The sequence below is a fragment of the Novosphingobium sp. genome (assembly GCF_040398825.1).
GTDB lineage: Bacteria > Pseudomonadota > Alphaproteobacteria > Sphingomonadales > Sphingomonadaceae > Novosphingobium.
Map to the genome: position 1 here is coordinate 1 of NZ_JBBATI010000032.1, position 50,621 is coordinate 50,621.

At 65.5% G+C, this 50,621-nt stretch carries 37 protein-coding genes and 1 tRNA gene; 16 read left to right on the top strand and 22 right to left on the bottom strand.

Annotation, left to right across the window (positions count from 1 at the left end; all coding sequences use genetic code 11):
* Positions 1-77: 77 nt before the first annotated feature.
* Entirely contained in the window at positions 78-1,193 is a 1,116-nt protein-coding gene (gene ald, locus ABWP89_RS14470; protein WP_353230156.1) for an alanine dehydrogenase, read from the bottom strand.
* A 136-nt stretch (positions 1,194-1,329) separates the two neighbouring features.
* Between ald and ABWP89_RS14475 the strand changes: the two genes are divergently transcribed.
* Positions 1,330-1,794, top strand: a complete 465-nt coding sequence (locus tag ABWP89_RS14475; protein ID WP_353230157.1) for an Lrp/AsnC family transcriptional regulator — start codon at positions 1,330-1,332, stop codon at positions 1,792-1,794.
* A gap of 32 nt (positions 1,795-1,826) precedes the next feature.
* Here ABWP89_RS14475 and ABWP89_RS14480 read toward each other — a convergent pair whose 3' ends face one another.
* The 3 genes from ABWP89_RS14480 to ABWP89_RS14490 all read right to left on the bottom strand — a co-directional run bounded on the left by ABWP89_RS14480 (position 1,827) and on the right by ABWP89_RS14490 (position 5,786).
* Positions 1,827-3,377 carry a TLP1 C-terminal extension domain-containing protein gene (locus tag ABWP89_RS14480; protein ID WP_353230158.1) on the bottom strand — a complete coding sequence of 517 codons (1,551 nt, stop codon included), beginning with the start codon at positions 3,375-3,377 and terminating at the stop codon, positions 1,827-1,829.
* Positions 3,378-3,454: 77 nt separating this feature from the next.
* A complete protein-coding gene (locus ABWP89_RS14485; RefSeq protein WP_353230159.1) occupies positions 3,455-3,880 on the bottom strand; it encodes a MarR family winged helix-turn-helix transcriptional regulator in 426 nt (141 codons plus the stop codon).
* 148 nt (positions 3,881-4,028) lie between these two features.
* A complete protein-coding gene (locus ABWP89_RS14490) occupies positions 4,029-5,786 on the bottom strand; it encodes a cation:proton antiporter domain-containing protein (protein ID WP_353230160.1) in 1,758 nt (585 codons plus the stop codon).
* Positions 5,787-6,011: 225 nt separating this feature from the next.
* Here ABWP89_RS14490 and ABWP89_RS14495 point away from each other — a divergent pair, with 225 nt between their 5' ends.
* Complete coding sequence (locus ABWP89_RS14495; RefSeq protein ID WP_353230161.1) at positions 6,012-6,311, top strand: hypothetical protein; 300 nt, start codon at positions 6,012-6,014, stop codon at positions 6,309-6,311.
* Positions 6,312-6,338: 27 nt separating this feature from the next.
* Here ABWP89_RS14495 and ABWP89_RS14500 read toward each other — a convergent pair whose 3' ends face one another.
* Positions 6,339-6,827: a PaaI family thioesterase gene (locus ABWP89_RS14500; protein WP_353230162.1), complete on the bottom strand. Its 489-nt coding sequence runs from the start codon at positions 6,825-6,827 to the stop codon at positions 6,339-6,341.
* Between the two features lie 296 nt (positions 6,828-7,123).
* On the opposite strand from ABWP89_RS14500, the gene ABWP89_RS14505 reads away from it, so the two are divergent.
* From ABWP89_RS14505 to ABWP89_RS14520, 4 genes are read left to right on the top strand one after another with little or no spacing between them, the layout of a single operon-like run.
* Positions 7,124-8,443: an efflux RND transporter periplasmic adaptor subunit gene (locus tag ABWP89_RS14505; RefSeq protein WP_353230163.1), complete on the top strand. Its 1,320-nt coding sequence runs from the start codon at positions 7,124-7,126 to the stop codon at positions 8,441-8,443.
* Positions 8,440-11,619 (top strand): efflux RND transporter permease subunit, encoded by a 3,180-nt coding sequence (locus ABWP89_RS14510; RefSeq protein ID WP_353230165.1) that lies wholly within the window; start codon positions 8,440-8,442, stop codon positions 11,617-11,619. The genes ABWP89_RS14505 and ABWP89_RS14510 overlap by 4 nt, the downstream gene beginning before the upstream one ends.
* Positions 11,616-14,870, top strand: a complete 3,255-nt coding sequence (locus ABWP89_RS14515) for an efflux RND transporter permease subunit (RefSeq protein WP_353230166.1) — start codon at positions 11,616-11,618, stop codon at positions 14,868-14,870. The genes ABWP89_RS14510 and ABWP89_RS14515 overlap by 4 nt, the downstream gene beginning before the upstream one ends.
* Entirely contained in the window at positions 14,870-16,294 is a 1,425-nt protein-coding gene (locus ABWP89_RS14520) for an efflux transporter outer membrane subunit (RefSeq protein ID WP_353230167.1), read from the top strand. The genes ABWP89_RS14515 and ABWP89_RS14520 overlap by 1 nt, the downstream gene beginning before the upstream one ends.
* Positions 16,295-16,303: 9 nt before the next feature.
* On the opposite strand, the gene ABWP89_RS14525 is transcribed toward ABWP89_RS14520, so the two are convergent.
* The 3 genes from ABWP89_RS14525 to ABWP89_RS14535 are packed head-to-tail and all read right to left on the bottom strand — an operon-like array spanning position 16,304 to position 18,545.
* Positions 16,304-16,759: a DUF3237 domain-containing protein gene (locus ABWP89_RS14525; protein ID WP_353230168.1), complete on the bottom strand. Its 456-nt coding sequence runs from the start codon at positions 16,757-16,759 to the stop codon at positions 16,304-16,306.
* Positions 16,760-16,788: 29 nt separating this feature from the next.
* Complete coding sequence (locus tag ABWP89_RS14530; RefSeq protein ID WP_353230169.1) at positions 16,789-17,772, bottom strand: NADPH:quinone reductase; 984 nt, start codon at positions 17,770-17,772, stop codon at positions 16,789-16,791.
* On the bottom strand, positions 17,769-18,545 hold the full coding sequence (locus tag ABWP89_RS14535; protein WP_353230170.1) for an SDR family oxidoreductase: 777 nt from the start codon (positions 18,543-18,545) through the stop codon (positions 17,769-17,771). The genes ABWP89_RS14530 and ABWP89_RS14535 overlap by 4 nt, the downstream gene beginning before the upstream one ends.
* A gap of 173 nt (positions 18,546-18,718) precedes the next feature.
* Here ABWP89_RS14535 and ABWP89_RS14540 point away from each other — a divergent pair, with 173 nt between their 5' ends.
* Positions 18,719-20,074, top strand: coding sequence for an alpha/beta hydrolase family protein (locus ABWP89_RS14540; protein ID WP_353230171.1), 1,356 nt, complete (start codon positions 18,719-18,721; stop codon positions 20,072-20,074).
* A 2-nt stretch (positions 20,075-20,076) separates the two neighbouring features.
* Here the strand turns inward: ABWP89_RS14540 and ABWP89_RS14545 are convergent, their stop codons facing one another.
* Positions 20,077-20,970 (bottom strand): LysR family transcriptional regulator, encoded by an 894-nt coding sequence (locus ABWP89_RS14545; RefSeq protein WP_353230173.1) that lies wholly within the window; start codon positions 20,968-20,970, stop codon positions 20,077-20,079.
* A 110-nt stretch (positions 20,971-21,080) separates the two neighbouring features.
* Between ABWP89_RS14545 and ABWP89_RS14550 the strand changes: the two genes are divergently transcribed.
* The 5 genes from ABWP89_RS14550 to ABWP89_RS14570 are packed head-to-tail and all read left to right on the top strand — an operon-like array spanning position 21,081 to position 26,979.
* Positions 21,081-22,685 carry a GMC family oxidoreductase gene (locus ABWP89_RS14550; protein ID WP_353230174.1) on the top strand — a complete coding sequence of 535 codons (1,605 nt, stop codon included), beginning with the start codon at positions 21,081-21,083 and terminating at the stop codon, positions 22,683-22,685.
* A gap of 16 nt (positions 22,686-22,701) precedes the next feature.
* Positions 22,702-23,811, top strand: coding sequence for a mandelate racemase/muconate lactonizing enzyme family protein (locus ABWP89_RS14555; protein WP_353230175.1), 1,110 nt, complete (start codon positions 22,702-22,704; stop codon positions 23,809-23,811).
* The gene (locus ABWP89_RS14560) at positions 23,808-25,307 is read left to right on the top strand and encodes an aldehyde dehydrogenase family protein (protein WP_353230177.1); all 1,500 of its coding nucleotides are present in this window, start codon (positions 23,808-23,810) and stop codon (positions 25,305-25,307) included. Before ABWP89_RS14555 ends, ABWP89_RS14560 begins: the two co-directional genes overlap by 4 nt.
* Positions 25,308-25,366: 59 nt before the next feature.
* Entirely contained in the window at positions 25,367-26,371 is a 1,005-nt protein-coding gene (locus ABWP89_RS14565; RefSeq protein ID WP_353230178.1) for an MlaD family protein, read from the top strand.
* A 23-nt stretch (positions 26,372-26,394) separates the two neighbouring features.
* On the top strand, positions 26,395-26,979 hold the full coding sequence (locus tag ABWP89_RS14570; RefSeq protein WP_353230179.1) for an ABC-type transport auxiliary lipoprotein family protein: 585 nt from the start codon (positions 26,395-26,397) through the stop codon (positions 26,977-26,979).
* A 50-nt stretch (positions 26,980-27,029) separates the two neighbouring features.
* Here ABWP89_RS14570 and ABWP89_RS14575 read toward each other — a convergent pair whose 3' ends face one another.
* From ABWP89_RS14575 to ABWP89_RS14610, 8 genes are all read right to left on the bottom strand, one after another.
* Positions 27,030-27,791, bottom strand: a complete 762-nt coding sequence (locus tag ABWP89_RS14575) for an SPFH domain-containing protein (protein ID WP_353230180.1) — start codon at positions 27,789-27,791, stop codon at positions 27,030-27,032.
* A gap of 53 nt (positions 27,792-27,844) precedes the next feature.
* Entirely contained in the window at positions 27,845-28,519 is a 675-nt protein-coding gene (locus ABWP89_RS14580; RefSeq protein WP_353230181.1) for an ATP-binding cassette domain-containing protein, read from the bottom strand.
* Positions 28,516-29,286, bottom strand: a complete 771-nt coding sequence (locus tag ABWP89_RS14585) for an MlaE family ABC transporter permease (RefSeq protein WP_353230182.1) — start codon at positions 29,284-29,286, stop codon at positions 28,516-28,518. The genes ABWP89_RS14580 and ABWP89_RS14585 overlap by 4 nt, the downstream gene beginning before the upstream one ends.
* Positions 29,271-31,367 carry a RyR domain-containing protein gene (locus ABWP89_RS14590; RefSeq protein WP_353230183.1) on the bottom strand — a complete coding sequence of 699 codons (2,097 nt, stop codon included), beginning with the start codon at positions 31,365-31,367 and terminating at the stop codon, positions 29,271-29,273. Before ABWP89_RS14590 ends, ABWP89_RS14585 begins: the two co-directional genes overlap by 16 nt.
* Before the next feature lie 11 nt (positions 31,368-31,378).
* Complete coding sequence (locus tag ABWP89_RS14595) at positions 31,379-32,974, bottom strand: C1 family peptidase (protein ID WP_353230185.1); 1,596 nt, start codon at positions 32,972-32,974, stop codon at positions 31,379-31,381.
* Positions 32,975-33,105: 131 nt separating this feature from the next.
* The gene (locus ABWP89_RS14600) at positions 33,106-34,098 is read right to left on the bottom strand and encodes a hypothetical protein (RefSeq protein WP_353230186.1); all 993 of its coding nucleotides are present in this window, start codon (positions 34,096-34,098) and stop codon (positions 33,106-33,108) included.
* A gap of 26 nt (positions 34,099-34,124) precedes the next feature.
* Positions 34,125-35,759, bottom strand: coding sequence for an SUMF1/EgtB/PvdO family nonheme iron enzyme (locus ABWP89_RS14605; protein ID WP_353230187.1), 1,635 nt, complete (start codon positions 35,757-35,759; stop codon positions 34,125-34,127).
* Positions 35,756-36,376: a hypothetical protein gene (locus ABWP89_RS14610; RefSeq protein ID WP_353230188.1), complete on the bottom strand. Its 621-nt coding sequence runs from the start codon at positions 36,374-36,376 to the stop codon at positions 35,756-35,758. Before ABWP89_RS14610 ends, ABWP89_RS14605 begins: the two co-directional genes overlap by 4 nt.
* Positions 36,377-36,548: 172 nt before the next feature.
* On the opposite strand from ABWP89_RS14610, the gene ABWP89_RS14615 reads away from it, so the two are divergent.
* On the top strand, positions 36,549-38,315 hold the full coding sequence (locus tag ABWP89_RS14615; RefSeq protein WP_353230190.1) for a caspase family protein: 1,767 nt from the start codon (positions 36,549-36,551) through the stop codon (positions 38,313-38,315).
* 19 nt (positions 38,316-38,334) lie between these two features.
* Here the strand turns inward: ABWP89_RS14615 and ABWP89_RS14620 are convergent, their stop codons facing one another.
* Positions 38,335-38,919, bottom strand: coding sequence for a hypothetical protein (locus ABWP89_RS14620; RefSeq protein WP_353230192.1), 585 nt, complete (start codon positions 38,917-38,919; stop codon positions 38,335-38,337).
* A gap of 143 nt (positions 38,920-39,062) precedes the next feature.
* On the opposite strand from ABWP89_RS14620, the gene ABWP89_RS14625 reads away from it, so the two are divergent.
* Positions 39,063-40,022 carry a toll/interleukin-1 receptor domain-containing protein gene (locus tag ABWP89_RS14625; protein ID WP_353230193.1) on the top strand — a complete coding sequence of 320 codons (960 nt, stop codon included), beginning with the start codon at positions 39,063-39,065 and terminating at the stop codon, positions 40,020-40,022.
* A gap of 129 nt (positions 40,023-40,151) precedes the next feature.
* Entirely contained in the window at positions 40,152-41,744 is a 1,593-nt protein-coding gene (locus tag ABWP89_RS14630; protein WP_353230195.1) for an MFS transporter, read from the top strand.
* Positions 41,745-41,802: 58 nt separating this feature from the next.
* On the opposite strand, the gene ABWP89_RS14635 is transcribed toward ABWP89_RS14630, so the two are convergent.
* Positions 41,803-41,879 (bottom strand) — tRNA-Arg (locus tag ABWP89_RS14635).
* 299 nt (positions 41,880-42,178) lie between these two features.
* On the opposite strand from ABWP89_RS14635, the gene ggt reads away from it, so the two are divergent.
* Positions 42,179-43,918 carry a gamma-glutamyltransferase gene (gene ggt / locus ABWP89_RS14640; RefSeq protein ID WP_353230196.1) on the top strand — a complete coding sequence of 580 codons (1,740 nt, stop codon included), beginning with the start codon at positions 42,179-42,181 and terminating at the stop codon, positions 43,916-43,918.
* A gap of 220 nt (positions 43,919-44,138) precedes the next feature.
* On the opposite strand, the gene ABWP89_RS14645 is transcribed toward ggt, so the two are convergent.
* Genes ABWP89_RS14645 through ABWP89_RS14655 form a run of 3 tightly spaced genes read right to left on the bottom strand, consistent with a single transcriptional unit; the run spans position 44,139 to position 50,233 of the window.
* Positions 44,139-45,371 (bottom strand): aromatic ring-hydroxylating oxygenase subunit alpha, encoded by a 1,233-nt coding sequence (locus ABWP89_RS14645; protein WP_353230197.1) that lies wholly within the window; start codon positions 45,369-45,371, stop codon positions 44,139-44,141.
* Positions 45,371-47,815: a GcvT family protein gene (locus tag ABWP89_RS14650; protein ID WP_353230198.1), complete on the bottom strand. Its 2,445-nt coding sequence runs from the start codon at positions 47,813-47,815 to the stop codon at positions 45,371-45,373. The genes ABWP89_RS14645 and ABWP89_RS14650 overlap by 1 nt, the downstream gene beginning before the upstream one ends.
* 3 nt (positions 47,816-47,818) lie before the next feature.
* On the bottom strand, positions 47,819-50,233 hold the full coding sequence (locus ABWP89_RS14655) for an FAD-dependent oxidoreductase (protein ID WP_353230199.1): 2,415 nt from the start codon (positions 50,231-50,233) through the stop codon (positions 47,819-47,821).
* Positions 50,234-50,621 lie beyond the last annotated feature (388 nt).

The following is a 50,621-nucleotide window of genomic DNA, read 5'->3' on the forward strand; positions in this document are numbered from 1 at the left end:
ACGAATCAGACATCTGCAACCTTCGCAACCACGATGTGTGAATGCCGTAGCCCCTAAGGGGAGGGGCTTATGTTGGTTCAGCCCAGCACTTCGGCCACGGGCACGTAGGGATAGCCGAGTTCAACCGCGACGGCTTCGTACGTTACGTGGCCTTCGTGTACGTTCAGGCCGGCGGCCAGGTGGGCGTCGGCGCGCAGGGCGGCTTTCCAGCCCAGGTTGGCCATGCGCAGGGCGTGGGGCAGGGTGACGTTGTTGAGCGCATAAGTGCTGGTACGCGCGACCGCGCCGGGCATGTTGGCGACGCAATAGTGCACGATGCCATCGACCATATAAGTCGGTTCGGCATGGGTGGTGGCGTGGCTGGTTTCAAAACAGCCGCCCTGGTCGATGGCGACATCGACCAGCACCGCGCCCGGCCGCATGGTGGACAGCATGGCGCGCGTGACCAGTTTTGGTGCGGCGGCGCCGGGGATCAGCACGGCGCCGATCACCAGATCGGCCTCTGCCACCAGCGCGGCCAGCGTGGCGGTGCCGGCATAGATCGTGCTGGCGCGGCCCTGGAAATGGTTGTCCAGCCGTTCCAGCACCTCTGGGTCGCGATCAAGGATGGTGACATCGGCGCCCAGGCCGACCGCCATTTGCGCGGAATTGAATCCGACTACGCCGCCGCCGATGACGACGACTTTGCCCGGGGCCACGCCGGGCACGCCGCCCAGCAGCACGCCGCGCCCGCCATGCGCCTTTTCCAGCGCGGTGGCGCCGGCCTGGATGGCCATGCGGCCGGCAACCTGGCTCATCGGTTTCAGCAGCGGCAGGCTGCGGCCCGGGCCGGTGACGGTTTCATAGGCGATCGCGGTCACGCCCGATTTGATCAGCGCGGCGGTCTGTTCCGGGTCGGGCGCAAGGTGCAGATAGGTGTACAGCACCTGGCCTTTGCGCAGTTGCGCGCATTCGATCGCCTGCGGTTCTTTCACCTTCACGATCATGTCGGCGCCGGCGAAGATGGTCGCGGCATCGGGCTTGATGGTGGCGCCGGCGGCCTCATAGGCGGCGTCGGCGGCGCCAATGCCCAGGCCTGCGCCCGCCTGCACCCACACGTCATGGCCATGCGCGACCAGTTCGCGCGCCGATTCCGGGGTCAGCCCGACGCGGTATTCGTGGTTCTTGATTTCGGTGACGGTGCCGATGCGCATGGGTCGCTCCTGTGTCGAAAAACTGTGCGCGCAGAATAATCCCGGGCGTGCGCAATGTATCACCCGATTTCACCCTTGTTGCGGGGGTCGCTGCAATGGTATTGCGCATCATGGGCAATTATCGGAAAATTTTTGCATGGATCGTACCGACCGCAACCTGCTTGAAGCGCTGCAAAACGATTCGTCGCGATCGGTGGCCGATCTGGCAGAGCTGGTCGCGCTGTCGCCATCGGCGTGCCACCGGCGGATCAAGGCGCTGGAAGAGGCGGGGCTGATCGCCGGCTATGCCGCGCGGGTCGATCCGCGCCGGCTGGGGCTGGCGGTGGAGGTGTTTGTCGAAATCACGCTGACCAGCCAGAGCCGCGAGGCGATGGACCGGTTTGAGCGTTCCGTGGCGGATTTTGACGACATTCTGGAATGCCACCTGATGAGCGGCACCGCCGATTACCTGTTGCGCGTGGCGGCGGCGGATCTGTCGGACTATGACGCCATCCACCGCGAATGCCTGGCGCGGCTGCCGGGGGTATCGGCGATGCGGTCATCGTTTTCGCTGCGGCGGATCAAACGCATGGGTGCCTATCCGGTCAGCCGTCTGCGGTGACGTCAAGCCCCGCCCCTCAGGGGGAGGGCTATTTATCGTGCGCTGAACCGGTTGCGTTTGCCATCGAAGCTGAGCGTGACGTGTGCGCCGATCAGGTCGGTTTGCGCGGCCAGCGCCAGCGTCGCGTCGTCGGCGGCGTTGGCGATAAAGCGCGCGCCGTCGGCCATGGTGCCGATGACGATGGCATTGGCGGGTTCGCCCCTGGTGCGCCACACGGTATAGGTTTCAATGGTGCCGGTGCCATTCGCCTCGGCCACGGGCACCACATCGGCCACGGCATCCAGCCCGGCCTGAATGGCATCGTGCGCCAGCGCGCGCCACGGTGCCGCGGCCGATGACAGCACCATCGCCGCGTATTTGGATTGGAACCCGCCATTGGCACCGATCAGCCCATAGCGCGCCTCGCCATGGCCGCGCAGCCGTTCCGCCATGCTGGCCACCGCGTGCAGCGAATAGTTGTTTCCCGCGCCGCCAAAATAGGGAAGCCCGCCGGTTACGGTCAGTCCGCGTGGATCATCCGCCGCCAGCCCCAGTGCGCCCATCGCATTGAACACCGGGATGGGAAAACAGCTGTACAGATCGAACGCGGCAAAATCGGCGGGCACGCGCCCGGCCAGCGCCAGTGCGGCCGCAAGCGTGGCACGGGCGGCAGGATAGGCATCAATCTGCGGTCGGGCGAGGATGTCCTTTTCCTGCGCCGTGGCGGCAGCGTGGATAAAGGTCCAGTGCGTTTCGGGAATGCCGGCGGCGCGGGCGGCGGCCACGCTCATCAGCAGCACGGCGGCGCCCTGGTTGACCTGATCGCGCGACACCAGTTTGATCGTGTAGGGATCGCTGACCAGCCGGTTGCGCGCCGTCGGCGTGGCGATTTCGTCGGTCGTCAGTGGTGATGACGCGGCGCAGGCATAGGGGTTGGCGGCGGCAATGTGCGTAAACGGGGCAAACAGGTCGCCCATCATGCGCGCATAGCTGACGCGATCGGCGTGCAACCTGCCGCGCCGGGCGTTTTCCATCAGCGCATAGGCGATCGGGGGCGATACTATGCCATGCGCGATGGCCAGCGGCGACAGCAGGCCTTTGACGCCCAGCCCGCGATCGTCCATCGCGGCATCGTCGGTTTCGGCCCAGTCGCGGATCTGCCCCTGTGCGGACAGGTGGCGGGTGGACGAAATCGCCTCTGCGCCGAACACCAGCGCGGCCTGCGCTTCACCGGCCAAGATCCGCGCGCCCATCTCCATCAGCAGGGTGACCGGCGATTGCCCGCCGACTTTGTCCAGCACGGCCAGCGCGGGCGTGATGCCCAGCCGCCGCGCCACGGCCAGCGGGAATTTGTCAGGCTTGCCGAATGGAAACGGCGCGGCGTTGGAATCCTCAAACGTGCGCACCGCACCCACGGCGGTGATCGCGGCGCGGGCGCGGTCGGCCGCCCCGCTGTCGGCCAGCGCTGCTTCGGCTGCGCGCGCGGCCAGGTCAGCGGCGGAAAGGCCGACATAGCCTGCGTCTTCAATGCGTTCGACCGCCTGGCCGACGCCGACGATCACCGGTGTGCGTGGATCAAGCGCGGCATGGGCAGTGGTGGGCATGAGCATTCCTGTGGTGATTTAACCACACGATTAAGAGCGCGGATTGGCTGCCCGGGCAAGCGGAAACTGCATGGGCTTCAGCCGATCCTGTCCAGCATCCCGGCCAGCGCGATCCGCGCATCGCTGTCCAGCCGTGGTTCGATCGACTGGCTGATGGCAGCGGCATAGGCCGGCCACATCGCCGCCCGCCGCGCCGTGCCCTCGGCCGTCAGTGCCACCAGTTGCCCGCGCGCATCGCCAGGGGCGGGGGTTACCGTCACCAGCCCGGCCTGCGCCATCCGCGACAGCAGCCGCGACAGATTGTACTGTTCGATGCCCAGCGCGGATTGCAGATCGCGCGGGCGGGTGGGCCCGCGCCGTTCCAGCGCGGCCAGGATGTCATACCATTCGATCGGCGGCAGCCCGCCGCGTTTCAGTTCGCGGCGGGCATGGCCCAGTGCGCGCGCGCTGGCCGACAGCAGGCGATCCCAGGCGAGCAGCGTGATGGCGGCGGGTGTGGTCATGGCCATTGTGATGGACCGCGCCGGGGCGGGGCACAATTCCGGTTCGATGCCGATGCATCGATTAACCGGTCGGCAGGGATTGCCCGTTTGATGCCGTTGCATCGAAATGTCCATGCAGCGGCATCATGTTTCCATGCCGCTGCATGCATCAGCCACCTTCGACAACGGGCTCCATCGCCACTTCGGTCACGATGGTGTGGTCGGCGGCGTGCATGTCGCCGGTTTCGATCTGCAGCGTCAGCCGTTCCTGATCGCGCGCGCGGAATTTGGTTTCGGCGCGGCCGATCGCCTCGTTGGACAGGCCCACGTCGTCAAGCGCCAGCCGCGCCATGGCAATCGCCGATTCCATCGTTTCGCGGATGACATATCTGGCCGGGGTGGGATCGAGCAGGATCTTTGACCGGCGGTCGAACACGCGGACATGGATCGACGCCTGGGGAAAGGCGTGGTGCACGGCCTGTACCAGCGCGGCATCGATCTGATCGCCATCGATGCAGAACAGGATCATCGCCGCATCGGCCGCGCCGGCCTGGCGCAGCACATCCAGCCGGGTGCCTTCGCCAAAATAGACTTTCATCCCGAACGCGGCGGACCGGTCGATCGCGGTCACGTTGCGATCGATGCAGGTGACCGCAATGCCGCACGTCATCAACATCTGGCCCACCGCCTGGCCAAACCGGCCATAGCCGACGATCAGCGCGCTGGCGCCATCGCTGGCGGGTTGTTCGCCCGGTGCCTCACGCGTCGCCTCCTGATCGGCGGGTGGGGTGCGGAACCGGCGCGTGGCGGTCATCAGGAACGGGGTGGTGGCCATCGACAGCGTGACCACCGCGCCAAACAGGCTGGCCGCCTGGGGCGCGATCAGCATGGCGCGGGTGGCCTGGGCAAACAGCACAAAGCCGAATTCGCCGCCCTGGCTCAGCAACAGCCCCAGCGCCAGCGCGGCGCGCCAGCCCATGCCGAGCATTGCGCCAATGCCGATGATCACCGCGGCCTTGATCACGATCACCAGCAGCGCCATCGCCACCACAAACAGCGGATCATGGATGATCGCGCTCAGGTCCAGCATCATCCCGACCGACAGGAAAAACAGCCCCAACAGGATCGACCGGAACGGTTCGACATCGGCCTCCAGCTCATGCCGATAGGGTGATCCCGCCAGCATGACCCCGGCGATGAACGCGCCCAGCGCGCTCGACAGCCCCAGAAATTCCATCAGCGCGGCGGCCGCCAGCACGGTGAACAACGCCGCCACTACAAACATCTCGCGCTCGCCCAGATCGCCGATCAGGCGGAACAGCGGCCGCAGGGCATAGCGCCCGGCCAGCACCAGCGCCACAATAGCTCCCGCGGTTTCCAGCACCATCTGCCAGCCGGGCGGGCCACCGGCATCGGCCGGATTGCGGCTGAGCGCGGCGACAATCGTGATCAGCGGGATGATCGACAGATCCTGAAACAGCAGGATGGCAAACGCGCGTTCGCCAAACCGCGTTTTCAGCCGGCCCGATGATTGCAGCATCGGCAGCACCTGCGCAGTGGACGACAACGCCAGCGGCAGCCCCAGCGCCAGCGCCGCGGCCTGGCTGAACCCGGTCAGAAAATGCAGCGCGGCGGCCAGCACCAGCCCGCACCCGGCCACCTGCATCAGCCCGGTCAGGACGATATCGCGCCGCATCCGCCACAGCCGCGCCGGTTCCAGTTCCAGCCCGACCAGAAACAGCAGCAGGGTGATGCCCAGTTCGGCAATGCCCATTTTCTGTTCGGCCTGGCCCACCAGCCCCAGGCATTGCGGCCCGACCACCACGCCCGCCAGCAGATAGCCCAGCGTGGCCCCCAGACCGAGCCGGCGGAACAGCAGCACAAACGCGAGCGCAAAGCCCAGCAGCAGAAAACCGTCGTGCAGCAAGGGTGAAGGCGTGTTGGTGTGCAGCGGTCTGCTCCCGGTTTGCTGGGTTTGCGTGAAATCAGCGCACCTGCGCACGCGTCGTCTGTTGTCGCGTTCCCGGTCATGACGTCAAGCATTTTGGCCGGTGTTGGCGCCGCGCTGCAATGCTGTTGACATCATTGTAGGCAACAGCGAAATTCCAGACGTTGCGTGATCAAGCCAACGCCATATCAACGGGAGAATACGATGTCAGTTAGCGGTGTTTATGAAGTCGTGACGAAAACGCCGATGGGCGAACAGAAATCCACCCTGACGGTCAACGCCGACGGCGGCGCGTTCACGGGCAGCAACAACGGCCCGATGGGTGCGATCGAAATTCCCGACGGCGTGGTCGACGGCGACACGCTGATCTGGTCCAGCAAGATCACCTCGCCGATGCCAATGAAGATCGATTGCAAGGCGACGATCACGGGCGACAGCGTGGCTGGATCGGTCACCGCCGGCATGTTCGGCACTTTTCCGATGACCGGCACGCGCGTCGGTTGATGGCCTGCGAAGGGGCGCCTGATACCGTCAGGCGCCCTTTACGCGCTTTACGACCCCCGAAAATGACAGCACTGGCGCACCATCGGCGCTGATTACCCCGCGCACAAACAGCAAACTGCGCCCCCCGGCAATGCGTTCGCCGCGCCCGATCAGCAGTTGCCCGGCATAGGCCGGCGCCAGAAATTCCGAATTCATGCTGACGGTCACGCCGTGAATTTCCTCCCCCTGTGACGCGCCGAGCATGAACAGTGCAAAATCGGCAAAGGTCATCAGGCACCCGCCGTGGATGCTGCCATGGCCATTGCGGTTGTGTGCCGCCGGGCGAAACCCGCAGACAATGCCGTGTTCATCGTGCGCGACGTAAAACGGTCCGGTCGAATCCTCGAACGGGTCATTGCCTGCCCATTGGTGCCATCCGGCCCATTCACCCTGGTCGATCAGCCGCAGATTGCCCCGGAATGGCGCCCCCGGCAGTGGACGGATGGCAGGCGCGGGCGGGGCGGCATGGTCGGTCACGCGAAGGAACTCCTGTGGCACAAGGCGCCGGGAAGGCTGATGGCGGCGTTGGCGTAGCGCCTTTGATGCGTCAACCCCGCAGATGTGTGGCCGCGGCAGCGCCCGAGCCCGCCTGCGCCCGCCCGCGGCAGCGCCCGAGCCCGAGCCTGATACGTCTTGATGCAATTGTTGCCCGCTATCGGCGCCACCACGACAATTAAGTGTTTCCGTTCGGACAACCAAACGCGTTAGGAAGCCCGCGCGGTCGCACGTTGCGATCCGTTGCAAGGTGGCAGATCGCACCAGCACCCCTGTCATTGGGCGCTGGCGCGGGCCCACGGAGGATTGCCCTGTCCAGTTTCCCATCGCCGGGTTTTACCCCGCAAGGCCCCGAAACGACCGATGACGCCCTGCGCCGATCGCGTCCGCGCTGGCTGGCGTGGTTGCTGGTGGTGCTGGCGATCGTGGCGGTGGCGCTGGCTGCACGGTGGTTTGCCGCTGCCGGGGTCACCAAAAATGCCAAATCGGGCCGGCCTCCATCGGCGGTGGCGGTGGCCCCGGTGGTGCTGGCCGATATGCCCGAAACGGTCAGTGCGATCGGCACGGTCACCCCGCTCGATACCGCGACCGTGCACACCCAGCTGTCGGGCAATGTCACCGCGATCCTGTTTCGCGAAGGGCAGATGGTCTCTGCCGGCCAGCCGATCGTGCAGATTGATCCGCGCCCCTATGCGCTGACCCTGCAACAGGCCGAAGGGACGCTGGCGCGCGACAGCGCCACGCTGGCGATGGCACGGCTTGACCTGCAGCGGTATGAAACGCTCAGCATGCAGGATTCGGTCGCGCGGCAGACGCTGGAAAATGCACGCACCACCGTGGCCCAGCTGGAGGGCACCGTCGCCACCGATCGCGCCGCAGTGGGCTCGGCGCGGCTCAACCTGCAATACACCACGATCAAGGCGCCGTTTGCGGGCCGGATCGGGCTGAAACAGGTCAGCGTCGGCAGCTTTACCACGCCATCGGATGCCGCCGGGGTGGCGGTGGTGACCCGCATCGATCCCATCGATGTGCAATTTTCGATTCCGCAGGCGCTCTTGGGCGATGTTCAGCGCAAGGTCGGCAGCGGCGCCGGGCTGCCGGTCACGGTGCTGGACCAGGATAACAAGACCGTGTTGGCGCAAGGGGCGTTTTCGACCTTTGACAACCAGATCAACACCGCCACCGGCACAGTCATGGCCAAGGCACGTGTGGCCAACCCGCCGGTTGCAGCGTCGGGCGCGGCATCGGGTGCAGCAGCGCGGGCGCTGTTTCCCAACCAGTTCGTCAACGTGACGATGCTGGTCGATACCCTGCGCCAGGTGCCGACAGTGCCGGTATCGGCGCTGCGCCACGGTACGCAGGGTGATTTCGTGTTTCTGGTGCAACCTGACAAGACCGTGAAAATCGCCGTGGTGCGCACCGGGCCCAGCGATGGCACGCGCACCGCGATCCTGTCCGGGCTGACCCGCGGGCAGGTGGTGGTGTCCGAAGGCGCCGACGGGCTGGACAACGGGTCCGCCGTGCGTCTGCCCGGAGATAAAGGTGTTACAGCGGGCGGCCAGCGGCGCAAGGGCGCGGGCGGGGCCGGCAACCCGTGACCGACAGCGATATCGCGGCAAACCCGCCGACCGGCGACACCCTGCCGGGCGGCCCGTCGCGACCATTTATCCTGCGCCCGGTGGCGACGATCCTGTTGATGGTCGCGTTGCTGCTGGCCGGGCTGATCGCCTGGGGGCAATTGCCGCTGTCGGCGCTGCCGCAGGTGGATTACCCGACTATTCAGGTCAGTACGCTGTACCCGGGGGCCAGCCCCGATGTGATGGCGCTGACGGTGACCAGCCCGCTGGAACGCCAGTTCGGGCAGATGCCCGGGCTGACCCGGATGACATCCTATTCGTCGTCGGGCGCATCGGTGGTCACGCTGCAATTCGCGCTCGGGCTGTCGCTTGATGTCGCCGAACAGGAAGTGCAGGCGTCGATCAACGCGGCCAATTCGCTGCTGCCGTCCGATCTGCCGGCACCGCCGGTCTATGCCAAGGTCAATCCCGCCGATGCGCCGATCCTGACCCTGGCGGTCACATCGGCAACGCGGTCGCTGGGTGAAGTTGACGGCATTGTCGAACGCCAGTTTTCCAACAAGATCGCGCAAGTATCGGGCGTTGGCCTGGTCAGCCTGTCGGCGGGCCAGCGCCCGGCGGTGCGGATCTTTGCCAATGTGCAGGCGCTTGCCGCGCGCGGGCTAAGCCTGGAAACCATCCGCAACGCCATTGCCAACGCCAATTCGAACATTGCCAAGGGCAGTTTTGACGGCGCGGCGAAAAGCTGGACGATCGATTCCAACGATCAGCTCGGCAGCGCAAAGGCCTATGCCGACCTGATCGTGGCGGTGGCCAAAAATCAGCCGGTGCGGCTGAAAGACGTCGCCAGTGTCGAAGACGGCGTGGAAAACGTGCGCACCGGCAGCTGGATGAACCGGCAACCGGCGGTGATCATCGATGTGCAGCGCCAGCCCGGCGCCAATGTCATCGCCACCGTCGATGCGATCAAATCATCGCTGCCCGATCTGCAGGCGCAATTGCCCGCCGATGTCAAAGTGACGGTCCTGACCGACCGGACCGAGGGCATTCGCGCGTCGGTGTCGGATGTGCAGTTTGAACTGGTGGTGGCGGTGCTGCTGGTGGTGCTGGTGATATTCCTGTTCCTGGGCTCACCACGCGCGACGCTGATTGCCGCGATATCGGTCCCGCTCAGCCTGATCGGCGCATTTGCGGCGATGTGGGCGCTGGGTTTTTCGATCAACAACCTGACGCTGATGGCACTGACGATCGCATCGGGGTTTGTGGTCGATGACGCGATCGTGGTGATCGAAAACATCGCGCGGCATATCGAGGACGGGATGAAACCGTTCGATGCCGCGCTGAAAGGTGCGAGCGAAATCGGCTTTACGATCATATCGCTGACGCTCAGCCTGATTGCGGTGCTGATCCCGCTGCTGTTCATGGGTGATGTGGTCGGGCGGCTGTTTCGCGAATTCGCGATCAGCCTGGCGGTGACCATCGTGCTGTCGGCGGTGGTCGCGCTGACGGTGGTGCCGATGCTGGCGGCGCGGCTGTTGCGCCCGGCGCATGCCGAACGGCGGCTGGCCGTGGTGGACAAGGCGATGGCGCAATTCGACCGGCTGGCGCGCAGCTATGCGGGGGCACTGGATTGGGTGATCGATCGCCCGCGCGCGACGCTGACGGTGTTTGCGCTCAGCCTGCTGCTGGCCGGCGGATTGTTCTGGGTGATCCCCAAAAACCTGTTTCCGGTGCAGGACACCGGCCAGATCCGCGCGACCGTGGTGGCCAGCCCCGATATCAGCTTTGTGCAGATGGCCGCGTTGCAGCAACGGGTTGCGGCGGCGCTGCTGGATGCGCCGGGGGTGGCGTCACTGTCATCGGCGGTGGGCGTCGATGGCCAGAATGCCGCGCTCAACCAGGGCCGGATGATCATCAATCTGCAACCCGTGACCCAGCGCGGCAGCCTGGCCACGATCACCGCCGATCTGGCCGCGCGCGCCGCGCACGTGGCCGGCGTGCGCATCTATCTGCAACCGGTGCAGGACCTGACCATCGATACCGAAACCGGGCTGACCCCGTATCGTTTTTCGCTGCAGGGCGCCGATGCCGACGTGGTCAACACCTGGGCGCGAAAACTGGCGGACAAATTGCGCGATGATCCTGCGCTGGTGGATGTCAACACCGCCAGCCTGGGGGCGGGTCGGGCAATCACCATCGATGTCAACCGCGATGCCGCCGCGCGGCTGGGGCTGTCATCGCTGACCATCGACAACGCGCTGTATGATGCGTTTGGCCAACGGATCATTTCGACGATCTATACCCAGTCCAGCCAGAACCGGGTGATCCTGTCGGCCGCGCCGGGTATGCTGGCCGATCCATCGGCGCTGGCGCGGTTCTATATCCCGTTGAGCTCTGGCACGCAGGTCGCGCTGGGCACGGTCGCCACCATTCGCGAAGGCTGGGTGCCGCTGGAACTGTCGCGGCAAAACCAGTTTCCCAATGCGTCGATCGGGTTTGATGTGGCGCCCGGTGTGTCGCTGGGCGCGGCGGTCGCCTCGATCGAACGGGCAGAGCAGGAGATTGGCCTGCCGCTGTCGGTCACCACCGATTTTTCCGGTGCGGCATCGGCGTTCCGGTCGGCACTGGGCAACGAACTGCTGCTGGTGCTGGCGGCGGTGCTGGTGGTCTACATCGTGCTGGGCGTGCTGTACGAAAGCTTTATCCACCCGGTTACCATCCTGTCGACGCTGCCCTCGGCAGGGGTGGGCGCGCTGATCGTGCTGCTGTTTTCGTCATACGGGTTGGGGGTGATTGGCGTGATCGGCATCGTGCTGCTGATCGGGATCGTCAAAAAGAACGCGATCATGATGATCGATTTTGCCATCGCCGCCATGCGCGAACAGGGTCAGGACCCGCTGACCGCGATCCGTCGCGCCGCGCTGTTGCGGTTCCGGCCGATCATGATGACCACCTTTGCCGCGCTGTTTGCCGCGCTGCCGATGATTTTCGGCACCGGCATGGGGCATGAACTGCGTCAGCCGCTGGGGCTGGCGATCGCCGGCGGGCTGATCCTCAGCCAGGTGCTGACGCTGTTCACCACGCCGGTGATCTTTCTGGCGTTCGAAGGCCGGCGGGCGGCGCGTGACGGCCGTTCCGGTCCGGCGGCGCCACCGCCAGCACCGCAAGTGCCAGCACCGCAACCGAATCCGGCGTGAACTTTTCCGCGCCTTTCATCCGCCGGCCGGTGGGCACCGTGCTGTTGACGATCGGCGTGGTGCTGGCCGGGGTGCTGTCGTTTTTGAACCTGCCGGTGGCGCCGCTGCCGCGCATTGATATTCCGGTGATCCAGGTTCAGGCCAATCTGCCGGGGGCCAGCCCGGCGACGATGGCCAGCACCGTTGCCAGCCCGCTCGAACGGCACTTGCAGGCGATTGCCGGGGTGACCGAGATCACCTCGCGCTCCACCACCGGTTCGGCCAGTGTTGTCATCCAGTTTGATCTGGCGCGCGATATCGATGGCGCCGCGCGCGATGTGCAGGCGGCGATTGCCGCATCGCGCGCCGATCTGCCGACCACGCTGAAATCACAGCCCAATTACCGCAAGATCAACCCGGCCGAGGCGCCGATCCTGATCCTGGCGCTGACCAGCAAGACGCGCACCCCTGATCAGATCTATGACGCGGTGGCCAATATCGTGCAGCAGAAACTGTTGCAGGTGAACGGCGTCGGCAATGTCGAACTGGGCGGCGCGGCGCTGCCGTCGGTGCGGATCGAAATCAATCCGACCGTGCTGGCGCGCGACGGCATCGCGCTGGAAGACGTGCGCACCGCGCTGCAATCGGCCAGCACCAACCGCCCGCGCGGGGTGATCGAAGGTATCAGCACCAGCGGCAATGGTCTGGCCTGGCAGGTCTATGGCAACAATCCGGCGCTGTCGGCGGCCGATTTTGCGCCGACCGTGATTGCCTGGCGCAATGGCGCGGCGGTGCGGCTGATGGATATTGCGCGGGTTATCGATGCGCCCGAAGACACGCGCACGATGGGGCTGTTCAACGGCAAGCGCGCGGTGCCGATCATCGTCACCCGCCAGCCCGATGCCAATATCGTGCTGACCGTCGATGCGATCAAGGCGCAATTGCCCGATCTGCAGGCGCTGTTGCCCGACGATATCAAGCTGTCGCTGGCCACCGACCGCACCGTGACCATCCGCGCCTCGCTGGCCGAGGTGGAGGTCAGCCTGGCGGTGTCGACATTGCTGGTGGTGCTGGTGGTCAGCCTGTTTCTGCAAAGCTGGCGCGCCACGCTGATCCCGGCGTCGGCGGTGATCGTATCGCTGCTGGGCACGCTGGGGGTGATGTATCTGCTGGGGTTTCTGCTCGACAACCTGTCGTTGATGGCGCTGACGGTGGCCACCGGGTTTGTCGTGGATGACGCGATCGTGGTGGTCGAAAACATCGCCCGCCATGTGGAGCGGGGCATGAAACCGCTGCCGGCGGCGCTGCAAGGCGCGCGCGAGGTCGGCTTTACGGTGTTGTCGATTTCGGTCAGCCTGGTGGCGGTGTTCATCCCGCTGCTGTTCATGGGCGGCATATTCGGGCGCCTGCTGCGCGAATTTGCGGTGACGATGACCGCGGCGGTGCTGATCAGCATGGTCGCATCGCTGTCGGTCACACCGATGCTGGCGGCGCGATTGCTAAAGGTAGAGCGCGCGTCGGAAAGCCACCGCGACCGGTTCAGCCGCGCGGTGTTTGGCGGATCGCAGCGCTTTTTCGATTTTCTGCACCGCAATTATGCGCGCCAGCTGGACTGGGCGCTGGATCATCGCGGGCCGGTGCTGTTGCTGCTGGCGGGGGCGGTGGTGCTGAATGTCTATGGCATTTCCATCGCGCCAAAGGGTTTCCTGCCGCAACAGGATACCGGCAGCATGACCGGGGGGCTGCGGGTTGATCAATCGCTGTCGTTTCGCGCCACCGCCGAAAAGCTGACCGCGCTGGAGGCCATCGTGCGCGCCGACCCGGCGGTGGCGACGGTGGTGGCGTTTTCCGGCGGCGGGCGCGCCGGATCGGGCTTCATGTTCGTCAATCTGAAACCGCGCAATGCCCGCGCGCCGGTGACCGAAGTGATTGAGCGGCTGCGGCCCAAGCTGGCGCGCGTGCGCGGGGTCAGCCTGTTCCTCAACCCGGTGCAGGACCTGATGATCGGCGGCCGCCAGACCACCGCATCATACCAATATGTGCTCTATGCCGACAGTCCGGAGGGGCTCGCCAATGCCGGCAGCCGGCTGGTCGCCGCGCTGAAAAAGCAGCCGGCGATGATCAGCGATGTCGATATCGATCAACAGGATGCCGGTGCATCGGCCTATGTGCAGGTCGATCGCGATCGCGCCAGTTCGCTCGGCATGTCGATGATCAACATCGACAACACGCTGTATGATGCGTTTGGCCAGCGCCAGGTTGCCAATATCTACAAGGGGTTGAACCAGTATCACGTGGTGATGGAGCTGGACCCGGCGTTCAACGGCCGGCCAGAGGCGCTGGACCAGCTGTACCTGCCCACCGGCGCACCGATTGCACAGGCGCGCGACGCGGCATCGGCCAATGCGTCGCTGGGCAACCGCGCGGCGCTGGGCAGCGCGGTCAGCACCGCGGCATCAACGCTGGTGCCGCTGTCGACCGTGGCGCAATGGCGCGCGGCATCGACCAATGCGGCGGTCAGCCATTCCAGCGGCCAACCCTCGGCCACGGTGTCGTTCAACCTGCCGCCGGCGGTATCGCTGGGCACCGCCGCCACGCTGATTGCGCAGACGCAGGCGCGGTTGGGGCTGCCGGCCACGGTCCACGGTGATTTTGGCGGCACCGCCAAAGTGTTTCAGCAATCGACCGCCAGTATCCCCTGGCTGATCGTCGCGGCGATCGGCACGATCTATATCGTGCTGGGCATCCTGTATGAATCCGCGATCCACCCGCTGACGGTGCTGTCAACGCTGCCCTCGGCCGGGCTGGGGGCAATTCTGGCGCTGATCGTGACCGGCGGGCAATTCGACATCATCGCGCTGATCGGGATCATCCTGCTGATCGGGATCGTGAAGAAGAACGCCATCCTGATCATCGATTTTGCCATCGAAAGCGAACGGCAGCTCGGCATGGCGCCGATTGACGCCATTCGGGAGGCGTGCCTGCTGCGCTTTCGCCCGATCCTGATGACCACGCTGGCAGCGGCATTTGGCGCGCTGCCGCTGGCGATCGGGTTTGGCGACGGGGCCGAACTGCGCCGTCCGCTGGGCATCGCGATTGTTGGCGGATTGCTGGTCAGCCAGCTGTTGACGTTGCTGACCACGCCAGTGGTCTATCTGGCGCTGAACCGCTGGCGCCGGCGTTCACCGTTTGAACACCTGCTGGCGCGCCACAGTGCCGCGCCCCCGCGCCCGGAACCGGGCGGCGAACCCACCCTGTCAGGACCCGTATGATGACCAAAGCCATGCTCAACCGTGCATTTGTGCCGATCGCTGCGGCGACGCTGCTGGCGGGTTGTTCGTTCGCCCCGGCCTATCACGTGCCCGCCAGCGTCACGCCCACGTCGGCGTTCCGCGCCGATCCGGGCTGGGTGCCGGCCAGCCCATCGGACGCGGTGGCCAAGGGTGCGTGGTGGCAGCTGTTCGGCGATGACACGCTGACCGCGCTGGAGGCGCGCGTGCTGATCACCAACCAGAATCTGGCCTATTATCGCGCCGCCTATGCGCAGGCGCTGGCGACGGTCCGGGTCGATCGCGCGGCCCTGTTGCCCACGGTCGGCGTGACCACCGGCGCGTCGCGTGACGGCACGGTGTCTGGGCGCATCCCCGCAAAATCGTCATTTTCCGCCACCGGCACCGCCAGCTGGACCCCGGATCTGTGGGGCGCACTGGCCAATACCACGCGCGCCAGCAGCGCCACTGCGCAGGCGTCGGCGGCGCAATTGGCCAATGCCACGCTGTCGGCACAGGGCGCGCTGGCCACTGATTATTTTGTCTTGCGCGGGATCGATGCACAGGCATCGATGCTGGACGAAACGCTGGTGTCCTATCGCCGCTCGCTGGAAATTGCGCGCAACAAATATGCGGCCGGCACGGTCAATTCCGCCGATGTTGACACTGCGCGCACCACGCTGGCCAATGCCGAGGCCAGCCGGCGCGACCTGACGCGGCAGCGTGTGGCCTATGAAACCGCGATTGCGGTGCTGGTGGGCGAAAACCCCGGCACGTTTGCGCTGGCGCCCGCGCCGTGGCGGCCGGTGGTGCCGGTGGTGCCCGGCGTGCTGCCGTCGGCGGTGGTGGAGCGCCGGCCCGATGTCGCTGCCGCCGAACGCCAGGTGGCGGCGGCCAATGCGCAAATCGGGGTGGCGCGCGCGGCGTTCTTTCCGCAAGTATCGCTGACCGGATCACTGGGGTCCAGCGCAGGATCGGTCGCCGGGCTGTTTGGCGCGGCCACATCGTTGTGGTCGCTGGGGGCGAGCGCCGCGCAAAGTGTGCTCGACTGGGGTGCGCGCAACGCGCGGGTGGCGGGCGCGCGTGCGGCCTATGACGGCACCGTGGCCACCTATCGCCAGACCGTGCTGACCGCTTTTCAAGAGGTGGAGACCAATCTGGCCGCCTATGACGGCTATCGCGCAGAGGCGGTCCAATACGCCACCGCAGCGCAAGCGGCGGCGCGGGCAGAGGCGGTTACGCGCAACGAATATCAGGCGGGCACCATCGATTTCACCACCGTGACTGTGGCGCAGGCCACCGCCCAGTCCGCGCGGGTCAACCAGATCCAGAACACCGTCAACCAGCAGAACGCCGCGGTCGCGCTGATCCAGGCGATCGGCGGGCAATGGACCGGCCCGGTTGCTCTGGCGCCAGCGCCGCGCTGACCTGGGCAATCAGCCTGCGGTCAGGGCATAGAGCCGGTATTCGACGCCCGCGCTGGTTTCGCGTGCTTCGCCGACTGCCAGCGTGCGGTTTAGCCAGCCATAGCGCGCATCGCCGGTTTCAAACCGCGCCTGCACCTGAAACAGCGTATCGCCAAAATCACAGGATTCGCCCGCAGCCAGCCGCGCGGTGACCGCGGCGGTGATCTGATACAACCCGGTGTAGCGCACATCGATCAGCGCGCCATCGTGGGTTTCAAAGGTTTTGCGCACGTCCAGCTGGCACAGGCCATCGCCACCTTCGACCATCCAGTCGCCGCCGCCCGGCAAAATGCGACCGTGCAGGCGCGGACCCGCAAACGTCCCTTCACCCACGATATAGGTGGTGCGCGTGCCGAACGGGGTCTGCCCGATCGCCTGCACCGTGATCGGGTTGGAAAACGACAACAGCGGTTCAAGCGTCAGCATGCCCGGTATTCCCCCCCCAATGCGCGCCATCAGGCAATATCGATAACCACGTTGCCGATCAGATCGCCGCTTTCAACCGCCTGATGCGCCGTCACCGCGTCCTCCAGCGGCACGCGCAAGGCTATGCGCGGGCGCAGGGCGCCTTGCGCCATGGCAGCGGCCAGCCGGTCGATCACCAGCGCGCGCGCGGCGGGCGGCAATAAATAGACCAGCAGCATGCGCACAGTCACGTTCTTGAACATCAGCGGATAGAACGGCAATTGCGGTGTCGGGTCGGCCATCGAACCATAGGATGCGATCACCCCGCCAACCTTGATGATCGGCAGCGTGGCCGCCAGATTGCCGCCGAATTCCACCTCTACCACGCGGTCCACACCGTTGCCGCTGGTTGCGGCCATGACTGCCTCTACCACGTCCTGGTCGCGATAGTTGATGACGTGGTGCGCGCCGGCGGCGTGGGCCACGGCGGCCTTGGCCGCGCCGCTGACCGTGGCGATAACTGTCGCGCCTGCCCAGCGCGCCAGCTGGATGGCGATTTCACCCACCGATCCCGCGCCGCCGGTGACCAGCACCGTCTGTCCCGCCACATCGCCATCGGCAAACACGGCCCAGGCCGCGGTCATCGCCGGGATGCCAAGGCAGGCGCCGGTTGCAAAATCGACATCATCCGGCAATGGCACGGCCTGCTGCGCGGGCAGGCAGACATATTGCGCCGCGGTGCCATCGGATCGGCGCCACGCGGCATTCCACACATAGACGCGGGTGCCGACGCGATCGGGTGCAACCCCATCGCCGACCGCATCGATCACCCCGGCGCCATCCGAATGCGGGATCTGAAACGGCAGCGTCATCGGCCCGCGCAAACCGTCGCGCGATTTCACGTCCGACGGGTTGACGCCGGAGGCGTGCAGGCGAACGCGCACTTCGCCGGGCTGCGGCACCGGATCGGGCCGGTCGCCATGGTGCAGAACCTGTGCGGCAGGGCCGACTGCCTGGTACCACACGGCCTTCATGTTGCTGGCTCCAGATCGGACCACAGCCCTTCGGTGTGGCCATCGACGGCAATGGCCTGGCCCGAAATATTCCGGGCGGCCGGCGAAATCAGAAAAGATACCATATCGACGATCTCGCTGGGCTGGATGAACTGGCGCATGGAACTCTGGCGCTTGTATTCGGCCTCTACCACCGTGGTGTCCAGCCCGCGTGCGGCGGCGTCGCGCGCGATCACGCCGCGAATGCGCGGGCCTTCGACGCTGGCGGGGCACACCGCGTTGACGGTGATGCCCTCTGGCCCCAATTCCATCGCCAGCGTCTTGGTCAGCCCGATCAGCGCCCATTTGCTGGCGACGTAAGGACTGCGCAAGGGGCATCCGAACAGCCCGGCGTTGGATGACATCATCACGATCGACGCCGCGTGGCCCCGCCGCAAGCGCGGGATCGCCAGCCGGGTCGCACGAAACGCGCCGTTCAGATTGACATCGATGGTGCGGGTCCAGTCATCGGGCGCGATGTCTTCGCAGCGCCCGGTCGGCCCGGAAATCCCGGCATTGTTGATCAGCACATCCAGCGTGTCACCGATCGTGGCAAAGAACCGCGCCATGTCGGCATCGCTGCTGACGTCGGCGTGGCTGGTGTGGATGGCCGGATTGGCCGCACCCACGGCCTCCAGCGCCTCTGCCTGCACATCGCAGACATGCACGATCGCGCCCTGCGCCGCGAATGCCTGGGCCAGGGCAAGGCCGATGCCCGATGCGCCGGCGGTAATCGCAATCCGTTGTTGTGCCATGGCGCCCTGTCCTGTTCGTTTCACACCCGCTTACCGTGTCGGGCAGGGGGCTGCAAATGACCTGATTTGCGCCATGGGTGAAAAATTTTGCCGGGGGGTGGCGGGGCTGGCCTGATCACGCCGGGGCGGATAAGCAGGGCGCCTGAATTTCTTTTTTCGCAACAGGGGCCACCATGATCGCAACCCGACACCGCCCGTTCCGCGACCTGCTCCGTCATGGCGGCGTGGCGCTGCTGGCGGCGTTGCTGGCCGGGCCGGGGCTGGGCATTGCCCATGCCGAACCGGCGACCATGGCGCCCAGCGTGCCCGATATCGATGCGCCCGAACTGGCGGCAATCGGCCCGGCGGCGGCCGGCATGCGCACGCAGATCATCGCCGTGCATGATGTGATCGATCCGCTCGCATCGCTGGCGGCGGGCCACGCGGTCTTGGCCACGCGCGTGCTGCATCTGCGCATCTGGTACCCGGCCAAGCCCACGCCAGGCACCGCGCCAGTGACCTATACGGCCAGCCTGACCGGCGAAAAGGGCACCGCTGACGCCGCATTTACGGTGCCGGGCATTGCGCTGGCCAACGCGGCCCCGGCGGGTGAGCATTATCCGGTGGTGGTGCTGAGCCACGGGTACAACAACGATCCCGTGATGTTGAGCTGGCTGGGCGAAAACCTGGCGACCAAGGGCTATGTGGTGGTCGCGCCCGAACACCGCGATCCGCCGATCTGGGACCGCACCAAAACCCCGGCGGCGCTGCTGGCGCGGCCGCTGGACATTACCGCCACGATCAGCGCGGTGCGCGGTGGCATGCTGGGCACGCTGGTGGATGCCGACCGGCTGGGGCTGATCGGGTATTCGATGGGCGGCTATGGCGTGCTGGCGGTGGCGGGCGCGCGGCTTGATCCGCACAGCCCGGCGGTGGCGGCGCTGCCCGCCGATCTGGTTGCGGCCTATGCTGGCAGTGGCGCGAAGGCCGGAAGCCTGGTCGATGCCGGGGTGCGCGCGGTGGTGGCGATTTCGCCCGCCGGTGGCGCGCCGTGGTCGGTATTCGGGGCCGACGGCGCCGGGCTGGCCGGGGTGCACGCGCCACTACTGGTGATCGCGGGCAGCGCCGACCGCACGGTGGGGTTTGAAAAAGGCCCGGTCGCGCTGTTTGAGGGCGCTGTGCATTCCGACCGCCATATGCTGGTGCTGGTCGCCGCCGGGCACGATATCGGCACCAATCCGCCGCCGGTGGAAATGCACGCGCGGCTGTGGGACTTTGACTGGTTTTCCGACCCCGTGTGGCGCAAGGACCGCATCAACGCGATCGCCACGCATTTCATCACCGCGTTTCTCGACACCCGGCTAAAGGGTGATGTTGCCCGCGCCGCCTATCTGGATGTGCCGGCAGAGGCATCGGACCATGCCGAATGGAAGGGCGATGCGCCGGGCTATGCCGCGATGAGCCAGGGCGGCGCGAACCCCACGTGGAAAGGTTTTTGGCGCGGGCATCAGGACGGGCTGATCCTGTGGCACAAGCCGGCACAGCCCTGAAATCAGGGGCCGGTAAAGGTTTCCAGCAACCAGTCGCGGAACCGCAGCGTTTCCGGGCTGGGGCGGGTGCCGCGCGCGGGCAACAGCACATAATGCGTCAGGTCGTGGTGCAGCACGATGCCTGGCGGCGCGCTGACCAGCCCGCGTTGCAGGTGCAGCCGCGCCAGATCGGCCGATACCATCGCACAACCGGTGCCCGATGCCGCCAGTTCGAGCGCAATGGCCGAGGTATCGACGGTAAACCGGCTGACCACCGCACCGTCCGGCCAGCCCAGCTGGCGTGACAGCCCGACCCACAGATTGTCCAGCCCGACGATCTGGATCGAACTCCCGCTGGCCAGATCGAACAGCGCGCGCGCGGGATCAGCGCCAAAATCGGTACGCGGCGGGCAGACGGGGATGGATGCGGCACGGGTTAGCGCGGTCGCGGTGAACCCTTCCCATCGGCCATTGCCAAACCGCACGTCGATGTCGATCTGGCTGTCCTCCAGGTCATCGCTCCAGATCGAGGAATAGATTTTCACCGGGATGGCGGGGTGCAGCGCGGTAAACCGCGGCAGCGCCGGGGCCAGGCACAGCGTGGCAAAGCTGACCGAACAGCGCACGGTGACCGCCGCCACATTCTGCCCGCCAAACAGCCCGGCGGTGGCGATGGTCAGGTCATCCAGCATGGTGGCGACGATCGGGAAATAGGCGCGGCCGATGGTGGACAGCCGCACGCCGCGCGGCAACCGTTCAAACAGCATGAAACCAAGGTGGCTTTCCAACGCCTTGATATGCTGGCCCACCGCCGCCGGGGTCAGCCCCAATTCGTCGGCGGCACGCGCAAAGCTGAGGTGCCGGGCGCAGGCTTCGAACGTGCGCAGCCAGACAAGCGGGGGAAGCGGGGTGGCCATGGCGATACTATAAAATATTTTGACCCCTTTGCCAGATTTTATATTGATTGTCTGATGGCTTCGGCTGTCGCAAGGCCATGGCCAGCGAGTCATGGTTTGCGAGATGGTATTTGGAAAGCTTTGATTACATTATCATTGGCGCGGGCTCGGCCGGCTGCGTGCTGGCCGACAGCCTGTCGCAAAACCCGAACACCCGCGTGCTGCTGCTGGAGGCAGGGGGCAGCGATCGCGATTTCTGGATTCGCATGCCGATCGGGTATGGCCACACGTTTTACGACGCGCGGGTCAACTGGCGGTTCCGGTCTGACCCGGTGCCGGGGCTGGACGGGCGCACCGCCTATCTGCCGCGCGGCAAGGTGATCGGCGGGTCGAGCTCGATCAACGCCATGGTCTATTGCCGCGGGCTGGCCAGCGATTTTGATGATTGGGCAGCGGCGGGCAATCCGGGTTGGGGCTGGGGCGATGTGGCGCCGGTGTTCGATGCGTTTGAACACCATGTCGATGCCGATGGCAGCAGCCACGGGGCGGGGCCGCTGTGGGTGTCCCACCGCGAACCCGAATGTCACCCGCTGAAACAGCACTTTTTCCGCGCGGGCGAACAGGCCGGGCTGCCCCGGCGCGATGATCTGCCGCCGCTGGGGGACGAAGGCGTGTTTCCCTATGCCATCACCACGCGCGATGGCCTGCGCTGTTCCAGCGCCGACGCCTTTTTGCATCCCGCCCGCCGGCGCCACAATCTTGAGGTGCGGTCGCACGTGCTGGTTGAACGCGTGGTGTTTGCCGGGCAGCGCGCGACCGGCGTGGCGGTGCGTGGCAAGGGCGGAACGCAGACCATAACCGCGCTGGGCGAAGTGATCGTGGCGGCCGGTGGCGTGGGATCACCGGTGCTGTTGCAGCGGTCCGGGATTGGCCCGGCGCCGCTGTTGCAGGGGCTGGGCCTGCCGGTGGTCAAGGCCAATCACGCGGTCGGGCGCAATCTGCAGGACCACCTTGGTATCAATTACCTGTATCGCGCCAACGAACCGACGCTGAACGCGGTGCTGGGATCGTGGCCCGGGCGGATCGCGGCGGGCATACGCTATGTCCTGCGCCGGTCGGGCCCGCTCAGCCTGTCGATCAACCAGATTGGCGGCATGGCGCGCACCCGGCCCGATCTGGCGCGGCCCGATGTGCAGCTCTATTTCAACCCGCTCAGCTATTCGACCGAGACCGTGGGCAAGCGCGAATTGACCAAGCCCGACCCCTGGCCCGGCTTCATTATCGGGCACAATTCCTGCCGCCCGACCAGCCGCGGGTGGATTGCGCTGCGTTCGGCCGATCCGCACGACGCGCCGCTGATCCAGCCCAATTATCTCGATACAGCACAGGACCGCAGCGATGTGGTGGCCGCCGCACGGCTGATCGGCCGTATCGCCGCGACCCCGGCGATGGCGGACCTGATCACAGCGCGCGCGTTTGATATCGATGCCGCCAGCGATGCCGAAATCGTCGATGATTTCAAGGCGCGCAGCGGCACCGTGCACCATCTGTGCGGCACCTGCAAAATGGCGCCAGAGGCGGACGGCGGCGTGGTCGATGCAACTTTGCGCGTTTATGGCGTGGATGGATTGCGGGTTGTCGATGCGTCGATTTTTCCCAATATCACCTCTGCCAACACCAATGCGCCCACGATCATGGTGGCGCGCAAGGCTGCCGACCTGATCCGTGCCAACTGAAAAAGGCTGAAAACCCGTGCCGAAAATTGCCAGGCTGGAAACGTTTTCCAACGCATATGTCGGTTTTGTGCGGCTGACCACCGACACCGGCGACGTTGGCTGGGGGCAGCTGTCGACGTATACCGCCGACATTACCGCCACCATCTTTCACCGCCAGGTTGCGCCGTGGGTGCTGGGGCGCGATGCGCTGGATATCGATGGCGCGGTGCGGATTGTCGAGGAACGCGAACACAAATACCCGGGCAGTTATCGCTATCGCGCGCTGGCCGGGCTGGATACCGCGATGTGGGATTTGCGCGGGCGCATGGAGGACAAGCCGGTGGTCGAACTGATCGGTGGCAAAGTCCAGGCGTTGCGCGCCTATGCCTCATCGATGAAGCGCGACATCACGCCAGAGGATGAGGCGCGGCGGCTGTGTTCCCTGCGCGATCAATACGGGTTTGACGCGTTCAAATGGCGCGTGGGTGCCGAATGCGGGCGCGATGTGGATGAATGGCTGGGGCGGACCGAGGCGGTGATCCCGACCGTCGCGCGCGCGCTGGGCGATGGCATGGCCAAGCTGGTCGATGGCAACAGCGGATTTTCGCCCGCACGCGCGATCGAAGTCGGGCACATGTTGCAGGACGAAGGCATCGGCCATTTTGAAGAGCCGTGCCCCTATTGGGAATTTGATCAGACCCGCGCCGTGACCGCCGCGCTCGATCTGGATGTGACTGGCGGCGAACAGGATTGGGACCTGGCACATTGGCAACGCATGATCGATGGCCATGTGGTCGATATCGTGCAGCCCGACGTGATGTATATGGGCGGGTTGTCGCGCACGCTGAAGGTTGCCCACATGGCGGCAGCGGCGGGCATGCCGTGCACCCCGCACAGTGCCAACCTGTCGCTGGTGACGGTGTGCACGATGCACTTGCTGGGCGCGATCCCCAACGCGGGCAAATACCTGGAATTTTCGATCGAAGGCGACGACTATTACCCATGGCAGGATGGCCTGTTCGAAGGCGATCCGTTCAACGTCGATGGCGGGAAAGTCACCATTCCGTCGGGGCCGGGCTGGGGCGTCACCATTTCGCAGGACTGGCTGGACCGGTCGACTTATCAATTGAGCGAGTTCACCGCATGACCAACGCCTATGCCGCCGCCTATCTCGATTCCGGTGCACTGCCCGTTCTGCCCAATGGCCATTTCATTGATGGGCAATTTCAGCCGCCCATCAATGGCCAGATGATGGACAGCCTTGATCCCGCGCTGGGGCGGCCATTTGCCGCGTTTGCCGCGGGCGACGCCGATGATGTCGAACGTGCGGTGGCATCGGCCACGCGCGGGTTTGCGGTGTGGCGCAAATCGACCCCCGGGGAACGCCATGGCGTGTTGTCGCGCATGGCCGCGCTGGTGCGCCGTGATGCCGCGCTGCTGGCGATGGTTGATTCGCTCGATTCTGGCAAAGCGCTGGGTGAGGCCGAGGGCGATGTCGGCGCCACCGCGCGCTTGTTCGACTATTACGCCGGGATCGCGCTGACCATCGAAGGGACGCAGATTCCGCTGGGTCAGGACCTGATCAGCATGACATTCCGCGAACCCGTCGGTGTGACGGCGCATGTCATTCCGTGGAACTACCCCACCGGTACCTTTGCGCGCAGCATTGCCGCCTGTCTGGCGGCGGGCTGTTCGGCAGTGGTCAAACCGGCGGAAACCACGCCGTTCACTGCGCTGATCATGGCGCAATTGCTGGTAGAGGCGGGGTTGCCCGCAGGCGTGGTCAATGTCGTGACCGGCACCGGCGTTGCCGCGGGTGGTCCTTTGACTGAACATCCTGCCATCCGCCACGTTACCTTTACCGGGTCGGTCACCACCGGCGCGCGCGTGGCGCAAGTGGCCGCGCGCAACATCGCCAGCGTGACGCTGGAACTGGGCGGAAAATCGCCTTTGATCGCGCTGTCGGATTGCGATGCCATGGCGGTGGCCAATGGCGCGCTGTGGGGCATCTTTTCCAACGCCGGGCAGGTCTGTTCGGCCGGATCGCGGCTGATCATCGCGCGGCCGCGGCATGACGAAGTGGTGAGTCAGCTGGTCGCATTGACCGAGGCGCTGAGCGTCGGCCATGGGTTGCGCGGCTGCGATATCAACGCGATCAATTCGGCCGCGCAGCTGGATCGCATTGCCGCGCATGTCGATGGCGCACGCGCGCGGGGCCGCACGATCCTGACCGGGGGCGCAACCGGCGCGGATGATGCGCGCGACACCGGGTGGTTTTATCGCCCCACTTTGATCGATGATCTGCCCGGCGATGACGCGTGCGTGACGCAGGAAATATTCGGCCCGGTGCTGTCGATCCAGATCGTCGATTCCGATGAAGCGGCGCTGGCCGCCGCCAACGCCACCGAATTTGGCCTGATGGCAGGGATATACAGCCGCGACATCACGCGCGCGCTGGCGATGGCGCGCGATCTGGATTCGGGGCAGGTGACGATCAACGATTATTGGGCCGGGGGCATTTCGGTGCCGTTCGGCGGGCGCAAGAAATCCGGCTATGGCCGCGAAAAAGGCCACGACGGCATTTCGGCATTCCTGAGCACAAAGGCGGTGACGATCCGGCTGACTCCGCCGCCCGGCGCGTGATCGGTTTGCGCTTGACACCACGGGGGATCGGCCGAAAGTCCGACCCGCAGGGGATAATCATGGCGCCGGGGACACAGGCACAGATCAGATGGGGCGTCGGCGTCTGCGTGGCGGCGCTGGTGGTGGTCGCGGTCGTCGCGTTCGTGCCCGATCCGCTGTTCCGCTATCGCACCATGACCACCACGCTCGACAATGTGGCGGGGCTGGATGCGGGCACGCCGGTGGCGTTTCGCGGAGTGGTGGTGGGTGCGGTGCGCTCGGTCGCGCTTGATCCGGTCAGCCGCAATTTTCGCGTGGCGCTGAATGTGCGGCGCGACTGGCGGGCGTCGGCGTGCAGCTATGTCAGCGCCGCCGCCGCCAACCCGTTTACCCCCCCGGCGATCGAACTGGTGGCGATCGAACCCGCTGTGGCGGCGACCCCGGCGCAATGCCAGGTAGCGATGGTGGCGCAGGATTGCGTGGCTGTGCCGGGGCTGGATGCCGGGGCAGGGGCGATTGCCGGATGCCGCCGCGCGCCCGATCTGATCACCTCTGCCACCATGGCGGTGAAGCAGGCGGCCAGCGTGGCCGCCACTGCCAACCAGATGGCGCAACGCCTGCAGGCGATGCTTGGGTCGGGCAGCGGCGGGGCCAATATGGCGCAGATTGCCGACAACGCGACACAGACCCTGGCCGCGCTCAATTCGCTCAGCGATCATCTCGATCGCAGCTTTGTGCCGGGGCGGGGCGATCTGGCGGTATCACTGGGCAATGTGCGCACGCTGACAGGCAAAATGGCCAAGGTGAACGTCGCACAAGTCGATGGCATCCTGCAGAACGCCAATGGCGTGGTGGCCGACAACCGCGCCAATCTGGCGGTGCTGGTCGATCAGGCCGCCAAAAGCTCCACCCATGCCAACCAGCTGTTGGAAGGCGCATCGGCCCAATTGGTTGAGGCGACTGCCAATCTGAAACGGATGAGCGCCAACATGGATGCGCTGTCCGAACGGCTGGCCGCGGACCCGACCTTTGTGCTGCGCGGCCAGCAGTTCAAGGACCCACCCGGACTGGAACCCAAAAAGTGAACAAGCGGGCTGCAACGCAGTGTATGTTGGCGGCGCTGATCGCGCTGGGCACCGGCGGTTGTGCGGTGATGGGCAAGGCCGATGCGCCGATCACGCTGCGGCTGGCGCCCGCAACCGGCGCTGCCCCGGCGACAAAACCTGATCCGCGCAGCGTATCGGTGGCGGGGGTCGATGCCACCGGCGCCGCTGCCAAAACCCGCTACGCCTTTATCGACCCAACCCGCCCCGGCGAAATCAACCAGGCCAAAAGCCTGTTCTGGGAAGTCCCGCCGTCAAAGGCGGTGGAGCTTGCCCTGGTCACCGGCCTGCGCGCCCGCTTTGCCGCCGTCACTGGCCCCGGGCTGTCGCTGCCCGCCGATCTGCGCGTACTGACCACGCTCACCCGGTTTGAAGAAGTGTCGGGCACCCCCGGCAGCGCGGTCGTCGCATTCGACGCCACCGTGATCGAACATGGCAAAGTCGCCCGCACCGGCACATGGTGCGCCCGCGCTGCGTTTGCCGGACCGAGCCCCAGTGACCGTGCGCAAGCCTTTGAAGCGGCGCTGACCGGCGCGACGACCGCCTTTGCCCAGGACCTTGCCAGCGGAGCGACACCGGCGGGTTGCTGAATGTCCTCCCCGGTCGGGGAGGATCGTGCGTGTTTTGCCGGGTCGCCGTATCAACTCCGCGCGATGCGGGTGGCGGCCTCCAGCAGTTCGGTGGGGAACATCGCGACGATCGTGGAATTGTGCTCGACGCCGATTTCGCTCAACGTTTGCAGGCGCCGCAGTTCAAGCGCGCCGGGTACTTCGCCGATCGTGCGCGCGGCTTCGGCCAGCGTGGCAGAGGCTTCTTTTTCGCCCTCGGCCTTGATGATCCGTGCGCGTTTTTCGCGAATGGCTTCGGCTTCACGGGCGATGGCGCGCTGCATCTGTTCGGGTATGTCGAGATCCTTGATTTCGACCGCATCGACATTCACGCCCCATTGCTGAACCGTCTTGCCCAGGATGTCGAGCAGGCGGGCATTGATGGATGTGCGGTCTTTCAGGATCAGATCGAGCTCGCTTTGGCCGATGGCATCGCGCAGGCCGGTTTCGGCGGCTTGAATCACGGCGCTGGACCAGTCGACCACCGTGGTCACCACTTTGGCGGCATCGACCGCGCGAAACCACAGCACCGCGTTGATCTTGACCGCGACGCCATCGCGCGTGACGGTTTCCTGCGTGGCGAGCGAAAAGGTGATGACGCGCATATCGATTTTTACCACGCGTTCGATCAGCGGGATCAGCCAGAACCAGCCCGGGCCCTTGGTTTCCATCAGGCGGCCCAGCCGGAACACCACGCCGCGCTGGTATTCCTGGTTGATGCCGAAACTTTTTAGCGCCAGCACGATCGCGATGAGGATCAGGACGAACCCGAACCCGGAAAATGCTTCTGGCATGAAAACTCCTTATCGCCGGGCGCATTTGCCAGCATGACGCAGGTTATGCGCCGCTAACCGGACAAAGTCACCAGTCGCCCACGCACCAGATGCAGCACGCGGTCACACAGCCGTTCCGCCAGTGCGACGTCCTGGGTCAACAGCAGCAGGCTGCGCCCGCGCGGGGTGATCTGGCGCAGCAACCGGGTTTCCATGTCGGGCCCGCAGGCGCGCAAAGCCTCAAGCGGTTCATCCAGGACCAGCAGTTCGGGGTTGCGCAGGAACGCGCGCGCCAGTTCCACGCGCTGGCGTTCGCCCTGCGACAGGTCGCCCGCGCGCATGGCGGCGGCATAGTCGATGCCGAATTCATACATCACGCGGTCCAGCCGGCGGCGCAACCGCGCGCGGGCGGCGCTGACCGCGCCCAATGCCAGCCACAGGTTGTCCTCCACGGTCAACCCGCTGATCAGTGATCCGCCTTGCAGACCAAGGCCACAGCGCGAACGCAGGATGCGGCGTTGCGGGGGTTCGGCATTGACCAGGCTTTCACCGAACAGCGTGATCGTGCCCGCCAGCGGATCGGTCAGGCCGCTGGCCAGCCGCAGCAGCACCGATTTGCCCGTGCCGCTGTCACCCACCACGCCCACGCGTTCGCCCGCGCCCACGGTCAGGTCGATACCATCGAACAGCCGCACATCGCCCAGCACCAGCGACACGCCCGCCATCGTGAGCACCGGCGCAATACTCATGACAGCGCGCTCCACAGCGCGGCGGCGACAAAGATCGCCAGCAGCCCGGTCACAAATGCGCGGCCGGCGTTGCGGCCGATGCCGGTCGGCACACGCACCGGCGCAGCGCCGATGGTGGCGCCCACGCCGAATGCGAGACACGCGAACAGCAGCGCCTTGGCCATGCCGATCAGCAGCGCGTGGCCGCTGGCCGCCGACACCGCGATCGCGGCCATATCACGATAGGCGACATGCGCGGCCAGATGAACGGGCACCATCGTGCCCGCGAGTGCCGCGGCCGCCACCGCCAGCATATGCACCGGGCTGGCCACCAGCACCGCGATGATCGGCGGGCCCAGCACGCGTGGCACCGGATCGTGGCCCATCGCCTCAATCGCGTCGATTTCGCGCGCCAGGGACATCGCGCCCAGCCGTGACGACAGTTCGACCGACACGCTGCCCGATGCAAACACCCCGACGATCAGCGGCAGCACTTCGCGCAGCAACACGGTGTCGAGCGCGCCCAGGATCAGCAGGGGCGCATCATAGGACTGCAACAGGCGGCCGACCGACACCCCGGCGATCACCCCGGTCAGCGCGGCCAGCACCGACAGCGTGGGCAAGGGGCCCCAGGTGAACCGCGCCAGCGAGTCGGTCATCCCCGCCTCTACCAGCGGATCGCCGGTCCACAGCGGCGCCCATACCCCGCGCAGCGCGCGCGCAGTCAGCCACGCGCCGGTGCCGATACCGCGCACAAACGCGCTGACGGGGTTCATGCGGTCAGCCATGGCGCCACCCTGATCCGGCCATCAGGTGCCAGCCGGACCACGGGGCAGGCATGATCCGGCGTGGCGTCGCGGGCGATCACCAGATCGGCGCCGGCCAATACCGCATCGCGGACCCCCGCGCCGGGCAGGGCGGCGACCATCGTGTCGGCCTGCGCCAGCAGCGCCTGCACCGCGCTGCGCCCCGCCGGATCGAGCCGATCGATCAGTGTTCCGGCATTGCCGGCGACCACGATGCGCACGCGTGCGTCGCACGTGGCCAGCGCACGGCGCGTGGGCGCATCGTCGATCGCGCCCGACAGGATCACCACCCGATCGGGCCAATGCGCCGCCACCGCCGCCAGCAGCGCGGGCAGCCCGGCGACCAGCGCTGTGCCGACCCCCGGTTCGATCGCAACGGTCAGCACGCGCAGGGTGCGTGCGCCGCTGGCCGCCAGCAGCCGGGTCATCACCCGCACTTGTTCGCGGTCGAGGTCTTTCACCGCCTCGGTCAGCGCATGATAGGGCACGATATCGGGGTGCAGTCGCCGCGCATCGTCGCGCTGCGTCCCGTGGACCCAGCCATCGGCCAGCTTTGCCGCCATCCAGCGGTCGTGTTCGGCGCGGGCCAGGTCCTCCAGCTCGGCTGGTTCCAGCCGCAGCGGCGGGCCGCCACCCGGGGTGACACGGGCACCGATATCGCGCAGTTTCAGTTGATAACAATCGGCCACCAGCCGGTTGTCATCGCGAAAACCATCGGCCAGATTGTCCCATTCCTGCATCGATGCGCGCGATCCGATGCGGTCGCCGGCGGCCAGCCGCCCTTCAAGATAGAAATCGTGGATCGACCGCGCCAGCGCGTCGTGCGCATCCTGCAGCAGCCCATCGGCGTCGGCAAACTGGTCCAGCCCGCCAAACGCGTGAACCATCGCGCCATGGTCTGCCACGGTATCACCAGCATCGCGCACGTGCACCGGCGGCATGGCACGGTCGTGCTTGCGGTAATACCGGTCAACCGCCGCCACCAGCGCCGGCGCCACGGCGGTATCGTCGGGGTCGATCAGCACCGCCACCGGGTCGGCCGCGCCGGACAATGCCAATGCCACCGCACGATCGGCGTCCGCCCAGTCGGCCGGCGCGAATGCCAGCGGTGACAGGCTGTCGGCACCGGGATGGGCGGCCTGAAACCGTGCCGCAGCGCCGGCGGCAGCGGGCACAACGATATGGAATTGCGGTCGTACACCATCACGATAATGCGTGCCGGCCAGCATGCGCAGGACATAGCGTTCGATCAGCGGTGAAAATCCGAACACCACCACGCGGCGCTGGTCCACCCCGGCGCGGCGAAACCGGTCCAGTGGCCAATCCAGAAACAGTTGGCGCGCAGCCAGGTCGGCCAGCGCGGCAAAGCGCAACCGCGCGATGGTCGTGGCCGTCTGCGCCGCCGTGGCGGTGATTTTTGCGCACAGTGCCGGATCATCGATGCGGGCGATCACCGCCAAGGGATCGCCCGCGGCACGCACCTGCGCCGCATGCTGCAACACCCGTGCGGCCCAATCGGCATTGTCGCGCGGATCATCACCCAGCAACAACACGCTGCGCGCGCGGGCCAGGCCCAGCGCGGCAACGCTGTGCGCAAGATCGGCCATTGTCACAAAGCCTGCGCCGCGCCGCTGCGCTGCGCGGGCCCAGCCGGCAGCGTGATCATCCTGCCACAGCAGCACCGCACCGCCGGTTGCCTGGGCCTGGGTGGCGGCAATCCGCGCCAGTTCGCCCGTCCCGGCAATGATCACGTGATCCCCGCGCAACCGCACCAGCCGCAACCGCAGCGGCGCGCGCACCAAAATCCACAGCAGTGTGGCGGCAAACCCCAGTTCCAGCAGCGGCAGCACCAGCGCGGTCAGCGCCAGCAGCGGTGGCGGATCGGCCCCGGCGTCATAGGCGGCGGGCAATTGCCCCAGACTCAATCGCGCCAGATCGGCCAGCCCCGGATGCGGCTGCACCATTTCCGCCGCCAGCGCCACCACACCACCTGCCAGCAGTGCCAGCAGCATGGCCACCCACCCCGCACCGGGCGCGCGGAGGGCAAAGCGGGCGCCGGTCATGGCCGGGCTGGTCAACCCCTGGTGCGGATGCGCAGGGCCGCCGCCGCCACGGTGCCGGGCTGGGCGCGGGTCAGGCGGGTGTTCAGCCCGGTCAGGAATTGGCGTTCGGTCGCATAGCTTTCCAGTTCGGTGCCGAACAGCGGCGTGGCAGAGGCGATGGCGATGATCATTTCGGGGCCGAACGGCGCGCCGACCTGAAATTGCACCTGGCCCGATCCGCCGGTGCCGATGCCGACCTGGCGCAACCCGCGCCGCCCCACTGGCGCCTGGCCCTGGTACAACGTGACCGCGCTGCCGTCGTTCTGCAGATAGACCACGGTCAGCCACGGCCGCGCGGCGGTTGTCTGCGCGCTCAGGCCGAATTTATCACCCGCGTTCATCAGTACCGGGTCACCCGTCCGCGCCGCACCGGTTTCAGTTTGTGCAACCAGCTTTACCCCGCCCACGGCAAATGCGGCGGCCAGCGTGGTTTCCGCCTCACACTGTGGCCAGGGGTGGTAATCCATATCCCATTTGGCATCGGGGTCGACCGCCAGCAGCGCCTTGTGCAGGCCATCCAGCGCGTCTTCGTCCCCGGCAAAGCCCGACAGCACGGGATGGGGGCCCTTTTCACCCAGCCGTGCGGTGCCGCAGGGCAGGCTGGCCATTCGCGCATCCAGCGCCTGACGCGGGGTCAGGTTGCCCGCCTGTTCGGGCGTCGGTGGCACGTCGTGCAGGCCTTGCAAGGCATAGGCTTCGCCCGCCAGCCGCGTGAAAGTATCGTAATCGATCCAGACATAGCCCTGATCGCCCCAGTCTTTGCCCCAGCTGTTGATCACCCGGAATGCCTGCCGGTCGTCATCATACCCGACCAGCGTCATGGCATGCAGGTTGCTGTCTTCGTGGCGGGAATGGGTATAGGCGGCCGACCCTTTGAAGGTCATGAAATCGTCGGGCGCGGGCATTGTGAACACCACCGGCTGCTGCCGGAACAGGGCGCCGCGAATGTCATCGAGCACCACTGGCGATTGCGGGTCACGCGCATTTTCGCGGCTGATCGCGCTCCACCCCCCCAGTTTCTGATCGGTGCTGCCGGACACCAGCGACTGGGGTGCCGGATCGTTGCAGATATTGGGATTGTCGGGAAAATCCGCAAACGTGGCGGTCCCTTCGTTTTTCAGCAGTTTCAGCGCATCGATCACGCGGGTCGGCACCGTGCAGCTTGATCCGTTCGGCCGCAGCCGGTTGTAGACATAGACCGGGCTGGGCTGTTCGGTGGCGAGCGCCACGCGATGGCCCAGCGTCAGCCCGCGCAGATAGCCAAGGCCGGAATAGGCGGTGGCCCAGGCGGTGCAATCGGGTTTGGGGTATTGGTTGCCGGGCAGCGGAAACATCGGCGACAGATCAACGTGGCGGGGCCGCCAGGCGCGGAATGTGCCCAGTTTGGGCAACGCGGCATACTCTTCGGGTGAAAGCGGCGTGGCCCCGGTGGGATAGCGCGTGGGCGGGGGTGCCACGGTGGCGGCATCCGGTACGGGCGCCGCTGCGCCAGCGGGCTGCGCCTGCACACTGGTGCATATTCCCCCACTGCCCAGCAGCAGCAGTGCCAACGCCAAATTGTGTCGCATAGGAAACTCCCCCGCCCGATGGACCAATGCAAGAGCGTGATGCGAAAAAGTGGGTACCGGTTTTTCGCAAATAATCACGCGTAAACAAAGACTCTAGAGCAGGATGCGATTCTTTCTTATCGCATCCTGCTCTAGAACCGGTAACCCAGCGTCAATGTGGCCGCATCATAGTTTGCCTGGCTGGTTATTGTGCTGGGGGAATGGGTGTAAAGCAGCCCCATGCGGATCTGTTCGAACCGGCTTTTCTGTTCGGCCTCACGCGTGCGCACGCCGATGCTGATGCCCAGTTCGTGGATCTGGTTGTACGGCAGGTGGTCGATGCCGGTCAGCGCGGTAAACACATAACTGGCGCGAAACGAGCTTTGCCGCCCGAACATGCGCGATTTCAGCGGCATTTGATAGGCCAGCCCCCCGCGCAAGGTCCACAGGCCCTGCGGTTGAAAAAACAGCTGTTTGGCCAGGCCCAGTTTTAGCGTGTGCGAATAATCGACCATGCCGCCGATCACCAGATCGCCCCGCCCGACCTGGGCAAACTTGTACCGGGACGTGATCGAGGCACCCGCGCGCTCCCCGCCTTTGCCGAAATAGGTGCTGGTCTGCAGGTTGCTGTAACTGGCGCGCGGGGTCAGCGTGAAATTGGGTTTGACCGGCACCTCGATCCCGGCGTTGACCGTGCCATAAACCGCGGTGGCGCCACCGAAATTGGCCGTAAACGTGCCGCCCGCGCCATTGGGGAAAGTCGCGGTGAACAGATCGGCATGGATAATGTTGACCGGCACATCCAGCAGGAACCGCATGCGCGATCCTTCGCCAATGCGGCGCGCGTGCTGATAATGCAGGTCATAGCGTTCCAGTTTCTGCAGCCCGGCCTTGCCATAGGTAAACGCCCCGCCGATCGTATCGGAATCGCCATCGGGGGTCTGGGTATCGGTGCCTTCGGCCTGGATGTTGAACAGATCGAGCGCGACTTGCGCGTTCTGCACCGGCATCGAGGTCGGGCTGCCATACGATGGGTCGGCCGCCTGATAGCCGACAAACGGCCCCTGGGTCTGGGCATACGCCGTGGCCGGAACCATCGCCAGCGCCAGTGCCGCCGTGCTGGCCTGCAAAATCCTGCTGTGCATTTGTGCCTCTCCCCTGAAAATAACGATCAATTGGCTGCTTCGTCGGGCCGCAGGTCGCGCACCACGCGCAGGCCCATGTCGTCACGGCGTTTGCCATCAGCCACGGCAAAGCGGTTGGCGCTGCGCAATTCCGCCGGCACGCTTTGAAACGATCCGCCGCGCGCGACATGCGCGGTGCACGGCGTGCCGGCGCAATCGGCGGTCACCTCCCACGCGTTGCCGTTCATCTGGTAAAGGCCAAAGGCATTGGGCAGATAGGCGTTCACCGCCTCTGGATAGCCGCGATAGGGCGCCTTGGCCGATCCGCGATAGCTTTCGGTCTGGTCATAATTGGCGTCGCCCGGCGAAATCGCATCGCCCCACGGGAACGCGGACGTTGCACCGGCGCGGTCGGCATATTCCCATTCCAGCGCGCTGGGCAGGCGATAGGCCAGGCCCGATTGCACCGATAGCCACGCCACAAAGGCCTGCGCATCGCTATAGCCGATACCGGTCGCCGGGATCAGCGGGTTGGGATTTTCCTTGGCCCAGCTGGAAATGGCGCGGCACGCCTTGTCGCGCACGCAGGCCACCCATTCGGCAATCGTGACCTCGTACACGCCAATGGCAAAGCCGTGATTGATGGCCACATCGTGCTGCACCGGTTCATCGCTGCCGCGCCCCGGTTCGTTCACCGGCGAACCGATCGCCCCGGTGCCGGCGGGAACCAGGCGCATATAGGGGCAATTGGCGCAGTCGTAAAACCGGCCGACGCTGGTCGCATCACAAGTGATGAAGCACGGCGGTTCGCCCTGCAGGCCGTAATCAAACGTCGGTTTCTGGAACGCGGCGCCATCTTTGCCGGCGTTCAGCGCGACCCGGTCTGACGTGCGTTTCAGCGCGGTGGCGATATTTTGCTGCGGCCGGCGGATTTCTTCGGCCAGCACGCGCGAAAAGGTGCCGTCGTCAAACGCGACCTGATCGGCGCTGGTCGAAAACGCCACCAGATAGCCCTGATCGGGACGCAGCAAAGTATCCGACGGGCGCACCAGCCGGCGCAGGCCCTTGGTGCGGTCACCAGCGGTATCGGCGATCATCGCGGTGTTGCCGGGCGCGGTGGATTCCGCCGGCAGCGGCGGCTCGTTCAGCACATTGCGGCACATGTCGAGGATGATCAGCACGTTTTTCGCGCCCGACCCCAGCAACGCGCGGGTCAGCGCCGCACGCGTCAGGCTGGTCGATTGCGGGGTCAGCGTGCGTCCGGCGTCAACCGGCAACAGCATGACATCGCCAAACGTGCCCAGCGCCGCACCGTGCCCGGAATAATACAGCACGCCGAACGCCTGCGGACCGGCCGCCTTTAACGATTCGCGAAAAGTGGCCAGGGCGGCCTGCATCTGATCCAGCGTCAGATCATGCCGCACGGTCACCGCGCCGGCACCCGACGCATCGGTAAACCCGCTGACGTTCAACGCCGCGGCCACGCGATCGCCATCGGCGGCGGTGGCGTGCAGCGGATCAAACGCCTGATAGGCGGAATTGGTGATGACCAGCGCCAAACGGGGTTCGCGCGCCTGTGCCGCCCCGGGCAGCACGCACATCAATGCCAGCGCCGCGCAGACCAGCGCGACGATGCGCGCGCGCATGTGTTCCGGCAGGACAGGTCTGCCGGGCAGGATCATTGCGCGGCCCGGGGTTTGAATTCCACCTGGGTCACCACGCCGACCAGGCCATCGACATGCAGCACCGCGTCATAACTGTCTGCCGCGGCAAAGGGGTTCTGGGCCGGGCCGCCAAACAGCCCGCGCAGGAATGAAAAGAACCCGCGGCTGGCCTGGCAATAGGTATCGACCGAAACGATGCCGCCCGATGCCTTCACCTCTGCCAGCCAGGGCGCGAGGTCGGCCGGGGTGCTGCCGCTGACCGGGAACGGTTCGGCAATATCGACAATCACCGGCCCGGATTTGCGCGCAAGTCGTTCGCGCAAGGCGTTGCGAAACGCGCCCGTGGTACCAAGCGACACATCGGTATGGACAAACGGCCGGTCGCAGGTGTTGACCACGGGTGGTGGAGGCGGCGGCGGCGGTGGCGTCGGCGCGGGTGCCGGCGCGGGAACGGGCGCCGGGGCAGGCGCGGGAACGGGCGCGGGTTTGGCCACCGGATGCAGCACGATCACCCCGCGCGTGGCGGCTTTGTCGGCGGGTATCGCGCCGGGTTGCGCAGTGCCGGCCTGTCCCGTGGCGGCCTGTGCCATACTGACCGTAACCGACGGGGCCAGGACGGCGGCAAGAACAGCCATCGGCGCCGCCATAGTGATGGTACGCAACCGTCTGTGATCCCGGTGTGACATACAGCCCCGCTCCCCAAGCCATTGCTTTACCCTGTGTTAGGGTTAGTATGTCGCCAGAACACAGGCAACAGGCAAATAGTCGGCCAGAACCGCGCAAGACATTTCTGCAGGGAGGTGTGACATGAAACACAGCATGATCATGAAACACATCGCACGCGCACAGACATCGATTGCGCTGCTTGGCGCCGCCATCGTGGCGTCTGTTGCGCCTATGACTGCCCATGCGGAAACGCGCGCCTTGCTGGTCGGGGTGTGGACGTTCAATTCGCCGATCTTTGGCAATCTGAAGGGTCCGCAAAACGATCTGGGCGCGATGGAAGCGGTGGTGCGCGGCCAGGGTGCCAGCGATGTGACCGTGCTGCGCGACCGCGATGTGACGCGCACCAGCGTTGAAACCGCGCTGCACGCGCTGGGCACGCGGTCAAAGCCGGGCGACTGGGTGGTGTTCTATTATTCCGGCCACGGGGCAGAGGCGGACGCCGCGGTCAAGGGCACTGCTGATGGCGATACCGACCAGTTCGTGCCACTGCCCGGGTTTGACGAGGATAAGCAGGACCCCGAACGGTTTATCGTCGACAAGGATTTTTACAGCTGGATGGCGCGCTATATTGCGCCCGACGTGCACATCCTGATGATTGCGGATACGTGCCATTCCGGGACATTGAACCGGTCGATCGATCCTGCATCGTTCCGGTTTACCCCGCGCACCGGGTTTCGCGGTGGTGGCGATACCTTTGTGCTGGTCCCGCATCCCGGGCCTCGCTTTGCCCCGCTGGCGGCGGATACCGATGCCGTGGTCACTGCCGCAGGTGCCGGCAACCGTGGCGGCGGCGATATCATTGCGCTGGCCGCGCCGGCCGCGCCGCACGCCATCGATCGCCCCGATCTGGCCAACCTGATTTATATCGGCGGCGCGCAGGACAAACAGCTGGCCGAAGAAGCGGGCATGCCGGTCAGCAGCGCGCCAGCACGCGGGGTGATGACCTGGACGCTGGAAAAGGGCCTGACCACGCCCGGCAAGGATGGCATACACCTTGCCGCCGATGGCAACCAGGATGGCAAGGTTACCCCCGCCGAACTGGGCGAATATCTGGGCAGCCAGGTGCGCATGCTGACCGGCCAGCGCCAGGAACCGAAAACCACGTTTGTCGGCGCCGCGGGTGATATTCCGCTGTTTGCCGCCGTGCCGGTGATGCAACCGGCGGTCGGCCCGGTGCTGCCGGGGGTGTTTACGGTGGCCGCCGCCGGGGTGGGGGTGGTGGCGCCGACGCCCGATCTGCCATGGCGCGCGGTCGGCACGCGCGAACAGGCCGATTTCATCTGGGACCGCACCACTGGCAAAGTGTTTCACCGTTCGGGTGACATGGTGGCGCAAGATGTCGTCGGCGCCCCGGCCTTGCGCGGGGTGATCGAAAAGTGGAACGCGGTAGAGGCATTGCGGCCGCTGATGAATGAAAGCCGGGTGCGCGTCACGATCGGGCCAAAGGCCAACGGCGTGCGCTATGCCCCCGGCGCCAAGGTTGCGATCGATCTGCGTTACAGCGGGAAAACCGGCGGCAATGGCGCCAGCACCAGCGCGGGCTATGCCACCATCTTTAACCTGGCGTCCGATGGTACGGTGCAACGGCTCTATCCGCTGACCGACGATGATGGCGACGGGCAATTGGGGCCGGGCGGCACGCTGCCCCTGTTTCAGAATACCGCGGTGGCGCCGTTCGGCACCGATCACGTTGTCGCGCTGGTGCTGTCGCAACCGCCGGTCGCATTACGCGCCATGCTGCGCAGCATTGATGGCCAGCGGCTGGCCACGCGGGTGGTCGGGCCAATCCGCGACCTGCTGGCGCATGACGGCGCGCTGTCGATCGGGGAGCTTTATACCGGGCAGTGATCAGTTGTCCGGCCCGTGATCAGTTGCTCAGCACCACGGTCTGGCTGGCTTGCGCGCTCTTGTTCTGGATATCGACGCGAAACCGCGCATCGCTGGGCGGCGTGATCTGGCACACCGGGGCATAATCACCATGGTCATCCAGGCACACGGTTTTGCCCGATTTGTCCAGCAGCCGCATCAGCAGGTTGGTGCCCGGCGCGCCGATCGCGCCCAGCCGCAGCCGTTCGCCACCCTTGGCATCGACCACGAATTGATAGGCCGCGCGCGGGTTCACATTCAGCACGCGGCGCACCAGCCCGCTGCCAAACGCCGACGACAGCACCCCGCGCGCACCATTGGCCTCTGCAATGGAAATTTGCTGCAGCAGCATATCGTTGCCGGTGGCCATGCTGCGCGCCTCTGCATAAAGCGCCTTGGCGGTAAAGCCGGTGTCGTTCTTGTCCCCGCTAACCGGTATTTCGTCCAGCATCCGCGCAGCAGTCAGCATCGCCACCGGATCATGCGTGCGACGGGCATAATCGGCAGTGCCACGCGCGGTCATCGCCTGTTCAAACGGATCGGCGGGGCCGGGCACCGGCGCCTTGACCGGGGCTGGCGTGGCCACGGTTTCAAAGGGTGCAACGGTTTGGGCCAGCGCGGGGACAGACGCAAAAATGCTTGCCGCGATGGCAAGTCCTGCTGTTAAGTCTGGGCGTGCTGTTAAGTATCGTGCCATGGCGCTGAACTCCACCAGATCGGGAAACGCGAATGTCAGGGGATAGCGCATCCGCCACCGGTGATCCACAGGTCAATCCATCCGGCAAACCGCTGGCCAGCATTGGCAACCGCATCGCCGGGCTGGCGGCGGGGGTGACGGGCACGCTGGGCCAGCGCGATTTTGCCGCGTTCATCAGCTACAGCCACCGCGATATCGCGATTGCGCGGTGGTTGCATGCCGCCATCGAAAACTATCGCGTGCCGCGCGCGCTGGTCGGGCTGGATGGCGAATATGGCCCGGTGCCCGCGCGCCTGCGCCCGGTGTTCCGGGATGAGGATGAACTGGCCGGCGCCTCTGCACTTGGCCCCCGGCTGGAAGGGGCGCTGGCGCGATCGCGCGCGCTGCTGGTGATCTGTTCCCCGGCGGCGCGGGCCTCGCAGTGGGTGGACAACGAAATCCGCCTGTTCAAACAGCTCAATCCCGGGCGCCCGGTGTTTGCGGTGATCGCGCATGGCGTGCCGGGCCAGGACGACCAGGCCTGCTTTCCCGAAAGCCTGCTGTGGGACATCGACGCGGCCGGCCAACCCGACCGCACGCAACCGGTGGAACCATTGGCGCCCGATCTGCAAGCGCTGGACAAGCGGGTGGTGAAACTGAAGGTCATCGCCGGCCTGCTGGGCGTGCCCTATGACCGGTTGCACGACCGCGAACAACGCCGCCGCCGCTTTTTTGCAGCGATCTACAGCAGCGCCTCACTCATCCTGATCCTGGTCTTGAGCGGGCTGACAATTGCTGCGTTCAGCTATGCCCGCATCGCGGTGCGCGAACGCAACGCGGCCGAAGTGGCGCGCAAAGCCGCGGTAAAAGAACGCAACGACGCCATCGCCGCGCGCGATTATGCCGAACGCCAGACCTGGCTGGCGCAACAGGCGGCAGGCAATATCCGCAGTTTCGTCGGGCAGGACTGCGCGCCGGCAAAGGGCGCAGACCGGGGGCAATCTGCCCCCTGACGCTGCGCCGCTGCGCGCAATCCAAGCGAACCCGCGCCCACCGGACCTTTGACGTTTGCCACACCAATCGGTTTCGAAACAATTGGCAATCACCGCAGCACCGGGCATACCCCTGTCGGGGAGAGATGTATGGATTTGAAACGAGAACCAAGCGCGGGCGAACTCCGCTTGGTGATCGCAGCATCGGCCGCGGGTACGGCGTTCGAATGGTACGATTTTTACATCTATGGCACGCTTGCCCCGCTGTTCGGCAAGATGTTCTTTCCGGGCAGCAGTCCGGCCGCCGGTTTTCTGCTGGCGCTGGCGACCTTTGGGGTCGGCTTTGCGGTGCGGCCGCTCGGCGCGGCCCTGTTTGGCACGTTCGGCGATCGGTATGGCCGCAAAACCACCTTCCTCGTCACCATCACGCTGATGGGGCTGGCCACGACCGCGATCGGCTTGCTCGGGACGTATGCGCAGTGGGGCATCGCCGCGCCGGTCCTGCTGGTTTTGCTGCGCGCGCTGCAGGGCCTGGCGGTCGGCGGCGAATATGGCGGCGCGGTGATCTATGTTGCCGAGCATGTCTCGGTCAAAAAGCGCGGCTTTTACACCGGGTTTATCCAGATCGGTGCGACCAGCGGCTTTTCGCTCAGCCTGCTGGTGGTGCTGCTGACCAACACGCTGGTGGGCGGCGCTGCATGGGAGGCCTGGGGCTGGCGCGTGCCGTTCATCCTGTCGCTGGTGCTGTTGGCCGTATCACTGTGGATGCGGCTCAAGCTGTCGGAAAGCCCGGTGTTCGCGATGATGCGGGATGCTGGCGACGTGTCCCGGCAACCCCTGCGTGAGGCGTTTGCCACGCCGGCGCGGGTGCGCCGCCTGGCTGCGGTCATGCTTGGCGGTGCGGTGGGGCAGGCGATTGCGGGCTATACCGGCATGATCCAGCTGCTCAATTTCCTGCAGGTTTCGGTGCATGTCGATCCGGTGCTGACCCGTGTGCTGCTGATTGGCGTGCTGGGCAGCCTGGCGATGGGCAATGTGCTGGCGGGCTGGCTGTCAGACCGGGTGGGGCGCAAGCCGGTGGTGCTTTCAGGCTATATCATGTTGCTGGTTGTGCTGTTCCCGATGTTCCATCTGATTGCCGATCAGGCCAATCCCGCACTGGCGCGCGCGGCCGCGCAGCACCCGGTGGTGGTTGCCGGCCCGGATTGCACGTTCAACCCGTTTGCCCAGCACGGCCAGGCCAGCGCCTGCGGCAATGTGCTTGATACGCTGACCCGGATCGGCGTGCCCTATACCAAGCAGGCCGCACCCGCCGCAACACCGCCCGTCGTGACGATCGGCGGGGCACCGACCGACCCGGCGCAGCTGGCGCCCGCGCTTAAGGCGGCGGGCTACACGCTCGAACCGGTCACCCCGCCGGCGCAGAACCTGGTCATCATCGTGCTGGCCATGCTGGCCATCGCGCTGCCGGGGGTGCTGGCCTATGGCCCGATGGGTGCGTGGATGGTCGAACTGTTCCCGGCACGGACCCGCTATTCCTCGCTCGCCACCTCGTACAATTTCGGCGTGGGCATCTTCGTCGGGTTCATGCCGTTCATCGCGCAGGCCATCGTCGCGACGACCGGCGATATCATGGCCGGGTTCTGGTATCCGTTCGTGATGACGGTCATCGCGCTGGTGGTGGCGGTGCTGGGTCTGCCGGAAACGGCGGGCAAGCGCCTGACCGAAAACGCTGCGGTTTGATCCGGCGCGGTGAGACGGGGTTCAGGTTTCACGGAACGCGACACCGTTTGTCGCAAATTGGCGCGCCCTACAGGATTCGAACCTGTGACCACCGGCTTAGAAGGCAGGTGCTCTATCCAGCTGAGCTAAGGGCGCGCGCAGGGTGTGCCATAGTGCGGGAGCGGGGCGGTTGCAAACGGGTCTTGGGTGGCGGGTGCCCACAGCTTTGTTGGGGTGGGGCGGGTTGGGTGCTTTTGCGCGGGGGGCGCGTGGGTTATTCCGGGGTTCATTGCGATGAACCTTTAAAGCCCCCCCCCTTCAGGGGAGGGGTTGGGGTGGGGGCTCTCCCCCGGCGCGGAGCCAAGTCGAGAGCCCCCACCCCCGGCCCCTCCCCTGAAGGGGAGGGGGGAACAAGGGTTTTATTGCAGTGTCATAGGGTTTTGGGGAGGATGTGAATGGCTGCGCTGGTGTATCGGGTTGCTTCGGCGTGTGCCGCACTGGGCATGGTGCTGGCGGGGCCGGGCTTTGCGCAAGTCGCGGCCGACCCCGGGCACGATGCGTTTGACGCTTATCGCGGGGATCGGTCGACCGGGTGGCTGGGGCAGACGCGGTCAGAGGTGATGGCGTTGAATGGCATGGTCGCCACCAGCCAGCCGCTGGCAAGCGAGGCGGGGATTGAGGTGCTGCACGCCGGCGGCAACGCGTTTGACGCGGCGGTGGCGACCGCGGCGGCGATCAATGTGGTAGAGCCGGAGGCGACCGGGATTGGCGGCGACATGTTTGTGATCGCGTGGCTGGCGAAGGAACACCGGCTGGTCGCGCTCGATGCCGCAGGCCGCGCACCGATGGCCGCCACGCTGGCGCATTACCAGGCGAAGTATGGCAAGGACATGCCCGAGGACGGCGTGCAATCGGCAGTGGTGCCGGGCGCGGTGGATGGCTGGACCACGCTGCTGGGCCGGTATGGCAAGGCGGATCTGCACACCGTGCTGGCACCGGCCATTCGCCTGGCCGAACAGGGCTTTCCGATCAGCCAGCGCATTGGCACCGAATGGGCGATGAGCGCCGATCTGCTGGCCAAGGACCCAGACACTGCCAAAATCTATCTCAACCATGGCAAGGCATGGGGCTGGGGGGATATTTTCCGCAATCCTGATCTGGGCAAGGCACTGCGGCTGATCGCCGATGGCGGGCGCGATGCGTTTTACAAAGGGCCGATTGCGCAGGCGATCGTTGCCAAATCGCAGGCACAGGGCGGGCTGTTTGCGCTGAGCGATTTCGACAAGATCCACGCGCGCTGGGTCGATCCCATCAGCACCACGTTCAACGGCTATACCGTTCACGAAATGCCACCCAGCACGCAGGGGTTTGCGGTGCTGGAAATGATCAACCTGGTCGAACAGTGCATGGCGCCGCTGGGGCTGAAACCCGGGTCTATCAACCCGAAATCGGCGGATTTCTGGCATTTGATGATTGAGGCGAAGAAGATCGCCTATACCGATTTGCGCAAATACAATGGTGATCCCGATTTCACCACGGTGCCGGTCGCGCGGCTGACGTCAAAGGAATACGCGCGGTCGCAATGCGCGAAGATCGACATGGCGCATGCTGCAAAGCCCGATATGGCGGCCGAACCGCTGGGCGGCACCGCCTATATCACCACCGCCGATAGTGAAGGCAACGTGGTGTCGTTCATCTATTCGGTGTACAATTTCTTTGGCTCGGGCGTGACGGTGCCCGGCTATGGCTTTGTGCTGAACGACCGTGGCGCAGCGTTTTCGCTGCAGACTGGCCACCCCAACGCGATCGCGCCGGGCAAGCGGCCGTTTTACACGATCATCCCCGGTTTTGTGACCAAAGACGGCAAACCCTATGTGTCGTTCGGGGTGATGTATGGCGATCAGCAGGCGCAGGGCCAGGCGCAAGTGCTGGTCAACATGCTGTTGTTTGGCGCCAATCCCCAGGCGGCGGGCGATGCCGCGCGGTTTGCCCATGCCCAGCGCACCAACCGCTTGCAGATTGAAAGCCCGGCCTTTGATGCGATCGGCGCCGATCTGAAGGCACGCGGGCACGATGTCCATTCCGCCAACGGATTCGACATGGGCGGGTATCAGGCGATCATGATCGACCCGGTCACCGGCGCCTATCGCGGCGCATCCGACCCGCGCAAGGATGGGGAGGCGATCGGGTTTTGAGGGGGGCAGGCTCGGTCAAAGACGACGGCTTTGGCTAAGCTTTTGCCAACTTCCCAAAGCCCGTTCGTCCTGAGCCCGTCGAAGGACCCGCGCGACGGATGAACTGTAGCTTTTCCAATGCTTTGGGCCAGCGTTAGCGCGTGTCTTTAGCTTCGCTGGCCTACGGCTCGACGGGCTCAGGACGAGCGGGTGTTGTTTGGGTTTCGGAGCAAGCGCGGCGTTACCCCGCGTGCGCCAGGCCAAGGTGGCGCAAGTACCATTTCTGAAAGGTTTCCAGCCCGCGTTCCTGCTGCGAATAGCGGCCGGGGGTGTAGCGGTGTGACAGGATGCCGGTCTGGTTGTCCTCGGTAATGGTCTTGTCCTGCAGCGTGGTGCGGTCCCAGCCCCAGACCATTTTTTCGACATCATAGTTTTCGGCCTGGCCATCGACCAGCCACAGGATGTCGACATCGGTGGTCATCGCCGTGCGCGGGGTAAAGCGGAACATCATCGCGAAATCGTTGTCGGCGACGATGTGGCTCATCGGGCTGAACGCCAGGTGCATGCGGCCAAAATCCCAGTCCTGGCGCTTGCCCATCAGGGTGGAGGCGGGTTGGCCGTCCTCGGTTTCGCTGATGTAACCTTCGCGCATGGTGCGCTGCATCAGCAGGCGCAGATGCGTGGTTTCCGGGCCGTCATCGACATTGCCCAGCGGGCGCCCCATGGCGGCGGCCTTTTCCTCCCACGCGGCCAGTACCGGGCCATAGCTGGCCATCGCTTCGTTAGGGCCGGAACTGGGCCCGGCGCCCACCGCCAGCAGTGCGTCGGCCGGGTGCATCGAACAGAATTCGGGATGGGCCGGCTGGCAGTGATAGCATTCGAGGAAATTTTCGACGACCAGCTTCCAGTTGGCGGCGGTCGGATAGTGGCCGATATGCGCGACTTTGGCATTGGCAAAGCCGTGGTAATCCAGGATCGCGTCAAATTCGCCGAACGTGGCATCAAAATCGTCGGGCGCGTCTTCGCTCAGGTTGATGAAGATCAGCCCGTGATAAACCCGGCTGTGACAGGCGATCAGGCCGTTGTCGGCCTTGTTGAAATCGTCGGGCATCAGCCGTGCCGAGATCAGCGCGCCATCCAGCCCATAGGTCCAGGCATGATAGGGGCACACCAGTTTGCGCGCGTTGCCGCTTTGCGCCGAACACAATGTCGATCCGCGATGGCGGCAGAGGTTGTAGAACGCGCCCACTTCGCCCGCGGTATCGCGGATCAGGATGATCTGTTCCTGCCCGACATGGAACAGCACGTAATCGCCCACGTTGGGGATTTGTGACGCGTGCCCCGCCATGATCCATTTGCGCGACACGATTTCGCGCATGTCGTCGGCGAAAATCGCATCGCTGGTATAGAACTGGCGCGGCAGGCTGTAACCTTCGCGCAGGCCGGCGGCGAGAGTTGCGGTGGTGTCGGTCATCAGCATTTGATCCTTGCGCCAGCGGGGTCGAACAGCGGTTTGAGCGAGGCGAGCGCGGGATAGCGCACGCCGGCAATTTCGATTTCATAATCATCGGCGCCAATCGCGCCGACCACACCGCCATCGGGCGCCGTGACATAGCCCAGCGCGCAGGCGCCGCCCAACCCATGCGCGTACATGCCCGAACGGACATAGCCGGCGATGCGGTCACCCTGCCAGATCGGTTCGTTGTGATAGAGCATGGGTGCGGGATCGCGCAGCAGGAATTGCACCAGCCGCTGGCGCAGGCCGTCCTGCTTTTGGCGCTGCAATGCCGCCTGGCCGATAAAGCCGCCAGGCTTGTCCAGCTTCACCGCAAAGCCCAGCCCGGCTTCCAGCGGGGTGTCTTCATCGGTGATGTCATGGCCCCAGTGGCGATAGCCCTTTTCCATCCGCAGCGCATTCAGCGCGTGATAGCCGCAATGGGTAAGGCCAAACGCCGCGCCATGGGCGACAATCTCGTCATAGACCCCGGCCATGAATTCGGTCGGGATATACAATTCCCAGCCCAGTTCGCCCACATAAGTAATGCGGCTGGCGCGCACGAGCGCATAGCCAAGCTCGATCGTACGGCTGGTGCCAAAGGCAAAGCCCGCGTCCGACAGGTCATCGGGGCTGAGCGCCTGCAACAGATCGCGCGCGCGCGGGCCCATGATCGAAATCACGCCCATCGCCGATGTCACGTTGGTCAGCACCGCGTGGGCGTCAGCGGGAATATGGCTTTTCAGCCAGGTGAAATCCTTGATCTCGGTTTCGGCGCCGGTGACGATCAGGAAGGTGGTGGCATCCAGCCGGGTGACGGTCAGATCGGCCTCGATCCCGCCCTTGTCGTTCAGCCACTGGGTATAGACCAGCTTGCCGCAAGCAACATCGACATCGTTGGCGCAGACCCGGTTGAGCACGGCGCAGGCGTCGCGGCCTTCCAGCCGGAACTTGCCGAACGACGATTGGTCAAACAGCCCGACCGTTTCACGCACCGCGCGGCATTCGGCGGCGCAATGGTCGAACCAGTTCTGACGGCCGAACGAATAGCGATATGCGGGCGTGGTGCCCGGTTCGCCATACCAGTTGGCGCGTTCCCAGCCATAGGCCTCACCAAAACAGGCGCCGGCCGCGGCCAGCCGGTCGTGCAGCGCCGATTTGCGCACGCCGCGCGCGGTTTCAAATTGTTTGAACGGGTAATGCGTGGCGTAAAGCAGCCCCAGGCTTTCGGTCACGCGTTCGCGCAAGTATTTGCGGTTGATCTGGAACGGCATGTTGCGGCGGACATCGACCGTCCACAGATCGGCGGGCGGGATGCCGTCACGAATCCATTCGGCCATGACTTTGCCCACCCCGCCGGCCGATTGCAGCCCGATCGAATTGAGCCCGGCGGCCACAAAGCAGCCCTTCAGCTCTGCGCTTTCGCCCAGGTGATAGCGCACATCGGGGGTAAAGCTTTCCGGACCGCAGAAAAACTTCTGGATGCCGGCCGATTCCAGCGCTGGCACACGGCGCATGGCGTCGATCAGCATCGGTTCGAAATGGTCGAAACTGCCGGCGATTTCGTCAAAGCAGAAATCTTCGGGGATGCCGTCCATGCCCCAGGGGCGGGCGTGCGGTTCAAACGCGCCGACCAGCAATTTGCCCGCATCGTGCTTGAAATAGCCGCAATGGTCATAATCGCGGATCACCGGCAGCGACGCATCCAGCCCGGCAACGCCTTCGAACAGCACGTAATAATGTTCGCAGGCATGCAACGGCACGGTCACGCCGATGCTGGCGGCCAGATCGCGCGTCCACATGCCCCCGGCGAGCACGACATAATCGGCCGCGATCCCCCCGTCATCGGTGTCCACGCCGGTTACGCGGGTGCCATCGTGGCGAATGGCGGTGACCTTGGTGTTTTCAAAGATGCGTGCGCCGCGGTTGCGCGCGCCCTTGGCCAATGCCTGCGTGATGTCGACCGCATTGGCATAACCATCGCTGGGGATGTGAATGCCGCCGACAATATCGTCGACGTTGACGATCGGCGCCAGCGCCTTGATTTCTTCGGGTGTGATGACATGCACCGGCAGGTCGAACACTTTGGCCATCGATGCGCTGCGTTTCAGCTCTTCAAAGCGTTCGGCATGGGTCGCCATCGAAATCGAACCGCACTGGCGATAGCCGGTGGCCTGCCCGGTCTCCGCCTCCAGCCCGCGGTACAATTCGCCGGTATATTTGGCGAGCTTGGTCATGTTGATGCTGGGGCGCAGTTGTCCGACCAGCCCGGCAGCATGCCAGGTGGTGCCGCTGGTCAGCTGTTTGCGTTCCAGCAGCACGACATCGTCCCAGCCGATCTGCGTCAGGTGATAGGCGATCGAACAGCCGATGACGCCGCCACCGACGATGACCACGCGGGCCTTTTGGGGAAGATCGGCCATGGATCAGGCTTTCATCAGCGCGTTGTCGGGGTCATAGGCGGGGGTGGCCAGCACCACGGCCGCACACCGTTCGCCCTGCAGGATGATGTCGAACTGCGCACCCGGCACGGCATGGTCATGTGGCACGCAGGCAAAGAACAGGCTTTTGCCGGTGCGATGCCCATATCCGCCCGATGTCGTCAGGCCGATGCAGGTTTCGCCCACCATGCACGGTTCGGCGCCGCGCGCATCAACATTGGTGGCTGCGACTTCGCCATAGACGATGCGGAACCGGTCGGGCGCGGCCAGCGTGGCGGCCTTGCCCACGAAATCGTCCTTTTTCAGCGCCAGAAAGCGGCGCATGTCCGCCTCGATCATGGTCAGTTCGTTGGTCAGTTCCGAACCCCAGCCTTTGTAGGCCTTTTCCATGCGCATGCCGTTCACGGCATAAAGCCCGTAATTGGCGATCCCCAGCGGCTGGCCGGCGGTCCACAGCGCATCATACAGCGCAGGCAGGTCGGCCATGGCCGGGTGCAGTTCCCAGCCCAGTTCACCGACATAGGACACCCGCAGTGCGCGCAACGTGACCCCGGCGACGGTAATTTCGCGCCCGCTCAGGTAGCGGAAAGCGTCATTGCCCAGATCGGCATCGGTCAGGGGGCTGAGCAGCGCGCGCGACAACGGACCATTGACCACCAGCACGCCGCGCGCATCGGTGACATTGGTGATCGTCACCTGTTCGTGCGGCAATACGGCCTGGACCATCTGGTCCCAATCGCGCTGTTCGGCGGCGGCGGCCGACAGGCAATAGAAATGGTCGTCGGCCAGGCGCGTGACGGTCATTTCGCCATGGATGCGCCCGCCGCGTGACAGCAGGTGGACCAGCCCGATCCCGCCGGCGCGGGTGGGCATGCGGTTGGCGCACACGCGGTTGAGAAAGCTTTCCGCATCGGGCCCGGTTACATCGTATTTGGCAAAACCGCTCAGGTCGAGCAGGCCGACGCGCGTCGCCACGGCGCGCGATTCGGCGGCCACCACGTCGAACACATTGGTGCGGTGATAGCCGCCCTCTTCAACGCGGCCGTCGGTCGAAAACCACTTGGGCCGTTCCCAGCCATAGGTTTCGCCATAGACTGCGCCGGCGGCGGCCAGCCGGTCATACAACGGGCTGGTGCGGCTGGGGCGCCCGTCGGGCTCTTCCTCACCCGGCAGGCGGGTGGTGAAGGTCATGCGGTAATCGAGGAACACTTTGGCGCGGGAATAGGCTTCGTCAGCAAAGCTACCATAACGGCGCGGGTCGAATTCGGTCATGTTGATGTCGCTGTCGCCGTGCAGCATCCACTGCGCCAGATATTTGCCCGCGCCACCGCCCTGCGCGATGCCGAACGACGTGCCGCAGCAATGCCAGAAATTGGTGAGGCCGGCGGCCGGCCCCAGCAGCGGGCCGCCATCGGGGGTATGCGGGATGGCGCCATTGATCACGCTGCGGATGCCCACTTCGCCAAACACCGGCATGCGTTCGATTGCGCGTTCCAGCCACGGGGCGATACGATCCAGATCACCCTGAAACAGCTCGCTGGTCGATTCCCAGCGCGGCTGCCCGCCCGGCGCCCAGGCCTCTGCCAGATCGACATTTTCGTAAATGCCGATCAGCCCGCTTTTCTGTTCCTGCCGGAAATAGCCCGAGACCCACGGGCAGCGCATCACCGGGATTTCGCCGCCGCGTTCCTTGAACGCGGGGATCGGGTCGGTGACGATATAGTGGTGTTCCATATTGGTGACCGGAATGTCGATCCCGGCCATCTGCGCCACCGCCCGGGCATAACAGCCGGCGGCGTTGACCACCGTGCCGGCGCGCACCGTGCCCAATTCGGTTTCGACATCCCATTCGCCCGATGGCAGCTGGGTCAGCGCGGTCACGCGGTTCTTGCGCTGGATCGTCGCGCCCATCGCCTTGGCACCGATCGCCAGCGCGTTGCAGATGCCCGAAGGATCGGCATGGCCGTCGTCGGTGGTATAACCGCCGGCGATCACGCCATCGGTGGTGACGAAGGGGTTGATCCGGCGGATTTCTTCGGGGCTGATGATGTCCATCCCGAAACCGATGATTTTGGCATAACCCTGGATCTGGCGCAGCCACGCCAGTTCGCGTTCGTTGGTGGCAAAGCGTATGCCGCCGGATTTGTGCCAGCTGACATAATGCCCGGTCAGGCCCTCCAGCCGGGGATAGAGATCGTTGCTGTAGGCATGCATCTTGGCCAGGTTGAAACTGCCGGTCACGCTGGGGCACTGGCCCGCGGCATGCCAGGTGGAGCCCGAGGTCAATTCGTCTTTTTCGATCAGCAGCGTATCGGTACAGCCCAGTTCCGCCAGATGGTAGAGCAGGCTGGCGCCCATGATACCGCCGCCAATGATGACGATTTGCGCGTTCGTTTTCATCCGTTCCCCGGTATTGCATGGCGGTGGGCGGGCCATCCGAGCAGCCCTTGTGCGCCGCGCCGGTGGTACACCGCCATCGTGCCGGTGATAAGGCCGGGCAGGGCCGCACGACAATTCAGTTATTGTGCCGCTTTGCCAAAAAGAATTGTGGTCTTGTGCCGTGCGCGGCGGTGGCCCGGAGCGCGTGTCGCGGATGATGCCATAGGCGCTGCCAATAGCGTTTCGTCGCCCTGGGCTTGACCCGGGGTCCCGCTTCTTTCGAAGTGGAATCGAGCAAAAATGTGGCGCGCAACGGCGATACATGCCCGTTTTGCAGATCGCCGCACGCAGAACAGCGGGACCCCGGGTCACGCTGTACAGACCGGAGTCAAGGCGAACACATGTACGG

Coding starts and splice junctions, on each gene's coding strand:
- ald (WP_353230156.1), bottom strand. CDS start 1,193: ATGCGCATCGGCACCGTCACCGAAATCAAGAACCACGAATACCGCGTC.
- ABWP89_RS14475 (WP_353230157.1), top strand. CDS start 1,330: ATGGATCGTACCGACCGCAACCTGCTTGAAGCGCTGCAAAACGATTCG.
- ABWP89_RS14480 (WP_353230158.1), bottom strand. CDS start 3,377: ATGCCCACCACTGCCCATGCCGCGCTTGATCCACGCACACCGGTGATC.
- ABWP89_RS14485 (WP_353230159.1), bottom strand. CDS start 3,880: ATGACCACACCCGCCGCCATCACGCTGCTCGCCTGGGATCGCCTGCTG.
- ABWP89_RS14495 (WP_353230161.1), top strand. CDS start 6,012: ATGTCAGTTAGCGGTGTTTATGAAGTCGTGACGAAAACGCCGATGGGC.
- ABWP89_RS14520 (WP_353230167.1), top strand. CDS start 14,870: ATGACCAAAGCCATGCTCAACCGTGCATTTGTGCCGATCGCTGCGGCG.
- ABWP89_RS14525 (WP_353230168.1), bottom strand. CDS start 16,759: ATGCTGACGCTTGAACCGCTGTTGTCGTTTTCCAACCCGATCACGGTG.
- ABWP89_RS14530 (WP_353230169.1), bottom strand. CDS start 17,772: ATGAAGGCCGTGTGGTACCAGGCAGTCGGCCCTGCCGCACAGGTTCTG.
- ABWP89_RS14535 (WP_353230170.1), bottom strand. CDS start 18,545: ATGGCACAACAACGGATTGCGATTACCGCCGGCGCATCGGGCATCGGC.
- ABWP89_RS14540 (WP_353230171.1), top strand. CDS start 18,719: ATGATCGCAACCCGACACCGCCCGTTCCGCGACCTGCTCCGTCATGGC.
- ABWP89_RS14545 (WP_353230173.1), bottom strand. CDS start 20,970: ATGGCCACCCCGCTTCCCCCGCTTGTCTGGCTGCGCACGTTCGAAGCC.
- ABWP89_RS14560 (WP_353230177.1), top strand. CDS start 23,808: ATGACCAACGCCTATGCCGCCGCCTATCTCGATTCCGGTGCACTGCCC.
- ABWP89_RS14565 (WP_353230178.1), top strand. CDS start 25,367: ATGGCGCCGGGGACACAGGCACAGATCAGATGGGGCGTCGGCGTCTGC.
- ABWP89_RS14570 (WP_353230179.1), top strand. CDS start 26,395: ATGTTGGCGGCGCTGATCGCGCTGGGCACCGGCGGTTGTGCGGTGATG.
- ABWP89_RS14575 (WP_353230180.1), bottom strand. CDS start 27,791: ATGCCAGAAGCATTTTCCGGGTTCGGGTTCGTCCTGATCCTCATCGCG.
- ABWP89_RS14580 (WP_353230181.1), bottom strand. CDS start 28,519: ATGAGTATTGCGCCGGTGCTCACGATGGCGGGCGTGTCGCTGGTGCTG.
- ABWP89_RS14585 (WP_353230182.1), bottom strand. CDS start 29,286: ATGGCTGACCGCATGAACCCCGTCAGCGCGTTTGTGCGCGGTATCGGC.
- ABWP89_RS14590 (WP_353230183.1), bottom strand. CDS start 31,367: ATGACCGGCGCCCGCTTTGCCCTCCGCGCGCCCGGTGCGGGGTGGGTG.
- ABWP89_RS14595 (WP_353230185.1), bottom strand. CDS start 32,974: ATGCGACACAATTTGGCGTTGGCACTGCTGCTGCTGGGCAGTGGGGGA.
- ABWP89_RS14600 (WP_353230186.1), bottom strand. CDS start 34,098: ATGCACAGCAGGATTTTGCAGGCCAGCACGGCGGCACTGGCGCTGGCG.
- ABWP89_RS14605 (WP_353230187.1), bottom strand. CDS start 35,759: ATGATCCTGCCCGGCAGACCTGTCCTGCCGGAACACATGCGCGCGCGC.
- ABWP89_RS14610 (WP_353230188.1), bottom strand. CDS start 36,376: ATGGCTGTTCTTGCCGCCGTCCTGGCCCCGTCGGTTACGGTCAGTATG.
- ABWP89_RS14615 (WP_353230190.1), top strand. CDS start 36,549: ATGAAACACAGCATGATCATGAAACACATCGCACGCGCACAGACATCG.
- ABWP89_RS14625 (WP_353230193.1), top strand. CDS start 39,063: ATGTCAGGGGATAGCGCATCCGCCACCGGTGATCCACAGGTCAATCCA.
- ABWP89_RS14630 (WP_353230195.1), top strand. CDS start 40,152: ATGGATTTGAAACGAGAACCAAGCGCGGGCGAACTCCGCTTGGTGATC.
- ggt (WP_353230196.1), top strand. CDS start 42,179: ATGGCTGCGCTGGTGTATCGGGTTGCTTCGGCGTGTGCCGCACTGGGC.
- ABWP89_RS14645 (WP_353230197.1), bottom strand. CDS start 45,371: ATGACCGACACCACCGCAACTCTCGCCGCCGGCCTGCGCGAAGGTTAC.
- ABWP89_RS14650 (WP_353230198.1), bottom strand. CDS start 47,815: ATGGCCGATCTTCCCCAAAAGGCCCGCGTGGTCATCGTCGGTGGCGGC.
- ABWP89_RS14655 (WP_353230199.1), bottom strand. CDS start 50,233: ATGAAAACGAACGCGCAAATCGTCATCATTGGCGGCGGTATCATGGGC.